This is a genomic window from Pseudomonas sp. GW821-FHT05D12 (genome assembly GCF_059419825.1).
Map to the genome: position 1 here is coordinate 172,193 of NZ_JBWKSN010000014.1, position 42,370 is coordinate 214,562.

Sequence of the window (42,370 nt, forward strand, 5' to 3'; positions counted from 1 at the left end):
AGTCCTGGCGTTGACCGACCACGACACCCTCGAAGGCCTCGATGAAGCCCGCGCAACAGCGCATGCCCTGGGCATGCAGCTGGTCAACGGGGTGGAATTGTCCTGTACCTGGGGTGGCGCCACCATTCATGTGCTGGGCTATGGATTCGATCAAAACGCCCCGCCCCTGGTCGAGGCCATCGCCCAATTGCACGATGGCCGCTGGCTGCGGTCCGAAGAAATAAGCCGAAAACTTGCCCTCAAAGGCATGCCCAACGCGCTCGACGGCGCCCGCGCCATCCAGCAGGAACTGGGCGACAGCGGCAATGCACCGGCCCGTCCGCACTTTGCCGACTGGATGGTGCGCGAAGGTTTGGTCAAGGACCGCGCCGAAGCCTTTCGCAAATGGCTGGGCGCCGGCAAGTTGGGTGACGTCAAGCAACACTGGCCGACCCTGGAGGACACCGTCGAGACCCTGCGGGCGTCCGGGGCCTGGGTCAGCCTGGCGCATCCCTGGCATTACGATTTCACCCGCAGCAAGCGCCGCAAGCTGATTGGCGACTATATTGGAGCGGGCGGCCACGCGATTGAGGTGGTCAACGGCTATCAACCCGCCGAACAGGTGGGCAGCTTGGCGATTCTTGCCCGCGAATTTGGTCTGCTGGTCAGTGCCGGCAGTGATTTTCATGGCCCAGGCGGCTGGTCCGAGATCGGCGAGTATCGCCCCGTCCCGGAAGACTTGCCGCTCTTGTGGGGGCGATTCAAGCATGACCCCATTATTGCCACCGTCTGAACAGGTAGAACACGTGAGTCAATTCTTCCAGATTCATCCGGAAAACCCCCAGGCGCGCCTGATCAAACAGGCCGTGGAGATCATTCGCGCCGGTGGCGTGGTGATCTATCCCACCGATTCGTCCTACGCCATCGGTTGCCAGATCGGCGACAAGGGCGCGGTCGAGCGTGTAAGACGCCTACGCCAGCTGGATGACAAGCACAATTTCGCGCTGATCTGCAGCGACCTGTCCCAGCTGGGGCTGTTCGCCAAGGTCGACACCGGCACCTTCCGCCTGCTCAAGGCCCACACGCCGGGGCCCTACACCTTTATTCTCAACGCCACCCGCGAAGTGCCGCGCCTGTTGCTGCACCCGAAGAAACGCACCATCGGCCTGCGCGTGCCCGAGCATCCCATCGCCCTCGCGCTGTTGGCCGAGTTGGGTGAGCCGCTGATGAGCGTGTCGCTGATCATGCCCGGCGACGCCGAACCCCTGGAAGACCCGTACGAAATGCGCCAACTCCTGGAAAAACAGGTGGACCTGATCATCGACGGCGGCTTCGGCGGCGGCAAGGCCTCCACCGTGATCAACCTGGCGGACGGCGAACCCGAAGTGATCCGCGTGGGTTGCGGCGACCCGGCCCCCTTCATGGCCGAGGCCTGAATGTCGGCCGTGGAAACCGTCGACAGCCAGGCGGGCGCCCAGCAGGAACTGCCGTTTGCCATGGTGTATGGCCAGGCGGTCATGGAAATGCCGCTGGACCTGTACATCCCGCCGGACGCGCTGGAAGTCTTCCTTGAAGCCTTCGAAGGCCCGCTGGACTTGCTGCTGTACCTGATCCGCAAGCAGAACATCAACATCCTCGACATCCCGGTGGCGGAAATCACCCGTCAGTACATGGGGTATGTCGAGTTGATGCAGTCGGTGCGCCTGGAGTTGGCCGCCGAGTACCTGGTGATGGCCGCCATGCTGGCCGAGATCAAGTCGCGCATGCTGCTGCCGCGCTCGGAGACGATCGAGGCCGAAGAGGACGACCCGCGCGCCGAACTGATCCGCCGCCTGCAGGAGTACGAGCGCTTCAAGGCTGCCGCCGAAGGCATCGACGGCTTGAGCCGCGTGGGCCGCGATGTGGTGGTGCCCAAGCTCGATGCCCCCGAGGCCCGGGCGCGCAAATTGTTGCCGGACGTAAGCCTGGAAGAATTGCTGATGTCCATGGCCGAGGTGCTGCGCCGTGGCGATATGTTTGAAAGCCACCAGGTCAGCCGCGAGGCCTTGTCGACCCGTGAACGCATGAGCGATGTACTCGAACGCCTCAAGGGCGGCGGTTTTGTGCCGTTTGTCGAGCTGTTCACTGCCGAAGAAGGGCGCCTGGGCGTCGTGGTGACCTTTATGGCGATCCTCGAACTGGTCAAGGAATCCTTGGTCGAGCTGGTCCAGAATGAGCCTTTTGCGGCTATCCACGTGCGGGCGCGAGCCGAATAAAGAGCTGAATCGATGAATCTGACTGAACCCCGCGAACTGGCGCCGCTGCTGGAAGCCTTTCTCCTGGCCTCGGGTAAACCGCAATCCCTGGAGCGCCTGTTCGAACTGTTCGAGGAAGCCGAGCGCCCGGAGCCGCCAGTCTTCAAGAAAGCCCTGGAGATCTTGCGCAAGTCCTGCGATGGCCGCGCCTTCGAGCTGCGCGAAGTGGCGTCGGGTTATCGCCTGCAGATTCGTGAGAAATTTTCCCCGTGGGTGGGCCGGCTGTGGGAAGAGCGCCCGCAGCGTTATTCACGGGCGATGCTCGAGACGATGGCGCTGATCGCCTATCGCCAGCCGATCACCCGCGGCGAAATCGAGGATGTGCGTGGCGTGGCGGTCAACAGCCATATCGTCAAGACCTTGCTGGAGCGCGAGTGGATCCGCATCGTCGGCTATCGCGATGTGCCCGGCAAACCGGCGATGTTCGCCACCACCAAGGTGTTTCTCGACCACTTCAACCTGAAGAACCTCGACGACCTGCCGCCCCTGGCCGAGCTGCGCGAAATGGAAGCCGAGCCGGTGCTCGACTTCGACGACGCGCCGGTCCCGGCGAGCCTGCAGGAACTGGCCGACGCCAGCGCCGAGCCGGAAGAGCCCAAGGACGAAACCAGTTTCCACACCCTGTTGCTGGAACTGGACGACATGGAGCAGGGCATCAAGACCGACTTCGACGACTTGCTGCGTGATGGGGCTGCCGAGCCGCAAGCCCAAGTGGACGTTGATGTTGAAGCTGAAGCCCAAGTGGACGTTGATGTTGAAGCTGAAGCCCAAGTGAACGTTGAAGTTGAGGCTGAAGCCCAAGTGAACGTTGAAGTTGAGGCTGAAGTCGAAGCAGAAGCTGAGCCTGAACCCGAAGAAGACATCCTCGGTGTCGCCGAAGCTCGCGAGAAGCTCCTGGCCGCCGTCGCCGCCCTCGAACAACCGTCGCTGAGCGACGAAGAAGCCGAAGCCCAGGCGCTGGCCGAAGCCATCGAAGCCGAGCGCCGCCAATTCGAAGACTGATGCCGCTTCAAAATGTGGGAGCTGGCTTGCCTGCGATGCAGGCGACTCGGTCTTTCTGCTATAGCGAGGTGATGCCATCGCAGGCAAGCCAGCTCCCACAGAAAACCAGTGCCTGGGAGGATTTCAATGAGTTCCACCAAAGACCCGTGCATCAGCATCTGCAAATTCAACGACGACATCTGTGTCGGCTGTGGCCGCAGCAAGCGCGAGATCCGTGCCTGGAAGAAACTCGACAAAGCCGACAAGCGCACGGTGCTTGCCGAAGCCGAGCTGCGCCTGCTGGCGCTGGGGGCCACCGGTCGGCGGAAAAGCAAATGATGGCGGCCCAATCGACTAGTCTCTGATGCGCAACGCGCGCCATGCGCGTATGATTCGCGACCCTTTGGCGCGCTATTGCCCCAAAGCCCCGCTTTCAACACTCTTCAGGCCACGCCTGAATCGACCCACCGGGAGGTGCTTAAGATGAACGACCAAGACCAGAACGACAGCCAGGAAATCGGCCCAGCAGGCGAAAAACTGCAAAAGGTGCTGGCGCGTATCGGCGTGGGCTCGCGCCGCGACGTCGAAGCCTGGATCACCCAGAAGCGCATCAAGGTCAACGGCGTCGAGGCCACCCTCGGCCAGCGCGTCGACCTGCACGATGCAATCACCATTGATGGCAAGGTCATCAAGCGTGAAGAGGCCGCCGAATCGGTGCGCCGCGTGATCATGTACAACAAGCCAGATGGCGAGATCTGCACCCGTGACGACCCGGAAGGCCGCCCGACCGTGTTCGACAAGATGCCCAAGCCCAAGGAAGGCCGCTGGATCAACATCGGTCGCCTGGACATCAACACCACCGGCTTGCTGATGTTCACCACCGACGGTGAACTGGCCAACCGCCTGATGCACCCGTCCTACGAGATGGACCGTGAATACGCCGTGCGTGTACGCGGTGAAGTCGACGACGAGATGATCGAACGCCTCAAGGCCGGCGTGGTGCTGGAAGACGGCCCGGCCAAGTTCACCGACATCAAGCAGGCACCGGGCGGCGAAGGTTTCAACCACTGGTACCACTGCGTGGTGATGGAAGGCCGTAACCGTGAAGTGCGTCGCCTGTGGGAATCCCAGGGCCTGGTGGTCAGCCGCCTGAAGCGCGTGCGTTTCGGTCCGGTGTTCCTCAACTCCGACCTGCCGATGGGCCGCTGGCGCGAAATGAGCCAGTACGAAGTCGACATCCTCAGCGCCGAAGTCGGCCTGACGCCGGTCGCGATGCCGCAGATGAACGCCAAGAGCAAAGACAAGCTTGAGCGTATGCAGCGTAAATCCTCGCGTCCTGTTGCGCGTACCGAGCGCGTGGCGCGCACCTTGCGCCCGGCCCTGAATGCGCCGGCGACCGGTGGGCGTATCTCGCGTGAGCCGCACATCGAAGGCGAGCGTCGCCCGACGGCGCCGTCGCGTCAGGAAGGCGAGCGTGCTCCACGTGCGCCGCGTCCGGCCCGTGGTGAAGCGCCGAGCGGCGGTCGCAGCAACCGTGGTGAAGCCGATCGCCCAGCGGATAACGCCAGCACCAAGCGTCCAGCCAAGCCGGCGGCAAACAAACGCCCCGGGCCGAAACTGGTCGCGGACGAGCCGTCTGGCAAGCGCCGTGGCGCCCCGGCCGGTTCGGGTCAGCGTCCAGGTTTTGGTCGCAAGAAGCCGCAGTGATACGCTAAGCGCTGCACACAAACGCCAACCCTAGGGTTGGCGTTTTTTTTTGGTCTGGATTTGCTGACCCGTTCCAATGTGTGTGTGGGCTTGCTCGCGAAAACGCTGTGTCAGTCGCTGGAGAAGTTGGCTGGTCTGCCGCATTCGCGAGCAAGCCCGCTCCCACATTTGGGGTGTATTTCAAGGTTGGAACCGAGTTGTACCGTCCGCTCAAATGCCGGTGCAGCACCCCGAATCCCAAGCCCAACAGCAATCAAAACTGTGGGAGCGGGCTTGCCCGCGAAAGCGGTGGGTCAGTCAACCATGATGTAGCTGATCCACCGCCTTCGCAGGCAAGCCAGCTCCCACACTGATTGGTGTCTGGACTGAATGCTGTGCCTGGCTCAACTCCCACAGTTTTGGAGGGGCTGGCCTGATTCCTGTGTCTGGCGCAGTTCCACTGTGGGAGCGGGCTTGCCCGCGAAGCGGTGGGTCAGTCAACCATGATTTAGCTGATCCACCGCCTTCGCAGGCAAGCCAACTCCCACACTGATTGGTGTCTGGACTGAATGCTGTGCCTGGCTCAACTCCCACATCTGGTTCTCCAGTGTGTCTGGATTTTGTGATCAGAACGCAAACCGCCCATCAAACACTGGCTTGTCATCCAGCGCCAAGACCCCGCTGGCGAAAATCAGGTCCAGGTGATGACTGCCTTTCTGCCCACCGCCAAGGCCCAGGTGCAGCCCGCAATGGCGCTCTTCAAACCCGGCGTTGCGCGCGTACAGGTCCTTCACGCCTTCATTGGTGCCGATCCCCAACTCCTCCACCCGCCGGTTGGACGGGTTGGCGTTCAGGTATTTGTTGAAGTCATCCGCCAGCCCCGGCACGTCGCTGGCCACGCTGCAGATGGTCGAGTTCTCGATCCACAGCTCCAGCGGCGACTGCAGCACGCCGTACTTGCGCGCAAACGGGATAGTGCTCAGGAAGGTGCCGACAAAGCGCACCTGGCCACTGATGGCCTCGCTGTGGGTGGCGATCTCGCCGGGTGCCAGGTCGTGGTTGCCGATGCCGTTGATATTGGTCCACTTCTTGATGCTGCTCAGCGGCGCCTGCAGGCGTGAGCCGTGCTTGTCGGTGAAACTCAGCACGTTGGCCTGGGACATGCGCCGGATCAGCGTGGCGTTGAGGTCGGCGATGCGCTGCGGCTCGACGCTGAAGGTGTCGTAGAAATAGTCGCCGTAATCCTTGAACAGCAGGGACTTCTGCCAGTGTTCGGCCATCACGCCGTGCAGGGCGCGGATAAAGTCCGGGCCTTCGGCGCGTGGGTTGGGCAGCGTGGAGGAATCGTAGAGGAACAGGTACAGGTCGCAGGCCTCAATGGCCTGGGCCAGGGTGTCACTGGCGGCCAGGTCGAGGCGCTGCACCTGGAAATTGAAACGGGCGGCGCTGCTGTGGGTGATCGCCTGGGCGATGGCGTCGTAGCGCTCGGTATGGCCCAGCAGCACGGTAGGCTGGCTCAGCCCGCTGAGGGCCGGGTGGTGGGCGAGGTAGTAGAGGAAGTGTTCGACGGCGCGGGCCTTGTCCATGACGGGTGTCCTTCTGTGCCTTGGGTAAGGGAGCAGGTGCCGTGCACAGCACCTGCCGGTTGCCTGCCGGGTGTCAGAATGGCCACATCGCCGTGCCGAAGGGCACGACGGCGTCGGCTTGCATCATCTCTACGGCGGCCTCGTGGGTCGGCGCTTCAAACCAATCGTCGAGTTGCAGTTCGGTTTCCAGGTCGTTTTCCAGTGCTTGCATGGTGTATCTCCTAGAGGACGTTGTTTGAGGACGGCTTGCCAACGGGCTTCGCTGGGCAAGTGGGATGAACCTAGGAGAGAGTGTTTCAGAACGCAAAATATTTATTGACACCGTTGCATTTGGATTTTTTCTTCTGTTTTTCCGGGCTGGTTTTTTCTTGAGCAAATACAAGCAGCTGGCGATGCTGATGATGGAGAATTTTCCTACCGACAATTTTTCTTCACCGAACAGCTGTAACGCGAATTTTCCATGCTGTAACGATTAATTTACGACAATGTCACGGCATTATTGTCCCCTTTCCCGCTGTAAGGATTACCTGACAGATCGTCGCACGCCGGCTGGAGGGGCGGCCCCAAGCGGTCGAGCGGTGTACAATGCGCCGCGTTTTACTGTGACCCCCCTTGCGTAACCACGCAAAAGGCCAAGACCTCGGGGTTTACCTACCCTGATCACTCCGCCTGGCCACGAGCCGGACGGGTTCGATTTCGTCACAGATAAAAACAAACAGGTGACGCATGACCGTTAGAAAGACGCTGTACTCCTGGTGCCTGCGCTGGGGTTTGAGCGGCGCTGCTTGAGTCGGTAATTCAAGGCAGCAACCTGCAATCAACATCATCAAACCTTGCGTGAGACCCTTTTCATGAGTGGACCCCATTCCTCTTCAGGCGAGCTGAAACGCGGCCTGAAAAATCGGCATATCCAGTTGATCGCCCTCGGTGGCGCCATCGGCACCGGCCTGTTCCTCGGCTCGGCCGGGGTGCTCAAGTCCGCCGGCCCGTCGATGATCCTCGGCTACGCCATTTGCGGCTTCATTGCCTTCATGATCATGCGCCAGCTCGGCGAAATGATCGTCGAAGAGCCGGTCGCCGGCTCCTTCAGCCACTTTGCCCACAAGTACTGGGGCGGTTTCGCCGGCTTCCTGTCGGGCTGGAACTGCTGGATCCTGTACATCCTGGTGGGCATGTCGGAGCTGACCGCCGTCGGCAAATACGTGCACTACTGGTGGCCGGAGATCCCGACCTGGGTCTCGGCAGCGGCGTTCTTCGTGCTGATCAACCTGATCAACCTGGCCAACGTCAAAGTCTTCGGTGAAGCCGAGTTCTGGTTCGCCATCATCAAGGTCGTGGCCATCGTCGGCATGATCGCCCTGGGCAGCTACCTGCTGGTCAGCGGCAGCGGCGGACCACAAGCCTCGGTGAGCAACCTGTGGGATCACGGCGGGTTCTTCCCCCATGGTGTCAGCGGGTTGGTGATGGCCATGGCAATCATCATGTTTTCCTTCGGCGGCCTGGAAATGCTCGGCTTCACCGCCGCCGAAGCCGACCAGCCACGCACCGTGATCCCCAAGGCAATCAATCAGGTGATCTACCGCATCCTGATCTTCTACATCGGTGCGCTGGTCGTGCTGTTGTCGCTGACGCCATGGGACAGCCTGCTGGCGACCCTCAACGCCTCTGGCGATGCCTACAGCGGCAGCCCGTTCGTCCAGGTGTTCTCCATGCTGGGCAGCAACACTGCCGCGCACATCCTCAACTTCGTGGTGCTGACCGCTGCGCTCTCGGTGTACAACAGCGGCACCTACTGCAACAGCCGCATGCTGCTGGGCATGGCCGAGCAGGGCGATGCGCCGAAGGCATTGGCCAAGATCGACAAGCGCGGCGTGCCGGTGCGTTCGATCCTCGCGTCGGCGGCGATCACCCTGGTGGCGGTGCTGATGAACTACCTGATCCCGCAGCATGCGCTGGAACTGCTGATGTCGCTGGTGGTGGCCACGCTGGTGATCAACTGGGCGATGATCAGCTTCTCGCACTTCAAGTTCCGCCAGCACATGAACCGCACCGGCCAGGTGCCGTTGTTCAAGGCGCTGTGGTACCCCTACGGCAACTACATTTGCCTGGCGTTCGTGGCGTTTATCCTGGTGATCATGCTGATGATTCCAGGGATCCAGGTGTCGGTGTACGCAATCCCGGTGTGGGTGGCGTTCATGGCGGTGTGCTACTGGATCAAGAACAAACGCAGTGCCGAAGCGGCGCTGGGTGCGGCGAGTGCAGCGTTGAAGTAAGCCGTCCCGCCCAAACGGAAAACCCGGCTGCGTGCCGGGTTTTTTGTGGGCGCCGACGGGGTAGACTCGCGCGTCGTGTTTAAACGTTCCAGGAGCGCAGACCCCATGCAACTCACTGATATCGACGGCGGCGCCTTGCAGCGTGACGCGCTGGAAGACCTGATCGACCAGCACGGCGGGCCCCTGCGCCTGATTGGCGTCGACCTGAGTGGCGCTGACCTCTCGCGCATGGCGCTGGATCACTGGGTATTCGAACGCTGCATCCTGGTCCAGACGTCTTTCCTCGGTGCGCGCCTGGAAGGCACGCAGTGGAAAAGCTGCCGGGCCGGCCACGCGATTTTCGAGGCGGCGAACCTGTTGGAGGCGCAGTTCCACAGCTGTGACCTGAACAACACCCGTTGGCAGCGCAGCAAGCTGTCCCAGGCGAATTTTGAACACTGCAAATTGACCGGCGCCAATTTCACCCATTGCGCCTCCCTGGGGCTGAGCTTCAGTGAAACCCGCCTGAACAGCGCGTTTTTGTCCGGGTTATCGTTTGCGCGCACCGTGTTGAATAACCTGGACTTCTCCGACAGCGATTTGTCGGACGCTGATTTTCGCAAGGCCGAACTGATCGACTGCAGCCTCGCCCATGCCCGCATCCACGGCGCCAATTTTGCCGGTGCCGACTTGCGCGGCGCGGATTTGAGCGGGTTTCGCCTCAATGATGCCAAACTGTTCAAAGGCGCCGTGATTTCCAAAGCCCAGGCGTCGATGCTGTTATCCGAGTTGGGCTTGTCCGTTGCCTAAGGTTTTTGAGTGATGCTGGTAATTTCCAACAACGTGCACCTGCCCGATGCCGAAATCGAGCTGACCGCCATCCGCGCCCAGGGCGCCGGTGGGCAGAACGTCAACAAGGTGTCGAGCGCGGTGCATTTGCGCTTTGATATTCCGGCCTCGTCGCTGCCGGAGTTCTACAAGGAGCGGCTGCTGGCGCTGCGCGACAGCCGTATCACCAGCGAAGGCGTGTTGATTCTCAAGGCCCAGCAATACCGGACCCAGGAGCAGAATCGCGCGGATGCGCTGGAGCGTTTGGTGGAGCTGATCCTCAGTGCCACCAAAGTCGAGAAGAAGCGCCGCCCGACCAAGCCGACCCTCGGCTCGAAAAAGCGTCGACTCGAATCCAAGACCAAGCGCGGCAGTATCAAGGCCGGGCGTGGCAAGGTCGATTTCTAGGCGTCGCGCGCTTCGCGGGCCTTCGGCGCCTGGCGGTACAGGTACACGCTGAGCAGCAGGCCACCGAGGGCGGCGAGGGCGGCGAACAGGAAGATCGATGCAAAGCCGAAACCTGCCGCCACCGCCCCGGCCAGCGGCCCGGTGATGCCCAGCGACAGGTCGATGAACAGCGAGTAAGCCCCCACCGCCGACCCGCGGCTGGACGCCGGCACCAGATTGACCGCCTCGACTCCCAGCGCCGGAAACACCAGGGAAAAACCGAAGCCGCTCAACGCCGCGCCGGCCAGGGCCAAGTTCGCATCCGGTGCCAGCCACAGCAGCAGCAACCCGAGGATTTCCACCGACAGGCACGCAATCGCCACGCGAAAGCCGCCAATCCGGTTGATCAAGTTGCCGAACAGCAGGCGCGCACCGATAAAACTGGCGCCGAACAGGCTCAGGGCCCACACCGCGTTATCCCAATGCTGGGTGGTGTAATACAGGGTGATAAAGGTGGCGATGGTGCCAAAGCCGATCGAGCCCAAGGCCAGTGCGCAGCCGTGCGGCAGGACCCGGCCCAGCACATTCATGAACGGCAGGCGCACGCCGGCCACGATCGGCGCCGCTTCCTTGTTCCAGGCCAGCAGCAGGCCGATCACCGCCAGCAGGATGATACTGACGCCCATGCTCCACAGCCCCAGGTGGCTGACCAGCAGCACCCCGAGTGGTGCGCCAACCGCCAGCGCGCCGTAGCTGGCGATGCCGTTCCAGGAAATCACCTTGGCCGTGTTCGCCGCCCCCACGCGGCCGATGCCCCAGCCGATGGCGCCCGAGCCGACCAGGCTTTCCGCGCTGCCCAGCACCAGGCGGCCGATCAGCAGGCTGCCCAGGCTCACGGCCGGCAAGCTGGAGAGCCACGCCGCGAGCAGCATGAACACGCCGCTCAGCCCGCAGCCCACCAGGCCGATCAGCACGGCGCGCTTGCTGCCCAGGTTGTCGATGATTTTGCCTGCGTACGGACGGCTCAGCAGCGTGGCCAGGTATTGCACACTGATCACCAGGCCGGCGATGACCGCGCCGTAGCCCAGCTCACTGTGGACATAGCCGGGCAATACGGCCAGCGGGATGCCGATATTCAGGTAGCCGATAAAGGTGAACAACACGATGGAAACGACTTGCAGCGTGACCGCCATGGGGCGCTGGGTATCTGGCATGGGAGAGGTCCACTGTCGCAGCAGGTAAAGATAGGCGGCTAATGATACCGGGCTTGGGCCGGCGCAGGGCGCTAAAACGCAAAACCGTCAGGTCGGCACTGCGTCAGGCTTGGGAAGGGGCCAGCAATTGCGTGGTAACCAGGGCCGCCAACGCGTTTTCCTGGGTGCCAAAGCGCTTGAGCAGCTTGGCTTGCTTGTCCGCGCTGAGGCGGTTCCACACTTCGACCATCTGCAAGGCAGCGTCGAGTACGGCGGCGTCCGGGGTGTCGGGGAGGGTATCGGTCATGGCAGGTATCTCGGGTGATTCAGGCAGTGTGGAAAGCGCTCAAAGGTGCGCTTTCCACACGGTCTGGTACGGCGTCAGTCCTGGCTTTCGCTGTCGACTGGTGGTGCTTCTTTGGCCTCAGGCTGCTGGTCGCTGGCCTGCTGCGGTGTTGGCTGCTCAGTAGGGTGCAGGCTTGGGAAGGGGAGATTAGGTATCTCGTGCATCGTCGTCGCTCCTCGCAAAGTCTGTTTTTTCAATCGCAGGTGATTCCGCGCTCTCAAAAAGCCTTGGCAGGATACAGCACTGAAAATGACAAAAAGAATTTAATCTCGACCAATGAACGAACTTTCATTGTTTTACGCAAGTGACACGGGGTCACACCTCAGAAGGGCACCTTGCCGAGAATCATGTCGCGGTACATCACAAAATCCCCCAGCAAGCTGTAGAACGGGTGCTGGAAGGTCGCCGGGCGGTTCTTTTCAAAGAAGAAGTGGCCGACCCAGGCGAAGCTGTAGCCGGCAATCGGCACGGCCAGCAGCAAGCCCAACGAGCCTCTGCCGATGGCATACGCGAGGATGCCGATCACCAGGGTGGTGCCGATAAAGTGCAGGCGCCGGCAGGTGCTGTCGGCGTGCTCAGTCAGGTAATACGGGTAAAACTCGGCAAAGCTGTTGAATCGCTTGACGTTTTCCACGGTGACCGGCCCTTTGATTGTTGTGCCGCCCAACAGATGTTCGGCGGGGAGCTTATTTGAGTCTAGAGTGATCAGTGGTAACAGCCAGTGACAATAGATGCCACTTTAGTATCCTTGGCTTCCTGGCTGCCGTTTGAGCCTGCTTTATTAAGAAGACGCCATGAGCGAACGAACAACTTCTGCAAGCTGGGCGATGGGGATAGTCAAGGCGTTGGAAATGGACGGCCTGGATTGCCGCGCCTTGTTCAAGCAACTCGGCCTGGACTACGCCGCGCTCAGCGACCCCGATGCACGCTTCCCACAAGATTCCATGACCCGGCTGTGGCAGCGGGCGGTGGAGGTCTCGGGCAACCCGGCGATTGGCCTGAACATGGGCAAGGTGGTGCGTCCGGCATCGTTTCATGTGGCCGGGTATGCGTTGATGTCCAGCAACACCCTCGCCGAAGGGTTTATGCGCCTGGTGCGCTACCAGCGGATCATCGCCGAAAGCGCCGACCTCAGTTTCCGCCTGCTCCCCGAAGGTTACGCGCTGATCCTCACCGTGCATGGCGATCACCTGCCGCCCACCCGGCAAAGCGCCGAAGCCTCGCTGGCGAGTGCCCTCGCGCTGTGTGGCTGGCTGACCGGGCGCACCCTGCAACCGCGCAAGGTGCTGCTGCAAGGCGATCAACCGGTGGACCTGGCCCCCTACAAACAAGCGTTCCATGCTCCGCTGGAATTCAATGCGCCGTATGACGCGCTGATCTTCGAACGCGCCGACATGGACGCGCCGCTGCCCACGGCCAACGAGGCCATGGCGCTGCTGCACGATCGGTTTGCCGGTGAATACCTGGCGCGTTTCTCGGAAAGCCGCGTGACGCACAAGGCGCGTCAGGTGCTGTGCCGCCTGTTGCCACAGGGCGAGCCCAAGCGTGAAGTGGTGGCCCAGACCCTGCACCTGTCCCAGCGCACCTTGCAGCGGCGCTTGCAGGAAGAAGGCACCAGTTTCCAGACCCTGCTCGATGACACCCGCCGCGAATTGGCCGAGCAGTACCTCGCACAGCCGAGCATGACCCTGCTGGAAATCGCCTACCTGCTGGGGTTTGCCGACCCGAGCAACTTCTTTCGCGCGTTTCGCCGCTGGTTCGATGCCACGCCCGGCGAATACCGGGCGCGGTTGCAGGATGCGTCGACGGTCAGTGACGCCAAAATGCCGGAATGCACAGAACAAAGACTGTAATGATCTCCAGTCGGCCCAGCAGCATGCCCAGCGACAGGATCCACTTGGCCGCATCCGGCAGGCTGGCGAAATTGCCGGCCGGGCCGATGGTCTCGCCCAGCCCCGGGCCGACGCCGGACACGGTGCTGGCGGCGCCGGTCAGCGCCGTCATCCAGTCCAGGCCCAGCAGCGACAAGGCCAGGGCGATGGCGCAGATGGTGATAGCGAAGAAAAACGAGAACGTCAGGATCGAACGCACGATCTCTTCGTCGAGGCGGTGGCCGTTGTACTTCTGCTTGATCACCGCCCGTGGGTGAATCAGCTGGTTCAAGTTGGCCTTGAGCAGGATGTAGGCGACCTGGAAGCGGAAGATCTTGATCCCGCCCGCCGTGGAGCCGGAGCAGCCGCCGACAAATCCCAGGTAGAAGAACAGCATCAGCGAGAAGTTGCCCCAAATGCTGTAGTCCCCCAGTGCAAAGCCGGTGGTGGTGACCACTGAGGTGACGTTCACCGCCACATGGCGCAGCGCGTCGAGCCAATGCAAATCGGTGGTCCACCAGTACCAGGTGCCGAGCACCAGCCAGGTCACCACCAGCAAACCGAGCAGGCCTTGCACCTGCTGGTCCTTGATCAACGCCCGGCGGTTGCCGCGCAGGGTCGCCACGTACAGGGTGAACGGCAGGCTGCCGAGGATCATCACCACCACCGCGACCCAGTGCACCGCGGGCTGTTTCCAGTGGGCCAGGGATTCGTCGGAGGTGGAGAATCCACCGGTGGAAATCGCCGACATTGCATGGTTGATCGCGTCGAACAGGCCCATGCCGGCCCACCAGAACGCGAGGCTGCCAAGGATGGTGATGCCCACGTACGCCGCCACGATCAGCCGCGCCACCATGTGCGAGCGGGGCATGACTTTTTCCGAGCGGTCCGAGGATTCGGTCTGGAACAGGCGCATGCCGCCGATACGCAGCAGCGGCAGGATCGCCACCGCCATGCCGATAAAGCCGATGCCGCCGAGCCAGTGCAGCAGCGAGCGCCACATCAGGATGCCCGGTGACATGGTGTCCAGCCCGCTCAGCACGGTGGAACCGGTGGCGGTGATGCCGGACATGCTTTCGAAGAACGAGTCGGTGTAGCTGATGTGCTGGGTCAGCAGAAACGGCAGCGCGGCGAACACGCACACCACCACCCAACTGCTGACCGTGAGCAAGTACATGTCGCGCGGGCGCAGGTGCACATGTTCGGGGCGGCCGGGAATCACCAGGGCCAAACCGGCAATAAAGGTGATCAGGCTGGCCCAGAGGAACGAGGGCAGGTCACTGGTGCGTTCGAAGATCACCAGGGTGGCCATTGGCACGACCATGGCGATCGCGAGGGTGATCAGGAAGATGCCGATGATGAAACCGATGATGCGTAGGGTCGGCAACGCCATGAAGTTCGCTCGGGGGTTGAGGGTGGCGCCATTCTACCTGCGGTGCAGTGCATGTAAACCGGGGTACGTGCCGCAACGCGGTTCAACGGTGGGCGCTGGCTTGCCTGCGATTGCGGTGTATCAGTCGATCAAGGGATGACTGGCCCACCGCTATCGCAGGCAAGCCAGCTCCCACACGGATAAGTGTCAGTAGAAAGGGCGCACATAAAAAAGGCGACCCGAAGGTCGCCTTTTTCACCGCCGCACTGATCAGAACTCGTGATCAGCGTTATCCGGGTTCAGGTCGCTGATGCCCAGCTTGCCTGCGGCTGCTTCAATCGAACCGGTCTGCTTGACCAGTGCGGCGATCGCATCACGCACGATCTGGTTGCCGGCTTCGTTGCCAGCGGCGATCAGTTGGTCGTAGTGCTCGCCGTTGTTGGCGTGGTCAACCATGACCTGGATCTTCGCTTCGGTCGCCGCCAGGTCAGCCTTCAGGGCGGTGTCGGTAGCCGGATCAGCCTTGGCCACCAGGGACGACAGGCTGGCGCCGGTCAGCTTGGTGCCATCGACGCGGGTGTACTCGCCCAGGTAGACGTTGCGGATGCCCTTGGCGTCATAGAACTGCGAGTTGTGGGTGTTATCGCTGAAGCAATCGTGCTCGTCTTCCGGCGAGTTGGCTTCCAGCGAAACCTTCATGCGTTCACCGGCCAGCTCGCCCAGGGACAGGCTGCCCATGCCGAACAACATTTTGCGCAGGCCGTCGGTGGCAGGTTCTGCCTCCAGGGTGGCGCGGTAGTTGTCTTCGACGTTGGGTTTCCAGTTGCCGACCATTTCTTCCAGGTCGCTGACCAGCAGTTGGGTCACGGCACTCAGGTAGGCGCGGCGACGCTCGTTGTGGCCGCCGGTGGCGCCGTCACCTGTCAGGTAGTCCGAGGCAGGACGGTTGCCGGCGCCAGGGCCGGTGCCGTTCAGGTCCTGGCCCCAGAGCAGGAATTCGATGGCGTGGTAGCCGGTAGCGACGTTGGCTTCGGAACCGCCCAGCTCATTGAGGCTGGCGAGTTTTTCCGGGGTGATGTCCTTCACGTCGACCTTGTCTTCGCCGACCTGGATCTCGGTGTTGGCGATGATGTTGGCAGTCGCACCCGGGTTACCCAGGGCGTGTTCGTAGGACTTGTCGACATAGTCGATCAGGCCTTCGTCCAGCGGCCATGCGTTCACCTGGCCTTCCCAGTCATCAATGATGGTGTTGCCGAAGCGGAACACTTCGCTCTGCAGGTACGGCACGCGGGCGGCGATCCAGGCGTCGCGCGCGGCTTTCAGCGTGTCGGCGTTCGGCTTGGCGAGGAAGGCGTCGATGGCGGTTTGCAGGGTCTTCGCAGTGGACTCGGCATCGCTGTAGACCGCGAACACCATGTCTGCGTAATGCGCGACCACGGCCTTGGCGGCCGCTTCGTCGACCTGGCCGGCAGGGGTGGCAGCCGCTGGAGCGGTAGTGCTGGCAGCCGGGGTCGGCGCCTGGGGCGCTGCGGCCTTGTCTTTACCTTCGCCGCAACCGGCGAGAGAAATGGCAATGGCCAGCAGACTGGCGGTGGCCAGGGGCATACGAATCATGGCGAACATCCTGCTTCGGTTGTTGATAGGGCGCGCGGGGGAGCGCAAAAAAGCTGCGACATAATGCGAAAGATTTGCATTTTGTGTAAAGGGTTATACGAGGGAAATATTTAGTATCGATTTGAGCGCTCAGAGAATCACTTCGCTATTACGCTCCGACTGCTTCAAAAAAGCCGCCAACTCCCGGGCCTGCAAGGGTTTGCTGTAGTGATAGCCCTGACCTTCATGGCAGCCTTCGGAGATGATGTAGGCCTCCTGCTCAGCGGTTTCCACGCCTTCGGCGATCACTTGCATGCCCAGGCTTTTGCCCAACTGGATGATGGCCCGCACGATGGTGGCATCGTCGTCATCGTCCAGCAGGTCTTGGACGAAGCTCTTGTCGATCTTGATTTTGTCCAGCGGCAGGCTCTTGAGGTAGCTCAGGGATGAATAGCCGGTGCCGAAGTCATCAATCGCAATCAACGCCCCGGAACGGCGCAGGCTCAGCAAGTGCTGGGCGGCAGTGCTGATGTCTTCCATCAGGCCGGTCTCGGTGACTTCCAGTTCGAGGCTGCGCGGCGGCAGGCGGTAGATCTGCATCAGGTTGTTGACCACCCGTGGCAGCTCGGCGTGGTGCAACTGCACGGTGGACAGGTTGACCGCCATGCGCAGGCCGACGAAGCCCAGGTCGTGCCATTCGCGCAACTGGCGGCAGGCCTGGTCCAGCACCCATTCACCAATCGGGATGATGGTGCCGTTCTGCTCCGCCAGCGGGATAAACAGGTCGGGCGGGACCAGGCCGTGTTCCGGGTGTTGCCAGCGGATCAGTGCTTCCACGCCGACCACGCGGTGGTCGCGGTAGCTGATCTGCGGCTGGTACACCAGGTGAAACTGGTCGCGACTGAGGGCGTCGCGCAGGTCTTTCTCCAGCTCGCGGCGGCGGCGCATTTCACTGTCGACGCTGGCGATGTAGAACTGATAGCGGTTGCGCGAACGGCTCTTGGCCAGGGTCATGGTCTGTTCGGCTTTCTGCAGCAACTTCTCGGTGCTGTCGCCATCTTCCGGGAACAACGTGATACCGATGGTGGCGCGCAGGCGGATTTCCTCGTGATCGAGGGCGAACTCCGCCTCCAGGTCATCGAGGATACTTTGCGCCAGTTCCGCGGCTTCGTAGGGCTGGTCGATATCGGCCTGCACCAGGGCGAACTGGTCGCCACCCAGGCGGGCCAGGGCACCGAGTCGGCCGCTGTGGGCGCGCAGGCGGTCGGCCAGGGCCAGCAGCAATTTGTCGCCGGCCTGATAGGTGAATTGTTCGTTGATGCTTTTGAAGTCATCGAGGCCCACGCACAACACCGCCACGCGGCGTTGGCGACGACCGGCGTCGATCAGGATTTTGTCCAGTTGCTCCTGCAGTTTCTGGCGATTCGGCAGGCCGGTGAGGAAGTCGTACTGGGCCATGCGCAGCAGGCTGCTTTCCGCTTCATGGCGCAGGTGGGTATTGCGTTCGATGGATTCGAGCAATTGGTTGGCGGTATTGATCCACAGCCCCAGTTCGTTGCGCTCATGGCCCTTGAGCTGCGGGATCTTGTGCTCGCTGGGCCGGTCGGGGTTGATCGAGGTCAGGTGTTCGATAATCCGCGACAACGGCTTGGTCAGCAGCCAGTGATAGACCAGGTACAGCACCAGGCCCATGGCCAGGGCGCGCAGCACCCCGGAAATGAAGATGATCACCGAATTGACGATAAACCCCTGGCCATACGTGGCGGTGTCGAGGGTGATACTGAGGTCGCCGTAATACTCGCTGTAGGGGCCTTTGCCGACCAGGGGCGTGGTGAAGGTGCGTTCCTGGCCCAGGATCAGGTCGGTCAGCCAGCGACTGGGGGCCTGCTGCAGGGCGCGGCTCTTTTCGGCCAGCATGGTTTCGTTGGGGTGGCCGATGGAGGCCATGCGCACCGCGTCGTCCTGGAACAGGCCCTCAATGACCTGCATGCCCATCTCGCGGTCCAGGCTGTAGACGGCCTGCGTCGAGGGGTCGCGAAACATGTCGAGGATACGCTGGGCATCGCCGGCCACGGCTTGGCGCGTCTTGTAGGCATCGAAAACGATCTGCGCCACGCTCAGCGCCACGCCCACGATCAATGCCGACAGCAGCACAACCCGTAGCAACTTCACCGACAAGCTGTTCTTGAGTTCCAGCTTCAAAGGGTCATTCCTTGTTCCATGCGGGTGGCCTCAATATGCCATGAGTATTGGCAATCCCGTGAGGGCAGTCAAAGGGACATTGCGGCTGACGGTACTTTGCGGCGTTAGGGGAGCCTGGGGCGGGGGATGTTGGCGGGTGCGAGGGGAAATGCAAGGCGGTCAATCAGGCGAGTGACGGGGACGGGGAGGGGCTGCGTTTTTCGCCTCCCTGGAAGCCCAGGGAAGCGAGCACTGCGGCCTTTACCCGGCTGGGACCGGGTTTGGGTTGTCTCTCTGGGCGTTTGACATGAGTTGAGACAGCGACGCGATTACGCTCGTTGCCACTCCTATAGCTTGCATCCCGCCTCCTATCACCACCGGGGCGAGGGTTGTGGCCAGGGGGATAACTGCAGCTGCTGCACCTACTCCTGCGATTGCCATGATTACACTCTCCAACATCAATCAAGAGGGATATTCCTCCTGCCGCCTGGGTGGTCATTGCGTGTCGTTGAGTTCCATGGGGCTTTGCCTGCCCTTGCACTTGAACCAACGGCCACAAAAAAGCCCGGCACAGGGCCGGGCTTTTTCTACTGCAAGGGTTGCTTAGGCAGTGAAGGTCTTGCCTTCGAACTGCTCAGCCACGAACTTCCAGTTGACCAGGTTCCAGAACGCTTCCACATACTTCGGACGCACGTTGCGGTAGTCGATGTAGTAGGCGTGTTCCCAGACGTCGCAGGTCAGCAGCGGGGTGTCGCCGTTGGTCAGCGGGTTGCCGGCGCCGATGGTGCTGGCCAGGGCCAGGGAACCGTCAGCCTTTTTCACCAGCCAGCCCCAACCGGAACCGAAGGTGCCGACGGAGGTCTTGGTGAACTCTTCCTTGAACTTGTCGAACGAACCGAAGGCTGCGTTGATGGCTTCAGCCAGTGCGCCGGTCGGTTGGCCACCGGCGTTTGGCGCCAGGCAGTTCCAGTAGAAGGTGTGGTTCCAGACCTGAGCGGCGTTGTTGAAGATGCCGCCCGAAGAGGATTTGACGATCTCTTCCAGGGTCTTGCCTTCGAACTCGGTGCCAGGCACCAGGTTGTTCAGGTTCACGACATAGGTGTTGTGGTGCTTGTCGTGGTGGTATTCCAAGGTTTCCTTGGAGATGTGCGGCTGCAGGGCATCGTGTGCGTAGGGCAGCGGCGGCAATTCGAAAGCCATGATGATTCTCCTAATCAGGTCAGTTGCGGTGAGCGCAAGGCCGATCACGGGCGGCCAAACAAGCGCCGGGGAGTTTGTACTCTTTGCGGCGCAGGGTCCGGATCATAGCACCGGGGGTGCGGCAAAACCACGCAACAACTGTGTGGGATAGAGGTTCCAGAGCGTTTTGGAATATTCCTCAAGCGCTGATCAATTGGTAGGCCACGCTGAACATCATCACCGCCACCAACAGGTCCAGCAGGCGCCACGTCGCCGGGCGTGCCAGCCAGGGCGCCAACCAGGCCGCGCCGAGTGCCAGCGTGGCGAACCACAGGAATGAAGCACTGGCGGCGCCGGCCACGTAGGCGCCCGGTTCGGTTTGTTGGGCGCCCAATGAGCCGATCAGCAGCACCGTGTCCAGGTACACGTGGGGGTTGAGCAATGTCACGGCCAGGGCACTGAGCAGAACCGCGCGTAACGAGCGCATCTTGACGTGATTGCCTTGCTCCAGGCTTTGCCTGGAAAACGCCCGACGCAGCGCCAATGTGCCGTACCACAACAGGAATGCCGCGCCGCCCCAGCGGGCGATAGCCAGCAGCAGCGGGTTTTGCGCGAGCACCGTGGCCAGGCCGAAGACACCGGCCGCAACCAGGATGGCATCGCACACGATGCACAGCGCTGCCACGGGCAGGTGATGTTCGCGGCGCAGGCTTTGCGCGAGGACAAAGGCGTTCTGCGTTCCGATCGCCATGATCAGGCCGAGCGCCACCAACAGGCCATTCAGATAGCTTTGCCACATACGCTTTACTCCGCGTCCGTTGCCAACTGGCGCAGTACATTCATGGCGCGCTCGGCATCCGCGCGGCCGACAAACAGGTGATCGTGGTAGTAGCCGGCAATCACGTTGCAACTGATCCCGGCCTTGCCCAGGGCGCTGGCAAACGCGGCGGTCAGGCCCACAGCTTCGAGCGCCGAGTGCACATTCAAGGTGATCCATGCCGCCACATAGTCGAAGGCCAATCCAGCCGTTTCGGCCTGCTGGCGCTCCAGGATCAGCGTCAGGCCTTCCTGCTCGCGGAAGCTGCCAATCACCTCGCAACCCGCCGGGATGCGGTGATCGGGCAGGGTGCAGAACACGTAGTCACCCTCGTTCAGGTGCGGGCTCATGCTGCGCAGCAGCGTTGCCAGGGCGGTTTCGCCGGCCATGGGAGGTTTCCTTATAAAGAGGGAAGCGATGCTGGCTATTCTCATGGTGCAGGCTGTATAAGAAAAACCAATATTGCTGATCGCTCATTAGAGAAACTGATGTTCGACTATAAATTGCTCTCCGCCCTGGCGGCGGTGGTGGAACAGGCCGGCTTCGAGCGCGGCGCACAAGTGCTGGGGCTCTCGCAGTCGGCGATTTCCCAGCGGATCAAATTGCTTGAGGCACGCATCGGCCAGCCGGTGCTGGTACGGGCCACGCCGCCGACGCCCACGGATGTCGGGCGGCGGCTGCTCAACCATGTGCAGCAGGTGCGGCTGCTGGAGCGCGATCTGCAGAGCCAGGTGCCGGCGCTGGACGAGGAGGGCATGCCCGAACGTTTGCGCATCGCGCTGAATGCCGACAGCCTGGCCACCTGGTGGGCCGAGGCGGTCAGCGGGTTTTGTGCCGAGCAGCACTTGTTGCTGGACCTGGTGGTGGAAGACCAGACCGTCGGCCTCAAGCGCATGCGGGCCGGCGAAGTGGCCGCCTGCATCTGCGCCAGCGAGCGCCCGGTGGCCGGTGCGCGCAGCCTGTTGCTCGGTGCCATGCGCTATCGGGCGTTGGCCAGCCCGGCATTTATTGCGCGGCATTTTCCTGCGGGCGTACGCGCCGACCAGTTGGCGCGCACGCCCGCGCTGGTGTTTGGCCCGGATGATTTTTTGCAGCATCGCTACCTGGCGTCCCTCGGTGTGGACGGCGGTTTCGAACACCATTTATGCCCCTCGTCCGAAGGCTTTATCCGCCTCACTGAAGCCGGGCTTGGCTGGGGCCTGGTGCCGGAATTACAGGTGCGCGACCAGTTGGAACGGGGCGTGCTGGTGGAGTTATTGCCAGATAAGCCCATTGATGTGCCGTTGTACTGGCATCATTGGCGCAGTGGCGGGCAGCTGTTGGGCCTGCTGACTGACCATCTGGCCCAGGCATGTGGGCAATGGTTGGTGCCCTATCAGCAGTAGCTGGCGTCAAGTTTCAAGCTGCAAGAGAAAAGCTTGCAGATCGTATTTAATTTGCAACTGATAGCTTGAAGCTTGCAGTCGCATCCGTAGGAGGCTCCATGAAAGTTCTGGTCACCGGCGCAAGCGGCTTCATCGGCGGGCGCTTTGCGCGTTTCGCCCTGGAGCAGGGCCTGGACGTGCGGGTCAACGGGCGACGCGCCGAGGGTGTGGAACACCTGGTCAGGCGCGGCGCCGAGTTTATCCAGGGTGATTTGAATGATGCCGACCTGGTGCGCGACCTGTGCCGCGATGTCGAAGCCGTGGTGCATTGCGCCGGCGCCGTCGGGCTGTGGGGCAAATATCAGGATTTTCACCAGGGCAATGTGCTGGTCACGGAAAACGTGGTCGAGGCGTGCCTCAAGCAACAGGTCGGGCGCCTGGTGCACCTGTCCTCGCCGTCGATCTACTTCGATGGGCGCGACCATCTCGGGCTGACCGAAGAGCAAGTGCCCAAGCGCTTCAAGCATCCGTATGCCGCGACCAAATACCTGGCGGAGCAAAAAGTCTTCGGCGCCCAGGAATTCGGCCTCGAAGTCATCGCGCTGCGCCCGCGTTTTGTGACCGGCGCCGGCGACATGAGCATTTTCCCGCGCCTGCTGAAAATGCAGCGCAAGAACCGCCTGGCCATCGTCGGCGACGGCCTCAACAAGGTCGATTTCACCAGCGTGCACAACCTCAACGAAGCGCTGCTCGGCAGTTTGCTCGCGCCCGGTTCGGCGTTGGGCAGGGCCTACAACATCAGCAACGGCGCTCCGGTGCCGGTATGGGATGTGGTGAATTATGTCATGCGCCAAATGCAGTTGCCCCAAGTGACGCGTTATCGCTCCTACGGCCTGTCCTACAGCGTCGCCGCGCTCAATGAAGCCTTCTGCGCGATGTGGCCGGGTCGACCGGAACCGGCGTTGTCGCGCCTGGGCATGCAGGTCATGAACAAAGATTTCACCCTCGACATCAGCCGCGCCAGGCATTATCTGGACTACGAGCCCAAGGTCAGCCTATGGACTGCCCTCGACGAGTTCTGCAGTTGGTGGAAGGCCCAGGAACCGGGGTTGAAGTAAGCTCACAACCAGCAACACATCGGGAACCGAATTCGTGGTTCCGGGTCGATCAGTGCGGCGGGCCTGCGGTTTATACTCCCCACGCTCGGCTCACCCGCTAGCCACCTCACCGATTCAGGGTTGATTCATGCGCAACGATGCCAACGACGACTTCGACAACGTTCCCAGCCTGCGGGCCGATCACGGGGATGACGATGATTTCGAACCGACTCCCGCCACTTCGGTGCGTTCGCGCAACACGCCCGTGGTCAAGGTCAAGAGCGCCAGCACCGGCCCGTTGTGGGCTTTGATCGGCGCCCTGCTGATCGCCTTCGCCGGCCTGGCGTGGTGGAGCTTCCAGCAGATCTCATTGATGGGCCAGCAACTGGTCGCCACCCAGGAAAGCTTTGCGCGCATCAGCGAAGAAGCGGCAGGACGGCTGCAGGATATTTCCGGCAAGGTCGTGGCCAGCGAGGCCAGCGTGAACAACGGCAGCGAAGCGCTCAAATTGCAGATCAAGCAGCTGGAAACCCAGTTGCTGGAGCAAGGCAAGCAGCAAGTGGGCGTGGCCGGCCAGGCCACCGAGCTGGACAAGCGCCTGGCACAGATGACCGCGAGCACCACTGACCTGTCCAACGCCAACACCCGGCTGCAAGGCCAGGTGCAAGCGCTGACCGACGCCGTGGCGACGCTCAAGGCGGCGCAGGGCGATGCCGGCAAGCGTGATGCCGAAATCAAGGAGCTCGCTGCCGACGTCGCGGCGCTGAAAAAGCAGGGCAACCCGAGCGCCGCCATCGCGCGTATCGAGCAGGACCTGGTGGTGCTCAAGAGTGCCCAGGACAATCAGCCGGCCAACAGCGATGCGCCGACCAATAAAGAGTTCGACGTGTTCCGCATCCAGACCACGCGCAACATCACCACCCTGCAGAGCCAGGTGCAGAACCTGAACCAGCGTCTCAACGCGCCGGCGACTGCCACACCGCTCGGCCAGTAGACACCACCAGGGCTGGTCGGTTGTGAAGCGGTTAAAACTGTAGGAGCGGGCTTGCCAGCGATGGCGGTGCACCAGGGACCCGCCACCCTGCAGGCAATCCAGTTCTCACCGTCCATGCATGGGCTGATGGCTACCTTCGTGAATGTCACCACTTGGTGACATTTCCCTTCCCCTTCGTTACTTGCCCGTCCTTCACCCTTGTTTAGACTCCGGTCATCCCACAAAAAACAATAAGGGCCACCCATGACCACGCAACCACTGCCTGCCAGCAGTTGGCTGAATGCACCTGCCCATCACGCCTGGCTTGCCGCCGAAGGCCAGCGCCTGCTGACATTCGCCAAGGCCTCTCGCCTGCCCGAGGGTTTTGGCAACCTGGACGACAACGGCCAACTGCCGGCCAACGCCCACGCCGAAACCATGAACACCGCGCGCATGACCCACAGCTTCGCCATGGCCCATGCCCAGGGCTTGCCGGGCTATGCCGAACTCGTCGAGCACGGTGTCGCGGCCCTGAGCGGCCCGCTGCGCGACAGCGAGCACGGTGGCTGGTTCGCAGCGCCCGGTGCCCTCGATGGCAACCGTGGCAAGGCCGCCTACCTGCATGCGTTTGTCGCCCTGGCCGCCAGCTCGGCGGTGGTGGCCGGTGCTCCGGGTGCACAGACCTTATTGAACGACGCGATCCACATCATCGAGCAGTTTTTCTGGAGCGAAGAAGAGGGCGTGATGCTCGAGTCCTTCGCCCAGGACTGGAGCGGTGTCGAAGCCTACCGCGGCGCCAACAGCAACATGCACGCCACCGAGGCCTTTCTCGCCCTGGCCGATGTCACCGGCGACACCCGCTGGCTTGACCGCGCCTTGCGCATCGTCGAGCGGGTAATCCACACCCACGCCGCCGGCAACCAGTTCATGGTCATCGAGCATTTCGACGCCCATTGGCAACCGTTGCTCGGCTACAACGAAGACAACCCCGCCGATGGCTTCCGCCCCTACGGCATCACTCCCGGCCATGGTTTTGAATGGGCGCGGCTGGTGCTGCACCTGGAAGCTGCACGCCTGTTGGCCGGGCTGACCACGCCGGACTGGCTGGTGAGCGATGCCAGGGGCCTGTTCGCCAGCGCCTGCGAATATGCCTGGGCCGTGGATGGCGCGCCGGGCATCGTCTACACCCTGGACTGGAACCAGCGCCCGGTGGTCCGCGAACGCCTGCACTGGACCCACGCCGAAGCCAGCGCGGCCGCCCAGGCCTTGCTCAAGCGTACGGGCGAACTGCATTACGAAATCTGGTACCGACGTTTCTGGGAATTTTGCGAAACCCACTTCATCGACCGTGTCCACGGCAGTTGGCACCACGAACTCAACCCGCATAACCAACCCAGCAGCTCGATCTGGGGCGGCAAGCCGGACCTGTACCATGCCTGGCAAGCGGTATTGCTGCCTGCGCTGCCGTTGGCGCCAAGCATGGCCAGTGCCATCGGGGCTGGGCGCTATGTCACCAAGTGGTGACATTTGTCCATCCCTTTGTTACCTGCGTTTAAAACATCCATGTTTAAACTCCGTGCAGCGCAAGCTCTAGACTTGCATGCATAACAACAAGAAAAGGTACTCAGATGAACGCGATTAATCGCCTCGCCGTAGCTATTTCCGTTGCCTCGTTGTTTCCCCTCAGTGCTTTTGCCGCCGACTCGAAAGGGACGGTTGAAGTTGTGCATTGGTGGACCTCGGGCGGTGAGAAAGCGGCTGTAGATGTCCTGAAGGCCCAAGTCGAGAAAGACGGTTTCACCTGGAAAGACGGTGCCGTTGCAGGTGGCGGTGGCGCCACGGCCATGACCGTGCTGAAAAGCCGCGCGGTTGCCGGCAACCCGCCAGGCGTCGCCCAGATCAAAGGTCCGGATATCCAGGAATGGGCCTCCACCGGTCTGCTCGACACCGACGTGCTCAAAGACGTCGCCAAAGAAGAGAAGTGGGACTCGCTGCTCGACAAGAAAGTCTCGGATACCGTGAAGTACGAAGGTGACTACGTTGCCGTCCCGGTCAACATCCACCGCGTGAACTGGCTGTGGATCAACCCGGAAGTCTTCAAGAAAGCCGGTATCACCAAAAACCCGACCACCCTCGAAGAATTCTATGCCGCCGGCGACAAGCTGAAGAAAGCCGGCTTCATTCCGCTCGCCCACGGTGGCCAGCCGTGGCAGGACAGCACCGTGTTCGAAGCGGTGGTCCTGTCGGTGATGGGCGCCGATGGCTACAAGAAAGCCCTGGTTGACCTCGACAACGGCGCCCTGACCGGCCCGGAAATGGTCAAGGCCCTGACCGAGCTGAAGAAAGTCGCGACCTACATGGACGTCGACGGCAAAGGCCAGGACTGGAACCTGGAGGCGGGCAAGGTCATCAACGGCAAGGCCGGCATGCAGATCATGGGTGACTGGGCCAAGTCCGAATGGACCGCGGCCAAGAAAGTCGCCGGCAAGGACTATGAGTGCGTAGCCTTCCCAGGCACCGACAAGGCCTTCACCTACAACATCGACTCCCTGGCGGTGTTCAAGCAGAAAGACAAAGGCACTGCTGCCGGCCAGCAGGACATCGCCAAAGTCGTGCTGGGTGAAAACTTCCAGAAAGTCTTCAGCATCAACAAGGGCTCGATCCCTGTTCGTACCGACATGCTCAATGAAATGGACAAGCTCGGCTTCGACTCCTGCGCCCAGACCGCTGCCAAGGACTTCCTGGCAGACGCCAAGACCGGCGGCCTGCAGCCAAGCATGGCGCACAACATGGCCACTACCCTGGCCGTGCAAGGCGCGTTCTTTGATGTCGTGACCAACTACATCAACGACCCGAAAGCCGACCCGGCCGACACCGCCAAGAAGTTGGGTGCTGCGATCAAGTCAGCCAAGTAACGCCTGGGAGCGGTTTTGTGGGAGTCGGACTTGCCCGCGATGCAGGCAACTCGGTGTATCGGTTACACCGAGGTGATGCTATCGCAGGCAAGCCAGCTCCCACACAAACCGCGCTCGACAAGAGACTCACCCTGTAGTCCTTTTTCCCTGTATTGGATTTCCCCATGAGTTCTGTTGCTGTGTTCAGCAAAGCCTCGCCGTTCGATGCACTGCAGCGCTGGCTACCCAAACTGGTGCTGGCGCCCAGCATGTTCATCGTGCTGGTGGGCTTCTACGGCTACATCCTGTGGACGTTTGTACTCTCGTTCACCAATTCCACGTTCCTGCCGAGCTACAAATGGGCGGGCCTTGCGCAATACGCGCGGTTGTTCGACAACGACCGCTGGTGGGTAGCGAGCAAGAACCTGGCTGTTTTCGGCGGGATGTTTATCGGCATCACCCTGGTGATCGGCGTGACCCTGGCGATTTTCCTCGACCAGAAAATCCGTCGCGAAGGCTTTATCCGCACCATTTACCTGTACCCGATGGCGCTCTCGATGATCGTCACCGGTACCGCCTGGAAATGGCTGCTCAACCCGGGCATGGGCCTGGACAAACTCCTGCGTGACTGGGGCTGGGAAGGCTTCCGCCTGGACTGGCTGATCGACCCGGACCGCGTGGTCTATTGCCTGGTCATCGCGGCCGTGTGGCAAGCCTCCGGTTTCATCATGGCGATGTTCCTCGCCGGCCTGCGCGGTGTGGATCAATCGATCATCCGTGCCGCGCAGATCGACGGCGCGAGCCTGCCGCGCATCTACTGGAGCGTGGTGCTGCCCAGCCTGCGTCCGGTGTTCTTCAGTGCGGTGATGATCCTGGCGCACATTGCGATCAAGAGCTTCGACCTGGTGGCGGCCATGACGGCCGGCGGCCCGGGCTACTCGTCCGACCTGCCGGCGATGTTCATGTACTCGTTCACCTTCAGCCGCGGCCAGATGGGCATGGGCTCGGCCAGTGCAATCCTGATGCTCGGTGCGATCCTCGCGATCATCGTGCCTTACCTCTACTCCGAGTTGAGGACCAAGCGTAATGACTAGTCTCGCTTCCAAACCTGCCATCAGCCTGAGCCGCGTCGCGATCTACGCGGTGCTGATCTTCGCCGTGCTGCTGTACCTGGTACCGCTGGTGGTGATGCTGCTGACCAGCTTCAAGACCCCGGAAGACATCAGCACCGGCAACCTGCTGAGCTGGCCGACCGTGGTCACCGGCATCGGCTGGGTCAAGGCCTGGGCCACGGTGGACGGTTACTTCTGGAACTCGATCAAGATCACCGTGCCTGCCGTGCTGATCTCCACCGCCATCGGAGCGTTGAACGGCTACGTGCTGTCCTTCTGGCGCTTCAAGGGTTCGCAGCTGTTCTTCGGCCTGCTGTTGTTCGGCTGCTTCCTGCCGTTCCAGACCGTGCTGCTGCCGGCGTCGTTCACCCTCGGCAAGATGGGCCTGGCCAGCACCACCACCGGCCTGGTGTTTGTCCACGTGGTCTACGGATTGGCGTTTACTACGCTGTTCTTCCGTAACTACTACGTGAGCATTCCGGATGCGCTGATCAAGGCCGCACGCCTGGATGGTGCAGGATTCTTCACCATCTTCCGTCAGATCATTCTGCCGATGTCGACCCCGATCATCATGGTCTGCCTGATCTGGCAGTTCACCCAGATCTGGAACGACTTCCTGTTCGGTGTGGTGTTCTCCAGCGGCGACTCCCAGCCCATCACGGTGGCGCTGAACAACCTGGTCAACACCAGCACCGGGGCCAAGGAATATAACGTGGATATGGCGGCGGCGATGATCGCCGGGCTGCCGACCCTGCTGGTCTATGTGATCGCAGGCAAGTATTTCGTGCGCGGCCTCACGGCCGGCGCGGTCAAGGGGTAATCATGGCTACGCTTGAACTTCGCAATGTAAACAAGACCTATGGCGCCGGCCTGCCCGACACCTTGAAGAACATCGAACTGTCGATCAAGGAAGGCGAATTCCTGATCCTGGTCGGCCCTTCGGGTTGCGGCAAATCCACGCTGATGAACTGCATCGCCGGCCTTGAGACCATCACCGGCGGCGCGATCATGATCGGCGACCAGGACGTGAGTGGCATGAGCCCCAAGGATCGCGACATCGCCATGGTGTTCCAGTCCTACGCGCTGTACCCGACCATGAGCGTGCGCGAGAACATCGAGTTCGGCCTGAAAATCCGCAAGATGCCCCAGGCGGATATCGACGCTGAAGTGGCGCGCGTGGCCAAGCTGCTGCAGATCGAACACTTGCTCAACCGCAAGCCGGGCCAACTGTCCGGCGGCCAGCAACAGCGCGTGGCGATGGGCCGTGCCCTGGCGCGTCGGCCGAAGATCTACCTGTTCGACGAACCGCTGTCCAACCTCGACGCCAAACTGCGCGTCGAGATGCGCACCGAAATGAAACTGATGCACCAGCGCCTCAAGACCACCACGGTCTACGTGACCCACGACCAGATCGAAGCAATGACCCTGGGCGACAAGGTCGCGGTAATGAAGGACGGCATCATCCAGCAGTTCGGCACGCCGAAAGAGATCTACAACAACCCGGCCAACCAGTTCGTGGCGAGCTTCATCGGTTCACCGCCGATGAACTTCGTGCCCCTGCGCCTGCAACGCAAGGACGGTCGCCTGGTAGCCCTGCTCGACAGCGGCCAGGCCCGTTGCGAGCTGGCACTCAACGTGACGGATGTCGGCCTGGAAGACCGCGACGTGATCCTGGGCTTGCGTCCGGAGCAGATCATGTTGGCGGCGGGCGAGGGCGACGCTGCCTCGAGCATTCGTGCCGAAGTCCAGGTGACCGAGCCGACCGGCCCGGACACCCTGGTGTTCGTGCAACTCAATGACACCAAGGTCTGCTGCCGCCTGGCGCCCGACGTGGCGCCGCAGGTGGGCGAGACCCTGACCCTGCAATTCGATCCGGCCAAGGTATTGCTGTTCGATGCCAAGACGGGCGAGCGCCTGGGCACTGCTGCTGCGTTGCCAGCACAGGGGCATGCCGACAACGTGGCCCAGTTCAAGGGTCGGTGAAAAATATAAGTTGTTGTTTTTGTTAAAAAAAGTAAACCGCGTTAGATAAAAACAGTTTAATAACAATAAAGACGAGGATGTAGGGATGAAAAAGCAGCACAACAACACTCGGCTGATCTGCCAACTGTCAGCAGCAGCAGCCCTTGTATTGTCCGCCAATGCGATGGCGGCCGATGCATTCAGCGCCGATTCCAAGTGGATGACCGGTGATTGGGGCGGTGAACGTACCAAGCTGATCGAGCAAGGTATCGACATCAAGGCGGATTACGTAGGGGAAGTCGGTGGCAACCTGCACGGTGGCTACAACAACGACAAAACTGCCCGTTACGCTGACCAGTTCGGTCTGGGCGTAGCACTGGATCTGCAAAAGCTGTGGGGCTGGGATAACACCCAGGCCAAGATCCAACTGACCAATCGTAATGGCTACAACATCTCCAATGACCGCATTGGCGATCCGCGTGCCGGCACCTTGAGTTCGTCTCAAGAAGTGTATGGCCGTGGCCACATGGTGCGTCTGACCCAGTTCTGGATCCAGCACCAGATGTTCGACAACAAGCTGGATGTGAAGCTCGGTTACTTCGGTGAAGGCGAAGACTTCAACACCTTCCCATGCGACTTCCAGAACCTGTCGTTCTGTGGCTCCCAGGTCGGTAACTATGTGAACACCTGGTACAACTGGCCCGTCAGCCAGGCTGCGATCCGCGTGAAGTACAACATCACGCCTGAGCTGTATGCGCAAATCGGTGCCTACAACCAGAACCCATCGCAGCTGGACCACGGCAACGGCTTCAAACTCAGCGGCAGCGGCACCAAGGGCACCGTGATTCCGGTGGAATTGGTCTGGTCGCCTAAGGTCAATAACCTGCCGGGCGAATACCGTGTGGGTTACTACAAAAGCGCCGCCGATGCGCCGGATGTCCGTGAAGACATCAACGGCAACGACGCTGCAACCACTGGCCAGCCGTACCGTACCCGCAGCAGCAAGAAAGGCTACTGGTTCGTTGCGCAACAGCAACTCACCACCCATAACGGCGACGCCTCCCGTGGCCTGAACATCGCGGCCAACGCGACCTTCCACGACAAGGAAACCAACCTGGTCGATAACTACCAGTCGATCATGCTGGTGTACAAGGGCCCATTCGACGCGCGTCCAAAAGATGACGTCGGCATTGGCGCTGCGCGTCTGCACGTCAACAATGACGTGAAGAAAAACGCCGAGCTGCTGAACGAAGACGGTGGTTTCACCGACTACAGCCAGGCCGGTTACTCGCCACTGCGGACCACCGAGTACAACTACGAAATCAACTACGGCTTCCACGTGACCAACTGGCTGACCGTGCGTCCCAACCTGCAATACGTTGCCCACCCGGGTGGCGTGGACAAAGTCGACAACGCGTTGGTAGCCGGCCTGAAAATCCAGTCTACGTTCTAACGCTGTTGCGATAAGCTCCTTCTCTCTGTGCGCATTTTGCGGGTAGCCATGGCTATCCGCTTTTTTTTGGGAGATGGCACCTGTAGGCGCCGGCAAGCCAGCGCCTACAGGCAAGGGCGCATTTCAGACATGATTTTCAGGACCGTGGCACATGCATGAGCATCCGCTGCAACGTTTTTTCAAATCCCTGCGCGAACGTCCGGTGTTCGCCTGGGAGCGCTTTCAGATGCGCGACGTGTTGGTGATCGACCATCCGCTGTGCCAGGCGGTGTTCAGTCGCCAGGGCGCGCAGCTGTTGCATTTTCAGCCGCGCGGGCAGAAGCCCTGGCTGTGGTGCGCGGCCAAGTGGCCGCAAGTCGGTGCCATCCGTGGCGGCGTGCCGGTGTGCTGGCCCTGGTATGGCCGGCATCCCAGTGAGAACGCGTGGCCGTCCCATGGCTGGGCGCGGTTGATCGACTGGAAACTGCTCGACAGCAGTACCGACGACGACGGCGTGCGCCTGCACTGGCAATTGCAGTTGTGCGACTGGCAGGTCGACCTGCACGCGCACCTGGGCGACACCCTGGAACTGCGCCTGAGCACCGAGCATCAGGACGAACTGCCGTGCCAGCTGAGCCATGCTTTGCATGCTTATTGGCGTATTGGTCACGTCGACGAGATAGCGCTGTCTGGGCTCGACGGTGCGCACGGTTACGACCAACTCAATCGCCAGGTGTGCCAGCAGGAAGGTGAGTTGCGCGTGGAGGGCGGATGCCAGCGGGTGTTCCAGCACGAGGGCGAATTGCACCTCAAGGACCACGCCTGGCAGCGCGAACTGTGCATCGACACCGGCGACAGCGCCGACACCGTGGTGTGGCACCCAGGCAGCCGGCCGCTGCTGGGGGTGAGCTTCAACGAGGCGGCGGGGTTTGTGTGTGTGGAGTCGGCAATGGCCGGGGCCAGCCTGGCGCCAGGGGAGCGGGCGCATTTGAGCCTGCAGGCCAGGGCTGGGGCCTGAAGTGAGTGCGGGTGTGTTTGTGGTGAGCTGACTAATTGTGGTGAACAGGCTTCTTGTGGTGAGCGCGCTTGTTGTGGTGAGCGGGCTTGCCCCGCGTTGGGGCGCGAAGCGGCCCTAAAACCTGAGAACCTGATCTACCTGAAGGAACGCGGTGGTCTTGCTGGGGCTGCTGCGCAGCCCAACGCGGGGCAAGCCCGCTCGCCACAAGGAGCCCACATGCCACAGCAGTCCCACATGCCACAAGAAGCCCACATGCCACAACAGGCCCGCATGCCACATCAAGCCCGCGGGTGCAGGCCTTAGTTGAACTCATCCCCCACCGGATACCGGCTGTCATTCAAGCTCTCTTTGATCTTGCGCAGGTGCGGTTGGAAATCCACCCCGCGACGCAAGGTCATGCCAGTAGCCAGCACATCCAGCACGGTCAACTGAATGATGCGCGACGTCATCGGCATGTAGATGTCGGTGTCTTCCGGCAGGGGAATGTTCAGGCTCACCGTACTGGCCTTGGCCAGGGGCGAGTTCTCGGCCGTCACGCCCAGCACCGAAGCGCCGTTCTCGCGGGCGATACGCGCGACTTCCACCAGCTCGCGGGTGCGCCCGGTGTAGGAAATGATCACGAACAGCTCGCCTGTGTGCGCCACCGAGGCGATCATGCGTTGCATCAGCACGTCGGCATGGGCGGTAACGGCCAGGTTGAAGCGGAAAAACTTGTGCAGCGCATCCATGGCCACCGGCGCCGAAGCGCCCAGGCCGAAGAAGTGGATCTGCCGCGCCTGGATCAACAAATCCACGGCCTTGCTGATCAGGGCCGGGTCCAGCGCCTGGCAGGCGCTGTCCAGGGACGCAATGGCACTGCCAAAGATCTTCTGGGTGTAGGCCTCAGGGTTATCATCGGCCTCCACGGCGCGGCTGACGTAGGCCGCGCCGCTGGCCAGGCTTTGCGCCAGTTGCAATTTAAGTTCAGGGTAACCACTGACGCCGAATGAACGGCAGAAGCGGTTGACCGTCGGTTCACTGACCGAGGCGGCCTGGGCGAGGGCGGCGATCGAGAAGCGGGTGGCCTGCTGCGGGTTGAGCAGGATGACTTCAGCGACTTTACGCTCGGCCTTGTTCAATTCTTCGAGGCGGTTCCGGATCTGTTCCAGAAGATTTCGCACGCGGTCCATTCAGTCTTTCCTTCGGGCGACGATGCAAATAAAGGGTGGCAACCAATCGACGAGTGGCCCTTTGCGGTGGCCTATCCTACTGAGGGTAGCTGAACACCACCACTCGGAATGCGTATTTCGGGAAAATGTTGTGGTTATTACTACATTTTTCCTTGAGTGATGCCTTGAAAAAAGGTATTTGTAGCTTAACTTGATAAAAGAACAAACATCATGCCTTCGATAACCGTAGAACCCTGCACCTTTGCCCTGTTTGGCGCCTTGGGTGATCTGGCGTTGCGCAAGTTATTTCCTGCCCTCTATCAACTCGATGGCGCCGCGCTCCTGCACGACGATACGCGCATCCTGGCCCTGGCCCGTGAAGCCGGTTCCGAGCAGCAGCACCTGGCCCACATCGAAAAAGAATTGCGTAAATATGTCGGCAAGGAACTGGACGAGAGCATCGCCCAGCGTTTCCTGGCGCGCCTGACCTATGTCCACGTCGACTTCATGAAGGCCGACGACTACGTGGCCCTGGCTGAAATCGCCGGCACCGAGCAGCGCCTGATTGCCTACTTCGCCACCCCGGCAGCGGTGTATGGCGCGATCTGCGAGAACCTGTCCAAGGTCGGCCTGGCGGAAAACACCCGCGTGGTGCTGGAAAAGCCGATCGGGTCGGACCTGGAGTCTTCGCGCAAGGTCAACGATGCCGTGGCGCAGTTTTTCCCGGAAAACCGCACCTATCGCATCGACCATTACCTGGGCAAGGAAACCGTCCAGAACCTGATCGCCCTGCGTTTCGCCAACAGCCTGTTCGAAACCCAGTGGAACCAGAACTACATCTCCCACGTGGAAATCACCGTGGCCGAGCAGGTCGGTATCGAAGGCCGTTGGGGTTACTTCGACAAGGCCGGCCAGCTGCGTGACATGATCCAGAACCACTTGCTGCAGCTGCTGTGCCTGATCGCCATGGACCCGCCGGCCGACCTGTCTGCCGACAGCATCCGTGACGAGAAGGTCAAGGTGCTCAAGGCCCTGGCGCCGATCAGCCCGGATGGCCTGACGACCCAGGTGGTACGTGGCCAGTACATCGCCGGCTACAGCGCGGGCAAGGCAGTGCCGGGTTACCTGGAAGAAGAGAATTCCAACACCCAGAGCGACACCGAGACCTTCGTCGCCCTGCGTGCCGATATCCGCAACTGGCGTTGGGCCGGCGTGCCGTTCTACCTGCGCACCGGCAAACGCATGCCGCAGAAGCTGTCGCAGATCGTCATCCACTTCAAGGAACCGTCCCACTACATCTTCGCGCCCGAGCAGCGCCTGCAGATCAGCAACAAACTGATCATCCGCCTGCAGCCGGACGAAGGTATTTCCTTGCGCGTGATGACCAAGGAGCAGGGCCTGGACAAGGGCATGCAACTGCGCAGCGGCCCGCTGCAACTGAATTTTTCCGACACCTATCGCAGCGCCCGGATTCCGGATGCCTACGAGCGGTTGTTGCTGGAAGTGATGCGCGGCAATCAGAACCTGTTTGTTCGCAAAGATGAAATCGAAGCCGCGTGGAAGTGGTGTGACCAGTTGATCGCCGGGTGGAAAAAATCCGGCGATGCGCCTAAGCCGTACGCGGCCGGGTCCTGGGGGCCGATGAGCTCGATTGCACTGATCACGCGGGACGGGAGGTCGTGGTATGGCGATATCTGAATTGAAACTGCCTCAGGGCGTGACACCCCATGAGTTCCGCACCCCGGTGCTGCTGGCCGAAGGCCTGGCGCTGGACGTGGCCGAGCAACTGCGCGCGGCCATCAGTGCACGTGGCGCGGCGACCCTGGTGGTCTCCGGTGGCCGCAGCCCGGTGGCGTTTTTCCAGCACCTGGCCAAGCAGGGACTGGACTGGTCCAAGGTCACCATCACCCTCGCCGATGAGCGCTGGGTGCCGGTGGAGCACGCCGACAGCAATGCCGGCCTGTTGAAGCAGCACCTGCTGCAAGGCCCGGCGGCCAAGGCCAGGTTCCTCAGCCTGTACAGCGCCGCCGCCAACCTCGAAGACGCTGCCGAGCAGGCCGATCGCCTGCTGGCCGAATTGCCAGCGATTGATGTGCTGGTACTGGGCATGGGCGATGACGGCCACACCGCATCGCTGTTTCCCAACAGCCCGAACCTCAGCGAGGCCCTGCAGGCCAACGGTACCCGCCGTTGCTGGCCGATGCTCGCGCCGACCGTGCCACACCAGCGCCTGACCATGAGTCGCGCGTTGCTGGCCACGGCCCACTACACCGTACTGTCGATTTCCGGCAGTTCGAAATTGACCACCTTGAGCGCCGCGCTGGCCAGTGACGACGTTGCTGCCATGCCGATTCGCGCGTTTTTGCAACCTACATTAGAGATTTACTGGTGCCCATGAGCCAAGGATCAGCCGCTATGAAAAGCCCTCAACCGACCGTGTCCATGGCGGATAAAGTTGCCCTGATCGACAGTCTCTGCGCCAAGGCGCGGATCCTGCCGGTGATCACCATCGCCCGCGAACAGGACATCCTGCCGCTGGCCGATGCCCTGGCAGCCGGTGGTTTGACCGCATTGGAAGTGACCCTGCGTTCCGAGTTCGGCCTCAAGGCCATCCAGGTACTGCGCGAGCAACGTCCTGAATTGTGCACCGGTGCTGGCACCGTGCTCGACCGCCATATGCTCGAAGCGGCCGAAGTGGCCGGCTCGCAATTCATCGTCACGCCCGGCATCACCCGTGACCTGCTGGAAGCCTCGGTACACAGCCCGATCCCGCTGCTGCCGGGCATCAGCAATGCCTCCGGGATCATGGAAGGCTATGGCCTGGGCTATCGCCGCTTCAAGCTGTTCCCGGCCGAAGTGAGCGGCGGCGTGGCTGCCATCAAGGCCTTGGGCGGCCCGTTCGGCGAAGTGAAATTCTGCCCGACTGGCGGCGTCGGCCCGGCCAACATCAAAAACTACATGGCGTTGAAAAACGTGATGTGCGTGGGCGGTAGCTGGATGCTCGACCCGGAGTGGGTCAAGAACGGCGACTGGGCGCGTATCCAGGAAGTCACCGCGCAGGCGCTGGCGCTGCTGGATTGATCTGATTCATCGAATCGTTGTTGCTGTGCTTAACGGCATTTTTGCGGTGCACTTGGTCGGTGTACCGCTTTTTTTTGCCTGCAGATTGGCTCCTACAGTGTGTCCAGCTCGGTAATGGCGTTGACCAGTACATTGATGTCCGCCGCCGACGTCACCAGCCCCGGCGTGACCCGGATGCAGGTACCAAACGCCGCGCCCGTGCGAGTGGTGGTAAACAGGCCGTAGTCCTGGAGCAATCGATCCGCCATCACCTGCTGGTCCCGCCCGACAAACTTGAAGGCCGTGATCCCGCAATACAGCCGTGGATCATCCGGTGTCAGCACCTCGATTCCCGGCAATGGCCGCACCTGGCTCACCCATAAATCCCGCAGGTAATTGACCCGCGCGCCCTTGGCCGCCGCGCCGCCGAGGGCCTGATGTTCCTGCAGCACCAGCGGCAGGGTCATCAGCGCCGGAAAGTTCGGCGTGCTATAGGGCGTACGCGCGCGAATGTCGGTGGCGGGGTAGTGGAATTCGCCCATGTCCGGGTCGATATCGGCCAGGCGCTCGGGGGCGATGTAGAGGAAGCCCAGCGTCAGTGGCGCACCGATCCATTTATGCAGGTTGAAGCCGGCGAACTGGATGCCCAGTTGGGCGAGGTTGAACTCGATCTGGCCCAGGGCATGGGCGCCATCGAGGATCACATCGACTGCATGCTCGCGCGCCGCCTTGGCGATGGCTTCGACCGGCATCACCAGGCCGGTGCGGTGGGTGACGTGGGTGAGCGCCATCAGCTTGAGGCGCGGATACTGCTCGAACGCTTGGCGATACGTCTGCAGCAGACTGTCGAAACTGGCCGGATGGGTGTGGGAAAGCTCGATCACCTCCACACCCCGGTAGCCGGCCAACCAGCGCATCGCGCCTTTGACCGTGTCGTACTCCAGGTCACTGATCAGGACCTGGTCGCCCGGTTGCAGGCGGTTGTAGTTGCGGATCAACGACTGCAAGGCTTCGGTGGCGTTGCGGGTGAAGGCGATTGCCTCCGGGGCGGCGTCGATCAACCCGGCCAGTTGGCGCCGGATCTCATCGTTCTCTCCGCGCTCGAAGCGTTGGCGCACATGCAGCGAATTGCTGCGATTGATAAACGCCACGTGCTCCAGGTACTGCCCCCGCACCTCGCGGCTCATGCGCCCGAAGTAGCCGTTTTCCAGGTTGATCGGACCGGGCTCCAGCTCGTAGCGCTGGGCGATGGTGTGCCAATGGTGTTCGTTGTCGGCATTCCTTGGCATGGCGAGACTCTTAGTGGCGAGGGGCGGGTTTGCCGTGTTTGGCGCGCAGCGGTTCGAGCAATTCGGACAGGCCGTTGTGGTCGATTTCCTGCATCAAGGCCAGCAGCCCGCCCAGTTCGCCGTGGGGAAAACCTTCACGGGCGAACCAATTCAGGTAGGGACCTGGCAGGTCGGCGATGATCCGGCCCTTGTATTTGCCGAAGGGCATTTCGCGGGTGATCAGCAGTTCGAGTTTTTCGGGATTCATGGGATCGGCGCGGCGTAAGTCGAGACCTTGGAAAATACAGGCATTCTGCATGAAGGCCAAATGACAGATCATGCAAATAACGTACATACAGATGGTTCAATAATTTTCAACTTATTGAAAATAAAGGGAAAAGTTATTTTTCATAACCTGGCACGGGCGCTGCAATCATTTATGCAACCTTCTTAAACCCGCACAAGGAAATGGAAAATGACTGACATCAATAAAGAATCGATCTCCGTACTCAACGACCTGATCGAGACCAGCAAAGACGGCCAGAAAGGTTTCGCAACTTGTGCCGAAGACATCAAGCACCCAGAACTCAAAGCCCTGTTCGTCAAGCGCTCCGCTGATTGCGCTGCTGCTGCAGCAGAACTGCAGACTGCAGTGAAAGCCCTGGGCGGCGATCCGGAAAAATCCGGCAGCGTTGCCGGCGCCCTGCACCGTGGCTGGGTCGACGTGAAGTCGCTGGTCACCGGCAAAGACGAAGAAGCCGTGCTGAACGAAGCCGAGCGCGGTGAAGACCACGCACTGAAGGCTTACAAGGAAGCGATCGAGAAGATCAACAAGCACAACCTGCTGGGTATTCGTGACCTGGTAGAGCGTCAGTTCCACGGCGCACAGCGCAACCACGACCAGGTGAAAGCCCTGCGTAACCAGGCTCGCGCTCAGTCGTAAGCCCTGCGCTGTACAGGCTGTAAAAAAATGTGGGAGGGGGCTTTTGCCCCCTCCCACATTTGCATTGCGTCGACGTTGTAACGGTTATCAGCCAATGCTGATCGGCGGCAACTCGGTCAAGGTCACGACCTGCTGCTTGCGTGGCGCGAGGATCTCCGCCTCACCGTCCACCACCAACTCATCGCGCTGGTTGAACACACGGGTGGCGATGCGCACGCGAAACTTTGGCAGCTTCTCGAGAATTTCCAGACGCACGGTCAGGGTGTCGCCGATTTTCACCGGCTTCTGAAAGCTCATCTGCTGGCCGATGTAGATCGTGCCGGGCCCAGGCAGCTCGCAGGCCACCGCCGCACTGATCAGCGCGCCACTGAACATACCGTGGGCAATGCGCTCCTTGAACATGGTCGCCTTGGCGTACTCGGCATCCAGGTGCACCGGGTTGTGGTCGCCGGACATCGCGGCGAACAGCTGGATATCGCGCTCTTCGACGGTCTTGCTGTAGCTGGCGGTCTGGCCGACTTCGAGGGCTTCGTACGGGGTGTTGGTTACCTGGGTCATCTAAAGTTGCATCCTGTGGCTAATCGGTAATTTAACTTTCTGATTTTAAACGAAAAATTATTCGCAGCGGGTCGGTCGACGCAAGGTCAGGGCCTGGTCGAGCCACGTCAGCACATCCGCGGTGACTTGGTCGCGGTTGGTTTCATTGAACACTTCGTGTCGCGCCTGCGGGTAAATGATCAGGTGCAGGTTCTGGCTGCCGGCCTCACGCAGAGCTTGGGCCAGGCTGTTGAGACGCTTGCCCTCACTCACCGGATCACATTCGCCGCCGATCACCAGGATCGGCAGGCCCGGATCGATCTGCGCGAGATTGGACGCTTTGCTGATTTGCTGCAAGCCGCCGAGCAGGTCGATCCACAGCTGGTTGGTGCAGCGGAAGCCGCAGAGCGGGTCGTTGATGTAGAGGTCGACTTCAGCCGGGTCGCGGCTGAGCCAGTCAAATGCAGTGCGATTGGGTTTGAACGCCTTGTTGAACGATCCAAACGAGAGGAAATCGATCAGCGCACTGCGACCGCGCAACCCCTGGCGCAGGCGTTCGATGCGGGCGATCACCCGGGCGGCGCGGTACAGCGCCACCGGTTGGAAATTTGAGCCGCTGAGAATCACCCCATTCAGGCTGGCGCTGTGATGCAGCAAGTAGGCCTGGGCGATGTAGCTGCCCATGCTGTGGCCCAGCAGGAGGATCGGCAACCCCGGCTGCTGCTGGCCGATGTGCTGGTTGAGGCTGGCCAGGTCGCCGACCACTTTGTTCCAGCCATCGCGCTCGGCGAACAGCCCCAGGGTGCCTTCGTCGGCGGTGCGGCCATGGCCACGCTGGTCCAGCGCATACAGGCCGTAGCCGGCGGCGCACAAGGCTGCGGCCAGGCGCGCATAACGACCGCTGTGCTCGGCCATGCCATGGGACAGCATCACCAGGGCCTTGGGCGGGCCTTCGGGCATCCATTGATTGACGTACAGGCGGCTGCGGTCATTCGCGGTCAGCCAGAAGGTGCTGTGGTTCATGGCGATTCCTTTGCTCAGGGTCGTTGCAGTGTATAGCTCATCCTCGAGGTTGCGTCTGATCAGTGCAGGCCCTTGTAGGAAGATTCACGCAATTAATGACGCTCTTTCCCTTATTTGCCTGTTTAGCCATAGCTGCTAACGTCCCCAAAGCTCCGCTTTCTATCGCAACACGAAAGTGGCCGGACACACTCAGGTAAGAGGACAAGAATAATGCAACCTGATTTCTGGAATGACAAACGCGCGGCGGGCGTCCCCAATGACATCGACCTGACGGCCTACAAGTCGGTGATCGAAGTCTTCGAGCGTTCCTGCAAGGCCTTTGCCGACCGTCCGGCATTCAGCAACATGGGCATCACCCTGACCTACGCCGAGCTTGAGCGCCAGAGTGCGGCGTTCGCCGGCTACCTGCAACAGCACACCGATCTCAAGCCGGGCGAGCGCATCGCGGTACAGATGCCCAACGTGCTGCATTATCCGATTGCCGTGTTCGGTGCGTTGCGCGCCGGGCTGATCGTGGTCAACACCAACCCGCTGTATACCCCGCGCGAGATGCGCCACCAGTTCAAGGACGCCGGCGTGCGCGCGCTGGTCTACCTCAACCTGTTCGGTTCGCGCGTGCAGGAAGTGTGCAGCGACACCGAGATCGACTACCTGATCGAAGCCCGGATGGGCGACTTCATGCCCGCCGCCAAGGGCTGGCTGGTCAACACCGTGGTCGACAAGGTGAAGAAGATGGTCCCGGCCTACAGCCTGCCACGCGCGGTGTCGTTCAAGCGCGCGTTGCGCCTGGGTGCCGGCCTGGGGGTGACCCGGCATCCGGTGACCCTCGATGACATCGCCGTGCTGCAGTACACCGGTGGCACCACCGGGTTGGCCAAGGGCGCGATGCTCACCCATGGCAACCTGGTGGCGAACATGCAGCAGGTGCGCGCCTGCATGTCGCAGACCGGCGAGGACGGCCATCCGCTGATCAAGGAAGGGCAGGAGGTGATGATCGCGCCGCTGCCGCTGTACCACATCTATGCCTTCACCGCGAATTGCATGTGCATGATGGTGTCCGGCAACCACAACGTGCTGATCACCAACCCGCGCGACATCGGCGGCTTTATCAAGGAACTGAAGAACTGGCGCTTTACCGGGCTGCTGGGGCTGAACACGCTGTTCGTGGCGTTGATGGACCACCCGGACTTCAAGAGCCTGGACTTTTCCCATCTCAAGCTCACCAACTCCGGCGGCACCGCGTTGATCAAGGCGACGGCCGAGCGCTGGCAGCAGCTCACCGGTTGCGCCATCGGCGAGGGCTACGGGCTCACGGAAACCTCACCGGTGGCCAGCACCAACCCGTATGGCAACAAATCCCGCCTGGGCACCGTGGGCATCCCGGTGCCGGCCACGGCAATGAAAGTAATCGATGACCAGGGCGTCGAGTTGCCGCTTGGCGAGCGCGGCGAACTGTGCATTAAGGGCCCGCAGGTGATGAAGGGCTATTGGCAGCAACCGGCCGCCACCGCCGAGGCGCTGGACGCCGAGGGTTGGCTCAAGACCGGCGACATTGCGGTGATCGATGACGACGGCTTTGTGCGCATTGTCGATCGCAAGAAAGACCTGATCATCGTCTCGGGTTTCAACGTGTACCCCAACGAGATCGAAGACGTGGTCATGGCCCACCCGGCGGTGGCCAACTGTGCCGTGATCGGCGTGCCGGACGAACGCACGGGCGAGGCGGTGAAGCTGTTCGTGGTGGCGCGTGCCGAAGGGGTGAGCCTTGAGGAGTTGAAGGCGTACTGCAAGACCAACTTCACCGGCTACAAGGTGCCCAAGCACATTGTGCTGCGGGAGTCGTTGCCGATGACGCCGGTGGGCAAGATCCTGCGGCGGGAGCTGCGCGACATCGCCTGACGATGAATTGAAATGCAATCAAAAATGTGGGAGCGGGGGGGGGGGGGGGGGGGGGGGGGGGGGGGGGGGGGGGGGGGGGGGGGGGGGGGGGGGGG

41 protein-coding genes (1 of these 41 only partly in view) are annotated in these 42,370 nt (G+C 61.5%); 25 read left to right on the forward strand and 16 right to left on the reverse strand.

All coding sequences use genetic code 11. The annotated features are described in order from the left end of the window. The 6 genes from AC07SI_RS24760 to rluB form a co-directional block, all read left to right on the forward strand. Positions 1-772, forward strand: the 3' portion of a protein-coding gene (locus AC07SI_RS24760; RefSeq protein WP_065908927.1) for a PHP domain-containing protein. 92 nt of this gene lie to the left of the window's left edge; 772 of the gene's 864 nt are visible here — the last part of the coding sequence; its start codon lies beyond the left edge, outside the window; the stop codon is at positions 770-772. 13 nt (positions 773-785) lie between these two features. After that, a complete protein-coding gene (locus AC07SI_RS24765) occupies positions 786-1,415 on the forward strand; it encodes an L-threonylcarbamoyladenylate synthase (protein WP_065908929.1) in 630 nt (209 codons plus the stop codon). Next, the gene (locus AC07SI_RS24770) at positions 1,416-2,234 is read left to right on the forward strand and encodes a segregation and condensation protein A (RefSeq protein WP_057960502.1); all 819 of its coding nucleotides are present in this window, start codon (positions 1,416-1,418) and stop codon (positions 2,232-2,234) included. 12 nt (positions 2,235-2,246) lie between these two features. Beyond that, positions 2,247-3,275 (forward strand): SMC-Scp complex subunit ScpB, encoded by a 1,029-nt coding sequence (scpB, locus tag AC07SI_RS24775; protein WP_495006677.1) that lies wholly within the window; start codon positions 2,247-2,249, stop codon positions 3,273-3,275. A 126-nt stretch (positions 3,276-3,401) separates the two neighbouring features. Next, a complete protein-coding gene (locus AC07SI_RS24780; protein WP_044267786.1) occupies positions 3,402-3,593 on the forward strand; it encodes a DUF1289 domain-containing protein in 192 nt (63 codons plus the stop codon). A 144-nt stretch (positions 3,594-3,737) separates the two neighbouring features. Continuing rightward, a complete protein-coding gene (gene rluB, locus AC07SI_RS24785; RefSeq protein ID WP_106802764.1) occupies positions 3,738-4,961 on the forward strand; it encodes a 23S rRNA pseudouridine(2605) synthase RluB in 1,224 nt (407 codons plus the stop codon). A gap of 605 nt (positions 4,962-5,566) precedes the next feature. Here rluB and AC07SI_RS24790 read toward each other — a convergent pair. Next, positions 5,567-6,526, reverse strand: a complete 960-nt coding sequence (locus AC07SI_RS24790; RefSeq protein ID WP_282397739.1) for a CgnE/CgnB domain-containing protein — start codon at positions 6,524-6,526, stop codon at positions 5,567-5,569. A 73-nt stretch (positions 6,527-6,599) separates the two neighbouring features. Then, a complete protein-coding gene (locus AC07SI_RS24795) occupies positions 6,600-6,737 on the reverse strand; it encodes a hypothetical protein (RefSeq protein ID WP_003175756.1) in 138 nt (45 codons plus the stop codon). Between the two features lie 640 nt (positions 6,738-7,377). Between AC07SI_RS24795 and AC07SI_RS24800 the strand changes: the two genes are divergently transcribed. The 3 genes from AC07SI_RS24800 (at position 7,378) to arfB (ending at position 10,014) form a co-directional block, all read left to right on the forward strand. After that, a complete protein-coding gene (locus AC07SI_RS24800; protein ID WP_495006678.1) occupies positions 7,378-8,799 on the forward strand; it encodes an amino acid permease in 1,422 nt (473 codons plus the stop codon). A 105-nt stretch (positions 8,800-8,904) separates the two neighbouring features. Then, on the forward strand, positions 8,905-9,588 hold the full coding sequence (locus AC07SI_RS24805; RefSeq protein ID WP_495006679.1) for a pentapeptide repeat-containing protein: 684 nt from the start codon (positions 8,905-8,907) through the stop codon (positions 9,586-9,588). Positions 9,589-9,600: 12 nt separating this feature from the next. Next, positions 9,601-10,014 (forward strand): alternative ribosome rescue aminoacyl-tRNA hydrolase ArfB, encoded by a 414-nt coding sequence (arfB, locus tag AC07SI_RS24810; RefSeq protein WP_065908949.1) that lies wholly within the window; start codon positions 9,601-9,603, stop codon positions 10,012-10,014. Here arfB and AC07SI_RS24815 read toward each other — a convergent pair. From AC07SI_RS24815 to AC07SI_RS24825, 3 genes are all read right to left on the reverse strand, one after another. Continuing rightward, positions 10,011-11,207: an MFS transporter gene (locus AC07SI_RS24815; protein ID WP_495006680.1), complete on the reverse strand. Its 1,197-nt coding sequence runs from the start codon at positions 11,205-11,207 to the stop codon at positions 10,011-10,013. The two genes, arfB and AC07SI_RS24815, sit on opposite strands and share 4 nt — an antisense overlap. Positions 11,208-11,310: 103 nt before the next feature. Beyond that, positions 11,311-11,493 carry a hypothetical protein gene (locus AC07SI_RS24820; protein WP_065908954.1) on the reverse strand — a complete coding sequence of 61 codons (183 nt, stop codon included), beginning with the start codon at positions 11,491-11,493 and terminating at the stop codon, positions 11,311-11,313. Positions 11,494-11,854: 361 nt separating this feature from the next. Beyond that, the gene (locus AC07SI_RS24825; RefSeq protein ID WP_065909861.1) at positions 11,855-12,166 is read right to left on the reverse strand and encodes an Mpo1-like protein; all 312 of its coding nucleotides are present in this window, start codon (positions 12,164-12,166) and stop codon (positions 11,855-11,857) included. Positions 12,167-12,326: 160 nt separating this feature from the next. On the opposite strand from AC07SI_RS24825, the gene AC07SI_RS24830 reads away from it, so the two are divergent. Beyond that, on the forward strand, positions 12,327-13,385 hold the full coding sequence (locus AC07SI_RS24830; protein WP_106802768.1) for an AraC family transcriptional regulator: 1,059 nt from the start codon (positions 12,327-12,329) through the stop codon (positions 13,383-13,385). On the opposite strand, the gene AC07SI_RS24835 is transcribed toward AC07SI_RS24830, so the two are convergent. The 6 genes from AC07SI_RS24835 to AC07SI_RS24860 all read right to left on the reverse strand — a co-directional run bounded on the left by AC07SI_RS24835 (position 13,342) and on the right by AC07SI_RS24860 (position 20,934). Continuing rightward, entirely contained in the window at positions 13,342-14,796 is a 1,455-nt protein-coding gene (locus AC07SI_RS24835) for a TrkH family potassium uptake protein (RefSeq protein WP_065908958.1), read from the reverse strand. The two genes, AC07SI_RS24830 and AC07SI_RS24835, sit on opposite strands and share 44 nt — an antisense overlap. Positions 14,797-15,045: 249 nt before the next feature. Beyond that, on the reverse strand, positions 15,046-16,389 hold the full coding sequence (locus tag AC07SI_RS24840; RefSeq protein WP_201145779.1) for an imelysin family protein: 1,344 nt from the start codon (positions 16,387-16,389) through the stop codon (positions 15,046-15,048). 129 nt (positions 16,390-16,518) lie between these two features. Beyond that, complete coding sequence (locus tag AC07SI_RS24845; RefSeq protein WP_065908963.1) at positions 16,519-18,570, reverse strand: putative bifunctional diguanylate cyclase/phosphodiesterase; 2,052 nt, start codon at positions 18,568-18,570, stop codon at positions 16,519-16,521. 582 nt (positions 18,571-19,152) lie between these two features. Continuing rightward, positions 19,153-19,749 carry a superoxide dismutase gene (locus AC07SI_RS24850; RefSeq protein ID WP_003175739.1) on the reverse strand — a complete coding sequence of 199 codons (597 nt, stop codon included), beginning with the start codon at positions 19,747-19,749 and terminating at the stop codon, positions 19,153-19,155. Positions 19,750-19,927: 178 nt separating this feature from the next. Continuing rightward, positions 19,928-20,527, reverse strand: a complete 600-nt coding sequence (locus AC07SI_RS24855) for a LysE/ArgO family amino acid transporter (protein WP_065908966.1) — start codon at positions 20,525-20,527, stop codon at positions 19,928-19,930. A 5-nt stretch (positions 20,528-20,532) separates the two neighbouring features. Continuing rightward, on the reverse strand, positions 20,533-20,934 hold the full coding sequence (locus AC07SI_RS24860) for an ACT domain-containing protein (protein WP_065908968.1): 402 nt from the start codon (positions 20,932-20,934) through the stop codon (positions 20,533-20,535). 99 nt (positions 20,935-21,033) lie between these two features. Here AC07SI_RS24860 and AC07SI_RS24865 point away from each other — a divergent pair, with 99 nt between their 5' ends. The 10 genes from AC07SI_RS24865 (at position 21,034) to AC07SI_RS24910 (ending at position 32,397) form a co-directional block, all read left to right on the forward strand. After that, positions 21,034-21,930 carry a LysR family transcriptional regulator ArgP gene (locus AC07SI_RS24865; RefSeq protein WP_065908971.1) on the forward strand — a complete coding sequence of 299 codons (897 nt, stop codon included), beginning with the start codon at positions 21,034-21,036 and terminating at the stop codon, positions 21,928-21,930. 98 nt (positions 21,931-22,028) lie between these two features. After that, positions 22,029-23,027 carry an NAD-dependent epimerase/dehydratase family protein gene (locus tag AC07SI_RS24870; protein WP_106802773.1) on the forward strand — a complete coding sequence of 333 codons (999 nt, stop codon included), beginning with the start codon at positions 22,029-22,031 and terminating at the stop codon, positions 23,025-23,027. A gap of 127 nt (positions 23,028-23,154) precedes the next feature. Further along, positions 23,155-24,000, forward strand: a complete 846-nt coding sequence (locus AC07SI_RS24875) for an ATPase (protein WP_065908979.1) — start codon at positions 23,155-23,157, stop codon at positions 23,998-24,000. 243 nt (positions 24,001-24,243) lie between these two features. After that, positions 24,244-25,503: a D-mannose isomerase gene (locus AC07SI_RS24880; RefSeq protein WP_495006681.1), complete on the forward strand. Its 1,260-nt coding sequence runs from the start codon at positions 24,244-24,246 to the stop codon at positions 25,501-25,503. A 104-nt stretch (positions 25,504-25,607) separates the two neighbouring features. Continuing rightward, positions 25,608-26,894: an ABC transporter substrate-binding protein gene (locus AC07SI_RS24885; RefSeq protein WP_065908985.1), complete on the forward strand. Its 1,287-nt coding sequence runs from the start codon at positions 25,608-25,610 to the stop codon at positions 26,892-26,894. Positions 26,895-27,058: 164 nt separating this feature from the next. Further along, positions 27,059-27,967 carry a carbohydrate ABC transporter permease gene (locus tag AC07SI_RS24890; RefSeq protein WP_017253695.1) on the forward strand — a complete coding sequence of 303 codons (909 nt, stop codon included), beginning with the start codon at positions 27,059-27,061 and terminating at the stop codon, positions 27,965-27,967. Next, positions 27,960-28,805, forward strand: coding sequence for a carbohydrate ABC transporter permease (locus AC07SI_RS24895; protein WP_106802777.1), 846 nt, complete (start codon positions 27,960-27,962; stop codon positions 28,803-28,805). Before AC07SI_RS24890 ends, AC07SI_RS24895 begins: the two co-directional genes overlap by 8 nt. Positions 28,806-28,807: 2 nt before the next feature. Further along, a complete protein-coding gene (locus tag AC07SI_RS24900; RefSeq protein WP_106802778.1) occupies positions 28,808-29,968 on the forward strand; it encodes an ABC transporter ATP-binding protein in 1,161 nt (386 codons plus the stop codon). An 85-nt stretch (positions 29,969-30,053) separates the two neighbouring features. Continuing rightward, positions 30,054-31,400, forward strand: coding sequence for a carbohydrate porin (locus tag AC07SI_RS24905; RefSeq protein WP_106802779.1), 1,347 nt, complete (start codon positions 30,054-30,056; stop codon positions 31,398-31,400). Between the two features lie 151 nt (positions 31,401-31,551). Continuing rightward, positions 31,552-32,397: a D-hexose-6-phosphate mutarotase gene (locus AC07SI_RS24910; protein ID WP_065909008.1), complete on the forward strand. Its 846-nt coding sequence runs from the start codon at positions 31,552-31,554 to the stop codon at positions 32,395-32,397. A gap of 299 nt (positions 32,398-32,696) precedes the next feature. Here AC07SI_RS24910 and AC07SI_RS24915 read toward each other — a convergent pair whose 3' ends face one another. After that, positions 32,697-33,557 carry a MurR/RpiR family transcriptional regulator gene (locus AC07SI_RS24915; protein ID WP_169856377.1) on the reverse strand — a complete coding sequence of 287 codons (861 nt, stop codon included), beginning with the start codon at positions 33,555-33,557 and terminating at the stop codon, positions 32,697-32,699. 219 nt (positions 33,558-33,776) lie between these two features. Between AC07SI_RS24915 and zwf the strand changes: the two genes are divergently transcribed. The 3 genes from zwf to AC07SI_RS24930 are packed head-to-tail and all read left to right on the forward strand — an operon-like array spanning position 33,777 to position 36,626. Beyond that, complete coding sequence (gene zwf, locus AC07SI_RS24920; protein WP_065909010.1) at positions 33,777-35,243, forward strand: glucose-6-phosphate dehydrogenase; 1,467 nt, start codon at positions 33,777-33,779, stop codon at positions 35,241-35,243. After that, positions 35,230-35,943, forward strand: coding sequence for a 6-phosphogluconolactonase (gene pgl, locus AC07SI_RS24925; protein ID WP_120449663.1), 714 nt, complete (start codon positions 35,230-35,232; stop codon positions 35,941-35,943). The genes zwf and pgl overlap by 14 nt, the downstream gene beginning before the upstream one ends. A 17-nt stretch (positions 35,944-35,960) precedes the next feature. After that, positions 35,961-36,626 carry a bifunctional 4-hydroxy-2-oxoglutarate aldolase/2-dehydro-3-deoxy-phosphogluconate aldolase gene (locus AC07SI_RS24930; RefSeq protein WP_026013852.1) on the forward strand — a complete coding sequence of 222 codons (666 nt, stop codon included), beginning with the start codon at positions 35,961-35,963 and terminating at the stop codon, positions 36,624-36,626. Between the two features lie 92 nt (positions 36,627-36,718). Here AC07SI_RS24930 and AC07SI_RS24935 read toward each other — a convergent pair whose 3' ends face one another. Further along, positions 36,719-37,894, reverse strand: a complete 1,176-nt coding sequence (locus AC07SI_RS24935; RefSeq protein ID WP_262133340.1) for an aminotransferase class V-fold PLP-dependent enzyme — start codon at positions 37,892-37,894, stop codon at positions 36,719-36,721. A 10-nt stretch (positions 37,895-37,904) separates the two neighbouring features. Next, on the reverse strand, positions 37,905-38,141 hold the full coding sequence (locus tag AC07SI_RS24940; RefSeq protein ID WP_003213031.1) for a DUF3820 family protein: 237 nt from the start codon (positions 38,139-38,141) through the stop codon (positions 37,905-37,907). 207 nt (positions 38,142-38,348) lie between these two features. On the opposite strand from AC07SI_RS24940, the gene AC07SI_RS24945 reads away from it, so the two are divergent. Beyond that, a complete protein-coding gene (locus tag AC07SI_RS24945; RefSeq protein WP_065909014.1) occupies positions 38,349-38,816 on the forward strand; it encodes a ferritin-like domain-containing protein in 468 nt (155 codons plus the stop codon). Between the two features lie 87 nt (positions 38,817-38,903). Here AC07SI_RS24945 and AC07SI_RS24950 read toward each other — a convergent pair whose 3' ends face one another. Then, a complete protein-coding gene (locus AC07SI_RS24950; RefSeq protein WP_003175719.1) occupies positions 38,904-39,374 on the reverse strand; it encodes a MaoC family dehydratase in 471 nt (156 codons plus the stop codon). 57 nt (positions 39,375-39,431) lie between these two features. After that, the gene (locus AC07SI_RS24955) at positions 39,432-40,376 is read right to left on the reverse strand and encodes an alpha/beta hydrolase (RefSeq protein WP_120449659.1); all 945 of its coding nucleotides are present in this window, start codon (positions 40,374-40,376) and stop codon (positions 39,432-39,434) included. A 210-nt stretch (positions 40,377-40,586) separates the two neighbouring features. On the opposite strand from AC07SI_RS24955, the gene fadD2 reads away from it, so the two are divergent. Then, complete coding sequence (gene fadD2, locus AC07SI_RS24960) at positions 40,587-42,275, forward strand: long-chain-fatty-acid--CoA ligase FadD2 (protein ID WP_065909020.1); 1,689 nt, start codon at positions 40,587-40,589, stop codon at positions 42,273-42,275. Positions 42,276-42,370: the final 95 nt, after the last annotated feature.

Coding starts and splice junctions, on each gene's coding strand:
- scpB (WP_495006677.1), top strand. CDS start 2,247: ATGAATCTGACTGAACCCCGCGAACTGGCGCCGCTGCTGGAAGCCTTT.
- AC07SI_RS24950 (WP_003175719.1), bottom strand. CDS start 39,374: ATGACCCAGGTAACCAACACCCCGTACGAAGCCCTCGAAGTCGGCCAG.
- AC07SI_RS24795 (WP_003175756.1), bottom strand. CDS start 6,737: ATGCAAGCACTGGAAAACGACCTGGAAACCGAACTGCAACTCGACGAT.
- AC07SI_RS24935 (WP_262133340.1), bottom strand. CDS start 37,894: ATGCCAAGGAATGCCGACAACGAACACCATTGGCACACCATCGCCCAG.
- zwf (WP_065909010.1), top strand. CDS start 33,777: ATGCCTTCGATAACCGTAGAACCCTGCACCTTTGCCCTGTTTGGCGCC.
- AC07SI_RS24815 (WP_495006680.1), bottom strand. CDS start 11,207: ATGCCAGATACCCAGCGCCCCATGGCGGTCACGCTGCAAGTCGTTTCC.
- AC07SI_RS24865 (WP_065908971.1), top strand. CDS start 21,034: ATGTTCGACTATAAATTGCTCTCCGCCCTGGCGGCGGTGGTGGAACAG.
- AC07SI_RS24895 (WP_106802777.1), top strand. CDS start 27,960: ATGACTAGTCTCGCTTCCAAACCTGCCATCAGCCTGAGCCGCGTCGCG.
- AC07SI_RS24900 (WP_106802778.1), top strand. CDS start 28,808: ATGGCTACGCTTGAACTTCGCAATGTAAACAAGACCTATGGCGCCGGC.
- AC07SI_RS24830 (WP_106802768.1), top strand. CDS start 12,327: ATGAGCGAACGAACAACTTCTGCAAGCTGGGCGATGGGGATAGTCAAG.
- AC07SI_RS24885 (WP_065908985.1), top strand. CDS start 25,608: ATGAACGCGATTAATCGCCTCGCCGTAGCTATTTCCGTTGCCTCGTTG.
- AC07SI_RS24910 (WP_065909008.1), top strand. CDS start 31,552: ATGCATGAGCATCCGCTGCAACGTTTTTTCAAATCCCTGCGCGAACGT.
- AC07SI_RS24940 (WP_003213031.1), bottom strand. CDS start 38,141: ATGAATCCCGAAAAACTCGAACTGCTGATCACCCGCGAAATGCCCTTC.
- pgl (WP_120449663.1), top strand. CDS start 35,230: ATGGCGATATCTGAATTGAAACTGCCTCAGGGCGTGACACCCCATGAG.
- AC07SI_RS24890 (WP_017253695.1), top strand. CDS start 27,059: ATGAGTTCTGTTGCTGTGTTCAGCAAAGCCTCGCCGTTCGATGCACTG.
- AC07SI_RS24855 (WP_065908966.1), bottom strand. CDS start 20,527: ATGTGGCAAAGCTATCTGAATGGCCTGTTGGTGGCGCTCGGCCTGATC.
- rluB (WP_106802764.1), top strand. CDS start 3,738: ATGAACGACCAAGACCAGAACGACAGCCAGGAAATCGGCCCAGCAGGC.
- AC07SI_RS24955 (WP_120449659.1), bottom strand. CDS start 40,376: ATGAACCACAGCACCTTCTGGCTGACCGCGAATGACCGCAGCCGCCTG.
- fadD2 (WP_065909020.1), top strand. CDS start 40,587: ATGCAACCTGATTTCTGGAATGACAAACGCGCGGCGGGCGTCCCCAAT.
- AC07SI_RS24945 (WP_065909014.1), top strand. CDS start 38,349: ATGACTGACATCAATAAAGAATCGATCTCCGTACTCAACGACCTGATC.
- AC07SI_RS24770 (WP_057960502.1), top strand. CDS start 1,416: ATGTCGGCCGTGGAAACCGTCGACAGCCAGGCGGGCGCCCAGCAGGAA.
- AC07SI_RS24905 (WP_106802779.1), top strand. CDS start 30,054: ATGAAAAAGCAGCACAACAACACTCGGCTGATCTGCCAACTGTCAGCA.
- AC07SI_RS24840 (WP_201145779.1), bottom strand. CDS start 16,389: ATGATTCGTATGCCCCTGGCCACCGCCAGTCTGCTGGCCATTGCCATT.
- AC07SI_RS24800 (WP_495006678.1), top strand. CDS start 7,378: ATGAGTGGACCCCATTCCTCTTCAGGCGAGCTGAAACGCGGCCTGAAA.
- AC07SI_RS24805 (WP_495006679.1), top strand. CDS start 8,905: ATGCAACTCACTGATATCGACGGCGGCGCCTTGCAGCGTGACGCGCTG.
- AC07SI_RS24880 (WP_495006681.1), top strand. CDS start 24,244: ATGACCACGCAACCACTGCCTGCCAGCAGTTGGCTGAATGCACCTGCC.
- arfB (WP_065908949.1), top strand. CDS start 9,601: ATGCTGGTAATTTCCAACAACGTGCACCTGCCCGATGCCGAAATCGAG.
- AC07SI_RS24835 (WP_065908958.1), bottom strand. CDS start 14,796: ATGGCGTTGCCGACCCTACGCATCATCGGTTTCATCATCGGCATCTTC.
- AC07SI_RS24850 (WP_003175739.1), bottom strand. CDS start 19,749: ATGGCTTTCGAATTGCCGCCGCTGCCCTACGCACACGATGCCCTGCAG.
- AC07SI_RS24930 (WP_026013852.1), top strand. CDS start 35,961: ATGAAAAGCCCTCAACCGACCGTGTCCATGGCGGATAAAGTTGCCCTG.
- AC07SI_RS24870 (WP_106802773.1), top strand. CDS start 22,029: ATGAAAGTTCTGGTCACCGGCGCAAGCGGCTTCATCGGCGGGCGCTTT.
- AC07SI_RS24790 (WP_282397739.1), bottom strand. CDS start 6,526: ATGGACAAGGCCCGCGCCGTCGAACACTTCCTCTACTACCTCGCCCAC.
- AC07SI_RS24875 (WP_065908979.1), top strand. CDS start 23,155: ATGCGCAACGATGCCAACGACGACTTCGACAACGTTCCCAGCCTGCGG.
- AC07SI_RS24860 (WP_065908968.1), bottom strand. CDS start 20,934: ATGGCCGGCGAAACCGCCCTGGCAACGCTGCTGCGCAGCATGAGCCCG.
- AC07SI_RS24820 (WP_065908954.1), bottom strand. CDS start 11,493: ATGACCGATACCCTCCCCGACACCCCGGACGCCGCCGTACTCGACGCT.
- AC07SI_RS24780 (WP_044267786.1), top strand. CDS start 3,402: ATGAGTTCCACCAAAGACCCGTGCATCAGCATCTGCAAATTCAACGAC.